Source organism: Citrobacter sp. NCU1 (genome assembly GCF_010231475.1).
Taxonomy (GTDB): Bacteria; Pseudomonadota; Gammaproteobacteria; order Enterobacterales; family Enterobacteriaceae; genus Citrobacter_D.
Window position 1 is genome coordinate 1 of sequence record NZ_NRDO01000034.1, and the last position, 57,671, is coordinate 57,671.

42 protein-coding genes and 7 pseudogenes (1 of these 49 running past the window's edge) are annotated in these 57,671 nt (G+C 49.6%); 22 read left to right on the forward strand and 27 right to left on the reverse strand.

Going from position 1 to position 57,671, the window contains the following annotated elements; translation table 11 throughout:
• Positions 1 to 64: 64 nt before the first annotated feature.
• Positions 65 to 958 (reverse strand): annotated as a pseudogene (locus CJP72_RS09980) (integrase); the annotation flags it as partial.
• Positions 959 to 1,343: 385 nt separating this feature from the next.
• Here CJP72_RS09980 and CJP72_RS25490 point away from each other — a divergent pair.
• Together CJP72_RS25490 and CJP72_RS09995 are read left to right on the forward strand one after the other, a co-directional pair.
• Positions 1,344 to 2,585, forward strand: a pseudogene (locus CJP72_RS25490) (tyrosine-type recombinase/integrase); the annotation flags it as partial.
• A gap of 456 nt (positions 2,586 to 3,041) precedes the next feature.
• Positions 3,042 to 3,636: pseudogene (locus CJP72_RS09995) on the forward strand (IS5 family transposase); the annotation flags it as partial.
• 318 nt (positions 3,637 to 3,954) lie between these two features.
• On the opposite strand, the gene CJP72_RS10000 reads toward CJP72_RS09995, so the two are convergent.
• Both CJP72_RS10000 and CJP72_RS10005 read right to left on the reverse strand, forming a co-directional pair.
• On the reverse strand, positions 3,955 to 5,277 hold the full coding sequence (locus CJP72_RS10000) for a hypothetical protein (protein WP_162380714.1): 1,323 nt from the start codon (positions 5,275 to 5,277) through the stop codon (positions 3,955 to 3,957).
• Between the two features lie 192 nt (positions 5,278 to 5,469).
• Positions 5,470 to 5,592: pseudogene (locus CJP72_RS10005) on the reverse strand (integrase core domain-containing protein); the annotation flags it as partial.
• Here CJP72_RS10005 and CJP72_RS25495 point away from each other — a divergent pair.
• From CJP72_RS25495 to CJP72_RS10030, 5 genes and pseudogenes are all read left to right on the forward strand, one after another.
• Positions 5,586 to 5,888 (forward strand): annotated as a pseudogene (locus CJP72_RS25495) (HNH endonuclease); the annotation flags it as partial. The pseudogenes CJP72_RS10005 and CJP72_RS25495 overlap by 7 nt on opposite strands.
• A 204-nt stretch (positions 5,889 to 6,092) precedes the next feature.
• Complete coding sequence (locus tag CJP72_RS10015) at positions 6,093 to 7,208, forward strand: DUF6883 domain-containing protein (RefSeq protein WP_162380715.1); 1,116 nt, start codon at positions 6,093 to 6,095, stop codon at positions 7,206 to 7,208.
• Positions 7,209 to 7,218: 10 nt separating this feature from the next.
• Positions 7,219 to 7,902: a YrhA family protein gene (locus CJP72_RS10020; RefSeq protein WP_162380716.1), complete on the forward strand. Its 684-nt coding sequence runs from the start codon at positions 7,219 to 7,221 to the stop codon at positions 7,900 to 7,902.
• Between the two features lie 363 nt (positions 7,903 to 8,265).
• Positions 8,266 to 11,781: an AAA domain-containing protein gene (locus CJP72_RS10025; RefSeq protein WP_162380717.1), complete on the forward strand. Its 3,516-nt coding sequence runs from the start codon at positions 8,266 to 8,268 to the stop codon at positions 11,779 to 11,781.
• 140 nt (positions 11,782 to 11,921) lie between these two features.
• Complete coding sequence (locus CJP72_RS10030) at positions 11,922 to 12,911, forward strand: restriction endonuclease (protein ID WP_162381195.1); 990 nt, start codon at positions 11,922 to 11,924, stop codon at positions 12,909 to 12,911.
• 200 nt (positions 12,912 to 13,111) lie between these two features.
• On the opposite strand, the gene CJP72_RS10035 is transcribed toward CJP72_RS10030, so the two are convergent.
• The 3 genes and pseudogenes from CJP72_RS10035 to CJP72_RS10045 all read right to left on the reverse strand — a co-directional run bounded on the left by CJP72_RS10035 (position 13,112) and on the right by CJP72_RS10045 (position 20,417).
• Complete coding sequence (locus CJP72_RS10035; RefSeq protein WP_162380718.1) at positions 13,112 to 16,339, reverse strand: type I restriction endonuclease subunit R; 3,228 nt, start codon at positions 16,337 to 16,339, stop codon at positions 13,112 to 13,114.
• A 9-nt stretch (positions 16,340 to 16,348) separates the two neighbouring features.
• Positions 16,349 to 17,596, reverse strand: coding sequence for a restriction endonuclease subunit S (locus tag CJP72_RS10040; protein WP_162380719.1), 1,248 nt, complete (start codon positions 17,594 to 17,596; stop codon positions 16,349 to 16,351).
• Between the two features lies 1 nt (position 17,597).
• Positions 17,598 to 20,417, reverse strand: a pseudogene (locus tag CJP72_RS10045) (type I restriction-modification system subunit M).
• Here CJP72_RS10045 and CJP72_RS10050 point away from each other — a divergent pair.
• Positions 20,319 to 20,639: pseudogene (locus CJP72_RS10050) on the forward strand (FosA family fosfomycin resistance glutathione transferase); the annotation flags it as partial. The pseudogenes CJP72_RS10045 and CJP72_RS10050 sit on opposite strands and share 99 nt — an antisense overlap.
• 129 nt (positions 20,640 to 20,768) lie before the next feature.
• Here the strand turns inward: CJP72_RS10050 and CJP72_RS10055 are convergent.
• The gene (locus tag CJP72_RS10055; protein WP_162380720.1) at positions 20,769 to 21,641 is read right to left on the reverse strand and encodes a phosphorothioated DNA-binding restriction endonuclease; all 873 of its coding nucleotides are present in this window, start codon (positions 21,639 to 21,641) and stop codon (positions 20,769 to 20,771) included.
• Positions 21,642 to 21,795: 154 nt separating this feature from the next.
• On the reverse strand, positions 21,796 to 22,851 hold the full coding sequence (locus CJP72_RS10060) for an alpha/beta hydrolase (RefSeq protein ID WP_162380721.1): 1,056 nt from the start codon (positions 22,849 to 22,851) through the stop codon (positions 21,796 to 21,798).
• 437 nt (positions 22,852 to 23,288) lie between these two features.
• On the opposite strand from CJP72_RS10060, the gene CJP72_RS10065 reads away from it, so the two are divergent.
• The 5 genes from CJP72_RS10065 to CJP72_RS10085 are packed head-to-tail and all read left to right on the forward strand — an operon-like array spanning position 23,289 to position 26,714.
• Positions 23,289 to 24,254 (forward strand): MBL fold metallo-hydrolase, encoded by a 966-nt coding sequence (locus CJP72_RS10065; RefSeq protein ID WP_162380722.1) that lies wholly within the window; start codon positions 23,289 to 23,291, stop codon positions 24,252 to 24,254.
• A gap of 3 nt (positions 24,255 to 24,257) precedes the next feature.
• Positions 24,258 to 24,578 (forward strand): hypothetical protein, encoded by a 321-nt coding sequence (locus CJP72_RS10070; protein WP_162380723.1) that lies wholly within the window; start codon positions 24,258 to 24,260, stop codon positions 24,576 to 24,578.
• Positions 24,566 to 25,381, forward strand: a complete 816-nt coding sequence (locus CJP72_RS10075) for a DUF692 domain-containing protein (RefSeq protein WP_162380724.1) — start codon at positions 24,566 to 24,568, stop codon at positions 25,379 to 25,381. Before CJP72_RS10070 ends, CJP72_RS10075 begins: the two co-directional genes overlap by 13 nt.
• Before the next feature lie 12 nt (positions 25,382 to 25,393).
• On the forward strand, positions 25,394 to 26,113 hold the full coding sequence (locus CJP72_RS10080) for an HvfC/BufC family peptide modification chaperone (RefSeq protein ID WP_162380725.1): 720 nt from the start codon (positions 25,394 to 25,396) through the stop codon (positions 26,111 to 26,113).
• Between the two features lie 4 nt (positions 26,114 to 26,117).
• Positions 26,118 to 26,714 carry an HvfX family Cu-binding RiPP maturation protein gene (locus CJP72_RS10085; protein WP_162380726.1) on the forward strand — a complete coding sequence of 199 codons (597 nt, stop codon included), beginning with the start codon at positions 26,118 to 26,120 and terminating at the stop codon, positions 26,712 to 26,714.
• A gap of 170 nt (positions 26,715 to 26,884) precedes the next feature.
• On the opposite strand, the gene CJP72_RS10090 is transcribed toward CJP72_RS10085, so the two are convergent.
• From CJP72_RS10090 to CJP72_RS10100, 3 genes are all read right to left on the reverse strand, one after another.
• Positions 26,885 to 28,138, reverse strand: coding sequence for an MFS transporter (locus CJP72_RS10090; protein ID WP_193568681.1), 1,254 nt, complete (start codon positions 28,136 to 28,138; stop codon positions 26,885 to 26,887).
• 135 nt (positions 28,139 to 28,273) lie between these two features.
• Positions 28,274 to 29,227, reverse strand: coding sequence for a sugar phosphate isomerase/epimerase family protein (locus tag CJP72_RS10095; protein ID WP_162380728.1), 954 nt, complete (start codon positions 29,225 to 29,227; stop codon positions 28,274 to 28,276).
• A gap of 8 nt (positions 29,228 to 29,235) precedes the next feature.
• Positions 29,236 to 29,940 carry a GntR family transcriptional regulator gene (locus CJP72_RS10100; RefSeq protein ID WP_162380729.1) on the reverse strand — a complete coding sequence of 235 codons (705 nt, stop codon included), beginning with the start codon at positions 29,938 to 29,940 and terminating at the stop codon, positions 29,236 to 29,238.
• A 1,040-nt stretch (positions 29,941 to 30,980) separates the two neighbouring features.
• Between CJP72_RS10100 and CJP72_RS10105 the strand changes: the two genes are divergently transcribed.
• From CJP72_RS10105 to CJP72_RS10115, 4 genes are all read left to right on the forward strand, one after another.
• The gene (locus CJP72_RS10105; RefSeq protein ID WP_162380730.1) at positions 30,981 to 32,351 is read left to right on the forward strand and encodes a tyrosine phenol-lyase; all 1,371 of its coding nucleotides are present in this window, start codon (positions 30,981 to 30,983) and stop codon (positions 32,349 to 32,351) included.
• 180 nt (positions 32,352 to 32,531) lie between these two features.
• Positions 32,532 to 33,794, forward strand: coding sequence for an aromatic amino acid transporter (locus CJP72_RS10110; protein WP_162380731.1), 1,263 nt, complete (start codon positions 32,532 to 32,534; stop codon positions 33,792 to 33,794).
• 25 nt (positions 33,795 to 33,819) lie between these two features.
• The gene (locus tag CJP72_RS25850) at positions 33,820 to 33,954 is read left to right on the forward strand and encodes a hypothetical protein (protein ID WP_255498275.1); all 135 of its coding nucleotides are present in this window, start codon (positions 33,820 to 33,822) and stop codon (positions 33,952 to 33,954) included.
• A gap of 335 nt (positions 33,955 to 34,289) precedes the next feature.
• Complete coding sequence (locus CJP72_RS10115) at positions 34,290 to 35,021, forward strand: aspartate/glutamate racemase family protein (RefSeq protein ID WP_162380732.1); 732 nt, start codon at positions 34,290 to 34,292, stop codon at positions 35,019 to 35,021.
• Positions 35,022 to 35,028: 7 nt separating this feature from the next.
• Here the strand turns inward: CJP72_RS10115 and hypT are convergent, their stop codons facing one another.
• The 5 genes from hypT to CJP72_RS10140 form a co-directional block, all read right to left on the reverse strand.
• The gene (gene hypT, locus CJP72_RS10120; protein WP_162380733.1) at positions 35,029 to 35,937 is read right to left on the reverse strand and encodes a hypochlorite stress DNA-binding transcriptional regulator HypT; all 909 of its coding nucleotides are present in this window, start codon (positions 35,935 to 35,937) and stop codon (positions 35,029 to 35,031) included.
• 69 nt (positions 35,938 to 36,006) lie between these two features.
• Positions 36,007 to 37,173: a beta-aspartyl-peptidase gene (iadA, locus tag CJP72_RS10125; protein ID WP_162380734.1), complete on the reverse strand. Its 1,167-nt coding sequence runs from the start codon at positions 37,171 to 37,173 to the stop codon at positions 36,007 to 36,009.
• A gap of 12 nt (positions 37,174 to 37,185) precedes the next feature.
• Complete coding sequence (locus tag CJP72_RS10130) at positions 37,186 to 37,647, reverse strand: YjiG family protein (protein ID WP_162380735.1); 462 nt, start codon at positions 37,645 to 37,647, stop codon at positions 37,186 to 37,188.
• The gene (locus CJP72_RS10135) at positions 37,644 to 38,330 is read right to left on the reverse strand and encodes a YjiH family protein (RefSeq protein WP_162380736.1); all 687 of its coding nucleotides are present in this window, start codon (positions 38,328 to 38,330) and stop codon (positions 37,644 to 37,646) included. Before CJP72_RS10135 ends, CJP72_RS10130 begins: the two co-directional genes overlap by 4 nt.
• 183 nt (positions 38,331 to 38,513) lie before the next feature.
• Entirely contained in the window at positions 38,514 to 39,677 is a 1,164-nt protein-coding gene (locus tag CJP72_RS10140; RefSeq protein WP_162380737.1) for an MFS transporter, read from the reverse strand.
• 404 nt (positions 39,678 to 40,081) lie between these two features.
• On the opposite strand from CJP72_RS10140, the gene CJP72_RS10145 reads away from it, so the two are divergent.
• The 3 genes from CJP72_RS10145 to bglB all read left to right on the forward strand — a co-directional run bounded on the left by CJP72_RS10145 (position 40,082) and on the right by bglB (position 44,233).
• Positions 40,082 to 41,755, forward strand: a complete 1,674-nt coding sequence (locus CJP72_RS10145; RefSeq protein ID WP_162380738.1) for a hypothetical protein — start codon at positions 40,082 to 40,084, stop codon at positions 41,753 to 41,755.
• A 241-nt stretch (positions 41,756 to 41,996) separates the two neighbouring features.
• Complete coding sequence (locus CJP72_RS10150; protein WP_162380739.1) at positions 41,997 to 43,154, forward strand: hypothetical protein; 1,158 nt, start codon at positions 41,997 to 41,999, stop codon at positions 43,152 to 43,154.
• Positions 43,151 to 44,233, forward strand: coding sequence for a beta-galactosidase BglB (gene bglB / locus CJP72_RS10155; RefSeq protein ID WP_162380740.1), 1,083 nt, complete (start codon positions 43,151 to 43,153; stop codon positions 44,231 to 44,233). Before CJP72_RS10150 ends, bglB begins: the two co-directional genes overlap by 4 nt.
• Before the next feature lie 736 nt (positions 44,234 to 44,969).
• Here bglB and CJP72_RS10160 read toward each other — a convergent pair.
• The 6 genes from CJP72_RS10160 to symE all read right to left on the reverse strand — a co-directional run bounded on the left by CJP72_RS10160 (position 44,970) and on the right by symE (position 51,078).
• Positions 44,970 to 46,250, reverse strand: a complete 1,281-nt coding sequence (locus tag CJP72_RS10160) for a DUF445 domain-containing protein (protein WP_162380741.1) — start codon at positions 46,248 to 46,250, stop codon at positions 44,970 to 44,972.
• Between the two features lie 212 nt (positions 46,251 to 46,462).
• Positions 46,463 to 46,993 carry an NlpC/P60 family protein gene (locus CJP72_RS10165; protein WP_162380742.1) on the reverse strand — a complete coding sequence of 177 codons (531 nt, stop codon included), beginning with the start codon at positions 46,991 to 46,993 and terminating at the stop codon, positions 46,463 to 46,465.
• A gap of 335 nt (positions 46,994 to 47,328) precedes the next feature.
• Positions 47,329 to 48,264 carry a LysR family transcriptional regulator gene (locus CJP72_RS10170; protein WP_238340041.1) on the reverse strand — a complete coding sequence of 312 codons (936 nt, stop codon included), beginning with the start codon at positions 48,262 to 48,264 and terminating at the stop codon, positions 47,329 to 47,331.
• A 20-nt stretch (positions 48,265 to 48,284) separates the two neighbouring features.
• Positions 48,285 to 49,490: an MFS transporter TsgA gene (tsgA, locus tag CJP72_RS10175; protein WP_162380743.1), complete on the reverse strand. Its 1,206-nt coding sequence runs from the start codon at positions 49,488 to 49,490 to the stop codon at positions 48,285 to 48,287.
• Between the two features lie 39 nt (positions 49,491 to 49,529).
• Positions 49,530 to 50,363 carry a xanthosine phosphorylase gene (gene xapA / locus CJP72_RS10180; protein ID WP_162380744.1) on the reverse strand — a complete coding sequence of 278 codons (834 nt, stop codon included), beginning with the start codon at positions 50,361 to 50,363 and terminating at the stop codon, positions 49,530 to 49,532.
• A 370-nt stretch (positions 50,364 to 50,733) separates the two neighbouring features.
• Entirely contained in the window at positions 50,734 to 51,078 is a 345-nt protein-coding gene (symE, locus tag CJP72_RS10185; protein WP_162380745.1) for an endoribonuclease SymE, read from the reverse strand.
• A gap of 557 nt (positions 51,079 to 51,635) precedes the next feature.
• Here symE and CJP72_RS10190 point away from each other — a divergent pair.
• Complete coding sequence (locus CJP72_RS10190; protein ID WP_162380746.1) at positions 51,636 to 52,112, forward strand: hypothetical protein; 477 nt, start codon at positions 51,636 to 51,638, stop codon at positions 52,110 to 52,112.
• A 3-nt stretch (positions 52,113 to 52,115) separates the two neighbouring features.
• A complete protein-coding gene (locus CJP72_RS10195) occupies positions 52,116 to 52,700 on the forward strand; it encodes an OmpA family protein (RefSeq protein ID WP_162380747.1) in 585 nt (194 codons plus the stop codon).
• Positions 52,701 to 52,797: 97 nt separating this feature from the next.
• Here the strand turns inward: CJP72_RS10195 and yjiA are convergent, their stop codons facing one another.
• From yjiA to hpaB, 5 genes are all read right to left on the reverse strand, one after another.
• Complete coding sequence (yjiA, locus tag CJP72_RS10200) at positions 52,798 to 53,754, reverse strand: GTPase (RefSeq protein WP_162380748.1); 957 nt, start codon at positions 53,752 to 53,754, stop codon at positions 52,798 to 52,800.
• A gap of 12 nt (positions 53,755 to 53,766) precedes the next feature.
• Positions 53,767 to 53,961, reverse strand: a complete 195-nt coding sequence (locus CJP72_RS10205; RefSeq protein WP_000460615.1) for a YbdD/YjiX family protein — start codon at positions 53,959 to 53,961, stop codon at positions 53,767 to 53,769.
• 110 nt (positions 53,962 to 54,071) lie between these two features.
• Positions 54,072 to 56,222 carry a pyruvate/proton symporter BtsT gene (btsT, locus tag CJP72_RS10210; protein WP_162380749.1) on the reverse strand — a complete coding sequence of 717 codons (2,151 nt, stop codon included), beginning with the start codon at positions 56,220 to 56,222 and terminating at the stop codon, positions 54,072 to 54,074.
• A gap of 271 nt (positions 56,223 to 56,493) precedes the next feature.
• Positions 56,494 to 57,006: a 4-hydroxyphenylacetate 3-monooxygenase reductase subunit gene (locus tag CJP72_RS10215; RefSeq protein ID WP_162380750.1), complete on the reverse strand. Its 513-nt coding sequence runs from the start codon at positions 57,004 to 57,006 to the stop codon at positions 56,494 to 56,496.
• Positions 57,007 to 57,023: 17 nt separating this feature from the next.
• Positions 57,024 to 57,671: the 3' portion of a 4-hydroxyphenylacetate 3-monooxygenase, oxygenase component gene (hpaB, locus tag CJP72_RS10220; RefSeq protein ID WP_162380751.1), read on the reverse strand. It continues 915 nt past the right edge of the window; 648 of the gene's 1,563 nt are visible here — the last part of the coding sequence; its start codon lies beyond the right edge, outside the window; the stop codon is at positions 57,024 to 57,026.

Sequence of the window (57,671 nt, forward strand, 5' to 3'; positions counted from 1 at the left end):
AGTCACCTCTGGTTGAGAGTTTACTCACTTAATCGCGTGTCCACTATTCGCGGGTAGGATCATCATGCGTGTTCTGTAGCAGGGATTTAACCAAAGGAATCACCTTGCTGTGTACTGGCACAATCCTAGCCGCTGACTTGGTTTTACCTTCAGTTATCTGGAAGCACAGGACACCTTCAATCTCTTTAACGTTACGAGTGGTTAGGGAGCAAATCTCATTAAGACGCATACCGCAATACATGCCGATAGCCGTTACTGCCTGCATTTCCTCGTTCAGTAACGCGTAGACCTTCGCTAGTTCAATGTTGGTGAATACTTCATAGCTGACCTTGCTACTTTTTGCTTCAAGCCCATGACCACGCCACGGGTTATCTTGTGGTGCGTCGTGATACCTGTTCCTCGCTAAGTCCCAGATTTGAGCCAATGCGCTGATGTAATTCTGGATTGTCTGTAATGCACGTTGCCCTTTGAGCTTATCAAGCCAGCCAGTAACAACCGTTCGGTTAACATCCCTGAGCTGAACATCTTTCTTCTTCAGGTGTTCAAGCAGCACCTCAACGGCCTTGTTCGTCTTTGATAGTGTGGTGAGCTTTCGCTTGTCTTTGAACTGTAGCAGGTACAGGTCACGCATTTTGAGTAGGGAGGGGCAAGTCTGTACCGGAGAGAACAAAGTTATAGGGTTATCTTTAGCGGTCGTCCTGATGCCCTTCAGCTCATTGAGAATACGCTCTATTCGTGAACCTGCTGGCTGTGGCTTGAGCTGCTCTCTGACCTTCTCAAACTCTACAGCTATTTCATCCCTGAAGATCTGAGCTTCCCTAATGTCCTTCGTGCCTGTGCTCTTGAGGAAATACTTACGACCTCCGAAGTAGGCTGACATGTAATCAGGTAGAGCTATTCGTACCAAGTACAGTCCACTTGGTTCTGCAATCAGATAACGGTTCCTCTTGTAAATCATGAATCCCCCGGTTATTTTGTCGGGGCAACTTCACGTTATCGTGTTGTGCTGAAGTTTCACGGTGCGCCCTAACTTCTTACAGTATTACAATGAGTTAGTAGACGCAGTTGATTCAAAATCAACCGTAGAAATACGTGCCGGTTCGAGTCCGGCCTTCGCACCAAGTGATGCAATAATTAGCTACCTAAGAGTGGCTTTTTTTGTGTCCATTTCCGTCCGAATTCGTCCATATCCGTCTGTAATTCAAAGATAATTTATTTTTTGATAATAACCATATTTATTATATGGTATTTCCGTGTTGGTCATTTTTCATCCATTGACATCCACGTGATTTGGGGGCCAAATTGGGGGCTTAGACGTAGTTCGATAATCGTGAGGCCCCCAAATGGCACTAACAGATCGCGCTATAGTCCACGCCAGGCCTTGTGGCAAGCCGTATAAGCTCAGTGACTCGCATGGGCTTTACCTGCTGGTTAACCCTAACGGTTCAAAACGCTGGTACATCAAGTACCGCTTTGTAAACAAAGAAAAAAAGCTCGCTTTAGGCCCTTATCCGCTTTTGACGCTTGCACAGGCAAGACGCATGCGTGAAGAGACCCTGTTACAGCTGATCTCCGGCATCGATCCGAGTGCACACCGAAAGCAGAACGCCTTGCGATAACACCGGAACATACGTTTGAGTCTGTGGCACGCGAATGGGTCTCCAGCAACGTGAACTGGTCGGTAGAACATAAGAAGCGGGTACTGCGTTATTTCGAGCTTTATGTGTTCCCTACAAACGGCCTTGCGACATCACCAAACTGAAGGTCAAAGACCTGCTGGTACCCATCAAAGAGGTGGAGAAAACGGGCAAACTGGATGTCGCTTCTCGTCTCCAGCAGCGTACCGCCTGTGTATGCGCTACGCCGTCCAGAACGGCATTATCGATCATAACCCTGCATCGGATTTAACCGGCGCGGTCTCCACGCCCAAAGTGCTTCACCACCCTGCGCTGGATCTTAATCTCATCCCTGATTTCCTGGAAAGGATCGACGATTACAAAGGCCGTCAACTGACTCAACTGGCGGTAAAGCTGGCGTTGTTGCTATTCATCCGCTCCAGCGAACTGCACTTTGCCCGCTGGGATGAAATTGACCTGCGTAACGCCATGTGGACCATTCCCGCTGAGCGCGAACCGATCCCTGGCGTTAAGTACTCTGCGCGAGGCGCGAAGATGCACTCCCCACACCTGGTCCCATTGTCGCATCAGGCCATCGAACTGCTTTACGAGGTGCGGCAGCATTGTCGACCAGGAACAGAACTGGTGTTCCCCGGCGATCATAACTACCGCAAACCGATGAGTGAAAATACCATCAACAAAGCACTGCGTGTGATGGGCTACGACACCCAGGAAGATGTCTGCGACCACGGTTTTCGCACTATGGCCTGTAGCGCGCTGGTGGAGTCGGGCCTGTGGTCAAGCGATGCGGTAGAGCGCCAGATGAGCCATCAGGAGCGCAAACGCGTGCGGGCAGCGTATATCCATAAGGCGCAGCATCTCGAGGAACGTCGGGAGATGATGCAGTGGTGGGCGGATTATCTGGATGCAAACCGATTCAGTCATGTGGTGCCGTATGGCTTCAAAAAGTCGCCGGGAGGCGCACTCGACCATATGAGCTTTCAGGAGCGCAATGACCGGCAACTGGAGGAACTGAAAGCCAGGATACTGGCTGACTCGGAATGGCTGACAGCGTCTGAGTTATCGGCAAAAGCGGGTTTCCGTTCTGTCGATCGTGATGCTGGCCCCAAAGGCTGGAAAGCCCCCGGGAAGATATTCTCGCTGAAGGTGATGGGGAGGATTTGTACCCTGGCTATGTTCTGGATGAGAAAGCGCGCCGACTAAAGGTTGTCAGGCTGATTCTCTCGCTGTTCAAAGAACGTAAGACCCCGTGGGGCTGGCTATTTGGTTCGGTTCGGCTAATCGCAGATTGAGAGGCGGGAGGCCAAAAGATTTGCTGGTAACAAAGTCAGAATTGGTACTGATGGCGGCGCAGGATGAGATGGGGGAGTAGGGGATGAGGCAGATATTGAATTATTTTTTATGCTGGGCTGCCCGAATTACATTAGTATCAGTAAGCGGGCCCGGTTGGATAATGTCAGTTTCAAAACGCCCACCCGGGGTGAGATCGCACACCTGGCGATTGATTCCGCAGGCCTGAAGGTCTTCGGCGAAGGTGGGTGGAAAATTAAAAAGCATGGCAAAGAACGCTGTCGTATCTGGCGGAAGCTGCATTTGGCTGTTGACAGCAAAAGACATGAAATCATTTGTGCGGACCTGTCACTGAACAACGTAACGGACTCAGAGGTCTTTGCCGGACTAATCAGGTAGACCCACTGGAAAATCAGGTCAGCCGCTGCGGACGGCGCTTACGACACCAGGTTATCTCACGATGGACTGCGCCGAAAGAAAATCCGCGCCCTCATCCCGCCCCGAAAGGGCGCAGGTTACTGGCCCAGTGGAAATGGACAACAGATTACAATCGTCACTTGATAGCAGAAGCGGCAATGTACCGGGTAAAACAGTTGGTTCACTGACGCTACGTGACTACGATGGTCAGGTGGCAGGGACCCTGACCATCGTGCGTGTACTGAACAAAATGACGAAATCAGGTATGCCGGAAAGCGTGCATATTGCCTGATAGCAGTAACCTGTTACGGGGATACTTGCCGAAATCTGATTTATTCAACAAAGCCGCTTCGAGTATGAACTCTGGGGAAAATGTGCTTTTAGTCCGACGAGTTTTGATCATGCATCACCTCATGTTCACTGTTTTAACATCAACAGGATTTCGAGATGTCCTGAATGAGTGATCTACTACACCTGTCAGCCCCGGATGAAACGACCTTAATCATCAATACCGATAAGTTACCAGCCCCTGCAACTCAGCCGGAATACTTTGAATACCCGGATTACCCCAGGCGACCATTGTGCCATCCGCTTTCAGCGCCAGGTAGCCCTAAATAGCCTGCACATCCGTTAATAATTCCCTAACTGGCGTTGTGTCACCAGAGATATCCGTCCCCCATGCCACCACCGAACCATCTGATTTCAGGGCTGCAAAACTGTATTCTCTATTTGTGGTAAGCGCGACAACCTCACTTAACCCGGCAGGCACAGGCACATCAACCCCCGGACCATACCAGCTGTATACCTGACCTGTACTGTCAAGGACTGCGCATCCTTCATAGTCATAGGGAAGTGGCTTCTCAGAAAGGCCATAAACAGCCTGGACGATACCCTTCAGTGATTTCATGCTTGCGGGCAATTCAAAATTCTGGCCCCAGCAGACTGCGCTGCCATCCTCCCTCAGTGCGACAAAACTTTGCATACCCGGGATCACCCTTTCCACATCCGTTAAAGCCGCAATATCGTCGGGTAGAACGCCGCCACATTCCGGGATTCCCCAGGTTGCAAGCTGGCCAGTTTTCCGCAATGCTACACCAGCATTATCATTGAGGTAGAAGTCCTGAACATCCGTGAGTGCAGAAATTTCTGCAGGGAGCACAAATGCACCATCACTCCCCCATTCGATGAGTTGTCCGGACTGAGTCAGTGCAACCTGAGCCTGTGAGTTAGCAACTACTTTTCTGATATCGATCCGGCTGGAAATGTCGTCCGGAACCTTATTGGTGCCATCGCTGTCTTTCCCCCATTGTGAAATGGTTGGCACTGTCGCCCCCTGTAATAATCCCATACCGGAAACCATCTGAAGATCCATGACATCCGTTCTGTCTGCGTCCCCTGGTTTGAGCTCGCCTCCATTAGGTGGATATCCCCATGCAAAGACAGAATGATCGTAGCGCAGAGCTGACACCGCTGAATCACCAGGATGGACCATGGCTACATTATGATTTTCCTCTGCGGGAACTGGTATGGAGGGGTACCCTGGCCCCCAGCCATCGATAGTGTGATCATCTTTGACAACGAGTACGGTGGCACCAGTTGTCATACTAAATTGTTGATCAGCAACATTATATGGACGTAATGTCACCGTGGCATATCCCTCTGACTGGATGCTTAAATCTTTGTGGGCAGCGATATCAATAAAGGCTGAACCTGTTACACCGGATGTCTCCCCGGCGTACATCCAGACGGCATCAACTGGCTCCAGTGTCAGGCTATCCAGCACGACCAGTCGACTTAGATTGAATGTGTTGCTCTGAAGTGCCTTTGCCGTCCGGTGCCCCATAACTTTTAACGCAGGAAGTGCGGTCATTTCATCTTTCATTTTGATTCCCTCTTTGTGATGGCGAGTGATCCTCACAAAGGAGTATGTCATCAGCATCCCTGTTGAATGGGGCGTATTCTGCCCGACGAAAAGCAATTTTAGGTCAGTTATGGATATCGAAAATTATTGTTGTTACTAACGGTGCAAAAGCGTAAGCGTCAAGCAACTGCCACCTGCTGCGATGGCTAATGATTGACGATGATAGAGTCCTCTTATAAATGTTCATGGACTCTATCAACTGATCTGCCCCCAGTCATTAATGATTTTCCAGGCGTGAACGATATCGCTGAACCAGTGTTCATTCAGGCATTCATCGCGAAAGCGACCATTAAAGCGCTCAATAAATCCGTTCTGTGTCGGCTTGCCCTGTTACGGGAACGACGTTTGCGCCGTTACTCCGCGCCAGCCATATAAAACCGTGAGCTGCCTGCGAGAATGGGAATGAACGCTTTAATCCTTATAATGTAATTATATTGGCTGCGCATATTGATATTTTATTCGATCAGGGATGGATTTCGTTTGAGAACGATGGGTGTTTATTAATCAGCAATGAGCTGGATAGTAGTGTTAAAGAGCAGTTTTTGTTGCCGGAGAAAATAAAGGCGTTTTCTGTTGAATCGTATTGTTATCTGGAATGGCATCGGGATAATTTATTGAGGTAAGGAGATGACGCTGCCTGCAATAATAGCTAGTGGTTTTTATTCAAAAACATTATTTATATGCCAAATTAAAAGAGTGTCAGAAACAGGGGGGCTGGCAGTATTGGTCGCCGGTAACAAATTGTTGAATTCTCAGCACTTTCGTTGGTTGATTTTTAATCTGCCAGGGCGGAGAATCCTTACAAAATTAAAGGGTAGGGATTTCGCATGTTTCGACTTTATCGGTCACATGATTTAACACGGCAATTAGACCCTAAAGATTTTCAATACATTCTGACGCCTGCTGGCTCGCTGAGAGAGGCGTGTATACATTACGACCTGTCTTATGAAGCGAACGGCCACAGTCTCACCTTTGGTCTTCCCAAAGAAAAATACAGCATATCCCCACATCAACGACCGTATGAGCGAAGGCATCGCAGCTACGCAGATCCCATTTATGATGAGCTAGAGCACGAGCTGCAAATTGGATGGCTTGTTGGTGTCGATACCACAAGACGCTGGAGTAGCAACAGGCACCCGTTTTACATCGACGATAATGGTGATTTGATTTTTACCCCTACAGCCTCATCGTGGCATGTATGGTTTAAGGACGAAATTACGAGCGCCTACCGGCACGCGATTGCCGATCGGCAAGGCAGGAAGCCTGCCCCCACTCAGCGGATGCATTACGATTATTACGCTCCAACAACCGTACCGGCGGGGAAGACGCTGAACAGTAAAGCTGTTGGCCGACTGCTGGCCGCTGGTGGTGTGTATAACGGCAATATTGAAGGGTTCCATGAAACAGCGCAGCAGCTTGGTGGGGATGCTCCAGCGGGCTACGATCAAATCATGAACAACAAAGGATTAATTATTGCGGGTGCCTCTGTTGCGGCAGGATTAACAATCGGCAGGTTGACCCCCCTAAGTGAAATAGATGAAATATCGCGTCTCAGCAAAATACCCACGTTTGAAAGCCCATATGAAAAGGGGTTTATTTCTGAGAGCGGTATGTTAGTGAACGCCGAACATGCCATTATCGAACCGAAAAAACTCGCGGCTTATGCTTTAGATTCGACACATCCTACAGGGGGGCACAAAGCCAGGGTGTTTGAGTCAGCGCTGGGATACAACCCAACTAATGCGGATGTTTTAGCAGCAAGAATTCAGGAAGGCGTATTATCGGCCCCAGCAAAAGTGTTGCAGGCAAATAATTACGGTCAAACAATGGCTGTAGATATGCCCATTTTAGGTGTCAACGGTGAAACAGTGATCGTGCGTACAGGCTGGATGTATGAAACAGATGCACTAATTCCTCGCCTGACAACCATATTCGTTAAATGAGAAAATAAAAATGAAAAGAGCCGAATTAGACGTTGTGGTTTTAGGCGAGGATTTACCGAATGAAGGGCTGGTAAAAGGGACTATTGGTACGATTGTTATGGTTTTTGATACCCCGACACTGGGCTATCTTGTCGAGTTTTGCGACGAGGAAGGAAGAACAATCGCAATGCCTGCTTTGCTACCCACTCAGCTAAAGAGTTATTTCACTCCTGAAATCCTCAAAACACTGATGGTTGACAATAATTACCCGGTAGCTAATTCAGTAGCCCCAGATGTAATGGCGGATCTAATGCGCAAAGCAGCCCCTGCTGAATGGGATGCTCAGAAGAGAAGGGGTTATGAGGACATCCAGCGCCTGATAATTAAACGGCTGGACTATTCTGATATGTTCGAAATCATGGATGGATTTGAGTACAACGGTTTGACGCTGTATAGCCTGGTGCAGGCGGAGAACGGTGAGCCGGTATGGTCGAATATCTACGTTCGCAACTTTGAAACACGCATCAACGAAATCTATGTTGATCCAAACCTTGTGGACAAGGTGTTGATTGGTGAAGATGGCATGTCCGTGTTTGCCTACAGCTGCACAGATGACTGTTTCGAGATCCGCGATAAAGCATCCACGGATTATGTTATTGAGTCACATACCAACTTCAGCGAGTTGTTGTCCGCACTAATTGATACGGTGAGCTGATATCCGCCACATCAACTGCTGGTTGTATTTGCAACCAGTATACCAGCCTATACCAACATATTGGATAACATGGACAAGGGCGAAGGGGGGCATAACGAATACATTCAATGCTCTTACTGCGCCTCGTTTGGTTCGCCCTGAACAATGATAGTTTGGTATATCGGAGGGAGAAAGGCTTAACTGACTATTGATATAACGATGATTCTTCCTTGCCCTTGTTTCTAAAAAAACGCTCATCCTGGTCATTTGTATCGAAGCGTGAACAAAACATTGCAGCAAGCTTTTCAACGTGGACAATAGTTATCCATACGGTGATTTTATATTCGATAAATCAATGGATTTTATTGAGTCATAGGACTGGTAATGGATGAAAATGCTTTAGGGTTTGCTTCATACTGGCGCAACTCCCTTGCAGATGCTGAGTCAGGAAAGGGCAGTTTTGAACGCAAAGAGGCCAAAAATTTCACTCACTGGCATGGGATAGCGGCCGGACGTCTTGACGAAGCGATCGTCAGTAAATTCTTTGAGGGAGAAAAAGACGATGTCGAAACAGTCGATGTCATCTTGCGGCCAAAGGTTTATTTCCGGTTGCTGCAGCATGGAAAGGACCGTTCCGCGGGTGCACCTGATATTGTTACCCCGATAGTGACGCCAGCCCTACTGAGCCGTGAGGGCTTTTTATATCCGACTCCAGCGACCTCCATTCCCAGAGACCTGCTTGAACCTTTGCCAAAAGGAGCATTTTCGATTGGTGAGATTGGGCAGTATGACAAATATAAAACGACCCATACCTCATTTTCTATCAACGTTGATGACAGCGTTGATAAGACTGCTGAAACGGATGAAGAACGAAAAGCACGATATGCAGCCTGGCAGCAGGATTGGCGTCAATATCTGGATGATTCAGAGAGGCTACTGAAGAGCGTTGCCGGCGACTGGATTAAAAATCCTGAGCAATATGAACTTGCTGAGTACGGTTATATTGTTAAAACGACGCAATCCGGTGGTGCCAGTTTCCACATACTATCGCTTTACGACCATCTGCTTGTTTGTAAAAAGGATGTGCCGCTTTTCAATCGTTTCGCCTCGCGGGAGGTTGATGCTGCAGAGTCTTTACTTCCTCCGGAAGCAAAATTCAGTGACAGGCTTGGACATTCCGGAGATAAGTTCCCGCTGGCAAAGGCTCAGCGCGATGCCTTAAGCCATTTTCTTGATGCCAGACATGGCGATATCCTTGCCGTTAATGGTCCCCCGGGAACCGGGAAAACCACGCTGGTGCTTTCTATCATCGCCACGCAGTGGGCCAGAGCGGCTCTCGAAAAAGCGGAGCCTCCGGTTATTATCGCGACTTCAACGAATAACCAGGCGGTAACGAACATTATCGAAGCGTTCGGGAAAGACTTTTCCCAGGGCACTGGTGCAATGGCCGGACGATGGTTGCCAGAGCTGAAAAGCTTCGGCGCTTATTTCCCCTCAAGCACCCGTAAAGCCGAGGCAGCCAAAAAATATCAAACGGAAGATTTCTTCAACCAGGTTGAGTCAAAAGAGTATGTAGAGGATGCACTGCTGTTTTATCTGGAGAAAGCTAAGGCAGCCTTTCCTGAAAAAGAGTGTTCATCCGCTGAAAAGGTCATTGAGCTCCTGCATGGTCGGCTGGCAGCAAAATCCGAACAGTTGGTAAGACTGAACGCAACATGGCAAACGTTAAGTCAGGTTCGGGCTGCGCGCGAGCTTATTGCTAATGACATTGAGCAATATCTCACTAATTTAAATAAATTACTCTCCGGGCAAGAACAAAAAGTCACTCTGCTTAAGAGTGCAAAAATGGAATGGAAAAAATATCGGGCCACTGAATCACTGATCTATTCATTATTTTCCTGGCTCCCTGCGATTCGTAGTAAGCGGCAGTACCAAATACAATTGTTTCTCGAAGATAAATTAGGTGCGCTGTTTGCGGGGAATCAGTGGTCTGATCCTGAAACCATCGAACGCAATATCGATAGGTTGCTCAATTCGGCTGAGCAAGAGCAGAAAATGTATCAGCAGCAGATTCAATCTGCTCATGACATTGTTCTTAAAGAACGGCAGGCGGCTCAGGAGTGGCGGAATCTGACACATGATTTAGGCTATGTGGGCGACGGAGAGACGAGCTTCTCGCTGGCTGATGAGCTGGCTGATACGCAGGTCCGTTTCCCCGCATTTTTACTGACGACTCACTACTGGGAAGGTCGTTGGCTAATGGATATGGCGAAGATCGATGATCTGCAGAAAGAAAAGGGCAAGAAAGGTGCTAAAGGGGTAACAACTCGCTGGCAACGCCGAATGAAACTCACCCCATGTGTAGTTATGACCTGCTATATGTTGCCCGGCAATATGCAGATAAGCGAACACAAAGGGCAGCGTAAATTCGAGAAAAGTTATTTATATGATTTTGCCGATTTACTCATTGTGGATGAAGCCGGACAGGTGCTTCCTGAAGTGGCTGCTGCCTCATTTGCCTTAGCTAAAAAGGCATTAGTGATTGGTGATACGGAACAGATCCCGCCAATATGGAGTATTGCTCCCGCTATTGATATAGGTAACATGCTGGCGGAGAAAATTCTTTCTGGCAGTACGCAAGAAGAGATTACTGAGAAATATACGGCCATCGCAGAGCTTGGTAAAAGCGCTGCATCCGGCAGCGTCATGAAAATAGCGCAGTGTGCTTCGCGCTATCAATATGATCCCGAATTGGCTCGTGGGATGTACTTATATGAACATCGCCGGTGCTTCGATAATATTATTGGATACTGTAATACGCTCTGCTATCACGGTAAGTTGTTACCTAAGAGAGGGAGTGAAGAGCGTAATTTAATGCCCGCAATGGGTTATCTCCATATTGATGGTAAAGGAGAGCAGGCAAGCAGTGGAAGTCGATATAATTTGCTTGAAGCTGAAACGATAGCAGCCTGGTTGACAGATAACCAACAAGATATTGAAGCGCATTACGGTAAATCAATTCATGAGGTTGTCGGTATCGTGACACCTTTTAGTGCTCAGGTATCCACCATCAAACAGGCGCTGGGTAAACAAGGTATTAGTGCTGGTACGAATGAAAAGGCGCTCACGGTAGGCACGGTACATTCTCTTCAGGGCGCTGAAAGAGCGATTGTTATATTCTCACCAGTCTATTCAAAACATGAGGATGGCGGGTTTATTGATAGCGATAACAGCATGTTGAACGTTGCTGTTTCCCGTGCGAAAGACAGTTTCCTGGTCTTCGGCGATATGGACCTGTTTGAGATCCAGCCGCCCTCATCTCCGCGGGGATTGCTGGCAAAATATCTCTTTGAATCTGAGAAGAATGCGCTCTCTTTTGATTATAAAGAGCGTAAGGATTTAAAAACTTCCGAGACCAAAATATACACACTCCATGGTGTGGAGCAGCATGATAACTTCCTGAATCAGGCGTTTGAAAATACCGGTAAACACATCACGATAGTTTCTCCGTGGCTAACCTGGCAAAAGCTGGAGCAAACCGGTTTTCTTGATTCCATGATCGCGGCGTGTTCACGTGGTATTAACGTCACGGTAGTCACTGACAGAAGCTACAACACTGAACATAATGATTTTGAGAAGCGAAAAGAGAAGCAGCAGAGCCTTAAAGCGGCGCTGGAGAAACTGAACGCCCTTGGTATTGCGACAAAACTGGTCAATCGTGTTCATAGCAAAATTGTTATTGGTGATGATGGCTTGCTTTGCGTGGGATCATTCAACTGGTTTAGTGCGACGCGTGAAGCGCGATATGAACGATACGATACATCGATGGTTTATTGCGGTGATAACCTGAAGGGCGAGATTGAGGCAATTTATAACAGCCTTGAGAGGCGTCAGGTTTAGGGTAGGAATTTTGATTAGCCATCTTAGCGGTGAATTTCTAGCCTAAGATGGCTGAATGGAGTGACCATTTCCCGGTGGACCGTTTCTGCCCTTACGGTGAGGCATTTTCAGAAGGAATTATTGTGGTGACTAAAATGTGGATGATCCGCGGTGATGGCGGAAAATTGTACGATGACTTCAGGGACAAACAGATTGTTGCAATCGGCTGGTCGCAGCTCGCTCCTTATGTGAAACCGGGATGCTCAAGAGAGCAGTTGTTTATCCGGTATCAGGAACTTGAGCCACAGACTAAGACAGGCACTGTTCGTTCTGGTGCTTCTCAGGTGTGGCGCTTTGTGAATGAGATGCAGAAAGGCGACTGGGCAATCACTTATTCACCTTCTAATCGGACCTATTTAATAGGGAAAATCGCCTCAGATTTTGAGTTCCATGCCGAGTGGCTTGAAGATGGCATGGGTATCGCCCGTAAGGTGAAGTGGAACGCTGATGAGATCAAGCGTGATAGTCTGAGCGATGCAACCAGAAACACCCTTGGCTCAACGTTGACGGTTTTTCAGGTGCCCGATTTTGCCGTGAATGAATTGGTGCAGGGCAAAAAGCCTGTCTCAGATGTCGTGCCGGAAGTACCTGTTTCAGGTGACGAGGATGAGGTTGTTTCTAATCCTCTGCGCGACATGGAAATGATTGCTTTTGAAGGCATCAAGGATCGTATCAACCGTCTCGACTGGGATGAGATGCAGAATCTGGTCGCTGGCGTATTACGCAGCATGGGATATAAAACTCAGGTATCGCCTGCGGGTGCTGATCGTGGGAAAGATATCATTGCTTCCCCTGACGGTTTTGGGTTTGAAAATCCGCGTATTATTGTTGAAGTGAAGCACCGGCGGGAACAGATGAGCAGCCAGCAAATCCGTAGCTTTATCGGTGGTCGTCATAAAGACGATCGCGGGCTGTATGTTAGTACCGGTGGATTCAGTAAGGATGCACGCTATGAAGCCGATCGTTCTACAATCCCGTTGACGTTATGGACGCTGGACGATTTGGTACGCGCGTTAGTGGAAAACTATGAGCAGGTGGATATTGAGACTAAATTATTGGTTCCGCTAAAGAAAACGTATTTGCCTGCATGAGTTTTCGACGCCTGTTTTTTAAACAGGCGTTACTGTCTCCACCATCAAAGACGTGTTGGGCAAAAAGTAAGTGCAGATCTGAAAGGCAGATTTAACCAGAACGATACCAATAACTTTTATCGAGTTCTTGATGCAGTACCTCTGAAATAAGAACACTCAGCATAAATGTGGTAATTCTTATGCTGAGTGAATAGCATCCATCACATTACATCGCCAACAATATCTGTGTCACTAAAAAAATCATTTTTTTGTGCAAAAATAAACTGTTTTAAAAACTGTTCAATTCGTATATTCAACTTAAATAAAGGTATTCTTACGCCATCTTGTTTTTCAAAATAGATTTTTGCTTTTGCCTTATCTACCGATTCTTTTAATGCGTCGAAGCGACCAAAATCGTTTAGATTTTTCGCATTAACACTATCAACCATTAATGCTATGAGCAGTTCTTTATCTAAACCAAGAGCGTTAACAATGGTGTTTATTTGCGTATTTTCAGCGTTATCTTTATAGATGTTGATGTAGTCTCTGAAAGTATGGCCTTCAACGAGCTGAGCATCGCCGCGCTGCAAGTCGTGCAAGAAGAGTTTGGCGTATTTTTGCTCAATTTGGGTGAGCGTTGCAAACGACTTGTGCAGTTCATTTAATGTGGATTCAATGCTTGCAGGGTCTTGGTGTTTGTTCAGCTCTTTTAAATATTTATCGAATCGGCTATTCATATAGTCGGCATCGATTTTGCCGGTATCTATTTCAGTTAAATAACCACTGATATCAAAAGGCACATCGCCACCATCTGCACCATCGTGCTCACCTTTGGCTGTTAATTCTTTATAGCGCAGGACCAGACTCAGGTAAGTTTGTTCGTCTATAGCCAGCGTTACTTCATGTTCTGCATTATTTTCAGTAAAGGAATAGACCGACTGTTCCCAATAGAAGCCTTGTACTTTAGCCGCTTCCAGGTGCTGGCTAAAGGTATTAAACAACTTGGCAAATTGGGCACAGGCTTCTATATCGTCTGGCAGTTTTTCAAAATTCTCCACGCCAGCGGTAACAAACAGCTCGGTAATGTCAGATACTAATTCATTTATGGCTTTAAGATTGCTTTCTAACTTGTCAACAAACAAGCCGATAGGTTTATCGCCGGAGTAGAGTTTTACCGCAGCATTAATGTGCTGCTCCATTGTATGTGGGTAGCGGTAATAACGGATGATGCCGTGGGGTTTGTCGGGACCAAACAAGCGATTGGTGCGTGAGAACGCTTGAATTATATTTTGGTATTTTATTACCTTGTCTAAATACAAAGTATTAAGCCATTTAGAATCAAAACCAGTGAGCATTTGATCCACTACAATCAATAAATCTAATTGCTTTGAAGGCTCGGTATGAATGCGTTCGTAAGGTTTTTTATGAGCAAGGCGTGCCGCTAAATCTTTTTTAAAAGCGGCGTGGCGGGCAAAATCAAAATCGTGGCCATAACGCTTATTGTAGTCACTCATAATTTCATCCAGCCCATCGCCTTTAAAGGCTGGGCCACGGTCACCACTGCCGTCGTTATCAATATTAGGATCAAATAAAGCTGATATTTTAAGTTCGGGTTTAGCCGCCTTTAAACGACGGTAATAGTCAATCGCTTCAGCGATACTATTCGTGGCTAAAATCGCATGGAATTTATTATTTTGGCTGAGTACATCCCATTTATCTAAGATATCACTGACCACCTTCTCCTGGTGGGCATTAGTTAAATATTGGCTTTTAGGTATATAGTCTTCAATGCCTTTGTGATATTTGCCAGTGCCATCTTTGTAGCCTGTCATAGGCACATCTTTCATAAAGTGATTAAACTTTTTCTTTTTGGCTGGATCCGCCATCGCATCAGCAACTGATTCAGCCCTGGCTTGTTCTAATGCAACTTCTTTCCTTAGATCACTATCTCTAAAAGTAGGTACTTTGTAAGGATCAAAGCCCAAAACGTTACCATCACGTATACCATCAGCTATGCTATAGCGATGTAACTCGTTACCAAATACATCAGCGGTAGTATTGCTATTGATTTTATTTTCATCATGAATTGGCGTGCCGGTAAAACCAAAAAAGAGTGCCTTAGGGAAGGTTTTTTTAATGCTTACCAGCATGCCTAGTTTATTTTCTTTGCCTCCACTCATCGTTGAGCGATGTGCTTCATCAATAATAAATACCATGCGCTTAGCACGGATTTTTTCTATATCAGCTGAATTTGTTGCTGTTCCCTCATCATCAGCTTCTTCAAAAATATTACTCATTTTTTGAATGGAGCTAACAATTAACGTATCGGAAGTTGCACTGCTTTTTAATTTGGTAATGAGTACATGAGTATTCTCTGTCGCTTGAACGGTTTCACCATCGCTAGCAAAATTGCGATATTCCGTCAGAGATTGGGTACCCAGCTCAATCCTGTCCATTAAAAAAATCACTTTATCGGCATCTTTCGATTGGGCTATTAACTGCGCCGATTTAAAACTGGTCATGGTTTTTCCCGAACCGGTAGTATGCCACACATAACCCCCGAGACGATCAGGGTTATTAGCGCTACCCAGCTGTTGCCAGTTGGTTTTGGCTACTTTGTCTGATATCGCATTGGCGGCATAATACTGATAACTGCGCATTACCTTAAGCACGCCGTCGGTATCGTCGGCGACGGTATAAAAGCCAATTAACTGGTGTGCCATAGGGATAGAAAGCAAGGTAGAGGCGATGTCTTTCCAGTAGTTCATGGGTTCGTTATTAAAATCGGCCCAGTTGAATTGATAGTCGGGGTTAAACTTGCCATCTAGTCCGGGGTTGGCAAAGTATTTGGTCTCGTTTGGCTCCATAGCTACAAATACCTGGATGAGCGAAAACAGGCCGTTAAATAAGCCTTCTGTACTGTACTTTTCAATTTGGTTTACGGCCTGGCTAACCGGGATACCGCTGCGCTTTAACTCTACATGGATCACCGGCATACCGTTAATCAGTAGCAACACGTCACCTCGTCTGTCGTTACGCAAAGGGCTGCCGCGTTCAAATTTAGGCTGCTGTACAATTTGGTAACGGCTTTGACCTGCGGCGATTTCCTGGCGATCGTATATTTTTAAGCTGACTTCTTTACCCATATGCAAAGTATCGGCTGGGTTATCGCGCTTAATAGCCACGGTTTTACCATTAATTAAACCGTTCAGCTTGAGCGGGGTTTTAAGCTCTTTGATTTGCTCAATAATTTGCTGCATTTCAGTTGCAGTAAGCGGGACATCGTTTAAGCGATCTCGCTGGCAATTGTTTTCAAACAAAATGTCTGCCCAGTTTTGCAGTAAATCGGCCTCGGTTTTGTTTTTGAGTATCTCCGACTCCCAACCTTTGTTGGTAAGTACCTCAATAAAGGCTTGCTCAAATTGTGCTTCGTTTTTGAAGGTGATCATGTGCACTCCTTATACAAACATTTTGCTCAAGCAAGCCTGCTTGATGTTATTGAGCTTGGTAATTTGTTGTTGGTGTTGGTTGATCAGTGCGTCGAGTTTCTCGAAGTAGTTACTGATTGCAGTTTGTTCCACATATTCAGTTGGTAAAATTAGCTCTAAATCAGCCAGGTCTGAATTTCTTATATGAACAACAGATTTTCCTTGTGCTTTAGAAGACAGCTCTTTTTTTAAATGACCATTTGATATTACTAAGGCTAAAAATATTGGATGAATTTTTTTGCTAGGCGATACAATATTCAGATCACCACCAATAATTATATCCGGATCACTAATAACCGACGCCCTTGATATATCTTCAGGTGATTCACCTGAAGCAGGAACGATAACTTCCCCTCCAATACTTTTAACGGATTTATTTCTTTCAATTACAAATGTGTCAACGCTATTAATAACTGTTTGATACTTTGTATAAAGTCGGCCATACAAAATGATTGGCGATCCGCTTGTAACTAAATCACCTTTCGAATAGCCTTGCCCTTTAGTGAATTTCGCGTTTTCACCTAAAACCAAGTAATCCCATTCTCCATTAAATCCCTTAAAGCGGATTTCTGGAATGGTTTCACCTTCTTTTGGGAACATTTTTTCTAGCATGGCTTTCTTAATGTTGCTGAGCTTGTCATGCTTTTGTTGGTGTTGATTGATTAGGCCATCGAGCTTTTGGAAATAGTTGCCGATTTGAGTTTGCTCTTCGTCGTTGCATGTATTTATCGGCGTTGCTTTGGCTTGTTCAATTGTATAGTGCGCAATAGTTCCTGTATGAGAAATACTTTTAATATGTTTTTTGAAGCATTCGCTAAAGAAAAATGTATATAGAAAGTATCCATTAAACTTTTTATTGTTCTTTAACCAAAGTAAATCAGCATCCTTGAAATATAAAGGATTATCATTCGGGACCAGGTAGGGAATACCAATCGAGCCGCCGCCAGTTATAAGAAGATCATCTTTTGCTACCTTGCCAATCTTCTCAGAGAGGCCATTGTAAACTTCATGAGAAATATAGGCTTTAGTGTTTTTCTGTCCTTTGTAAATAGATACAACATCGCTTGTTCTAAAAAATGGCACGCCTGTTTCAGTCCATTGCTCTTTATGAACTCGCGCGGCTGATTTAATATCTATTAGTTCACCTAGATTATTTTCAACCCACTCCCCACTAAACCCTTCAAAGCGAATTTCTGGTGCTTTGTTATCCACACTCATCTTATTCACCTTTCAATAAGTTGGTGAGTTCTGTCAAGCCCTGCATATCAAACTCATTACCTGTGAGCTTGCCCATCATCTCTGCCAGCTCTTGCTCGGTGGTTTTTATCGCATGGGAGACTTGCGAATAGGTGACGGCATATTTATCAGCAAGAGCTTGCACTTCGCTGGTAAGTTGGCTAATCACGGCGTTTGGCATGGCGGCGAGTTCTGTGCTCAATGGCGCAATCCATTTAAGGTGTAGCAGGTTGTTCACCTGTTCCTCAGTCAATGCTTCGATGGTTATTTTGGTTTTTAGGTGCAGGGCAGTGGCGGCATCTTTGACCGTTTTCTTCAGGGCTTTTTCTTCATCGATTAATTTGTTCGCCCGGATGATTTTGGCTTCATAGCTTTCATCTTCGAATTTAACTTTGCTGTCTTTTTGTTCTTTCAAGAAGGCTTTGGCGGCTTTGCTTAATTCGGCATTGGCAAAACCGTCTTTGCTTTCTTTGACCGTATCTTGTTCTTTATCTTCTTCGGTGAGAGATTCTAAAATATCTTCCAGCGCGCTAGCGATTTCTGCCAGGCGGGTTTCTTTATCTGCCAAAGCTTTTAAGTCATTACTCAAATAAGTTTGTTGCACTAAATCAAAGGGCAGTATGTGGCCTTTCCAGCCGTCTTGTACTTCGGTGTCTTTGCCATCTTTTTTCTTGATGACAATATTTGGGTCAACTTGTTTGGTGGCGGCAAAACCTTCGGTTTGCATCATCTCTAAATCGGCGCTAATGACTTGCCATTGGTTATTTAGAAATTGGTAAGCCTGGTATTTATCGATCAAGTTAATCGGGGCTAAGCGAGTAAAGAGCTCGGCGCTTAATACCGCCTCTTGTTGGTTACGCTTTACGCTTTGCCAGTTTTGTATTAATTGGGCGTTTAGCTGGTCATCAAAGCCATTAAAAGCTTGGTTGTAGGCGCTGATAAACTCTAGCACTTGCGGGTGCCCGCTAACGCTGGCGTTGACGTCTTGCTTGTCGATGGCCAGTTCACTGTAAGCGGCAGATTTTAGCGTAAATAAAGTACTGCGCAATTGTGGGAAGGCTTGCCAAAAGTTGTCTAGCTCGGCAATTTCACTATTGGGAATACCGCCGAGCATGGTGGCGTGTAAATCCCAGCTTTCTGCCGCCGCAGAGGAATCCACGTAGCGCGGTATGTTGAGGTTGTAACCGTTGTCGCGCAGGATTTGTTTGCTCACTAGTTGTGAGAACTTGTCGATACTTTCGCGGTTAATCACCGCATCAGTAATGCGCTTGATATCACTGGCTTGTAGTTTGTTGTTTTTGCCTTCTTTCATAAAGTGTTTGGAGGCATCGACCACCAATACATCAGTGTTTTGGCGTTTTTGCTTGAGTATCAAAATCACCGTGGGAATGCCGGTACCAAAAAATATATTGGCCGGTAGTCCGATAACAGTATCAATATGATTCTGTTAAATTAGTTGCTTGCGAATTTCACCTTCTTCACCGCCACGGAACAAGACACCATGAGGGAGTACGATGGCCATAATACCATCGGGTTTTAGGTGATAGAGATCGTGCAGTAAAAAAGCAAAATCGGCTTTGGTTTTAGGTGCCAGACCAAAGCGTGAATAGCGTGGATCGCTGTCTTTAAAGCTGGGGTCCCAGTTTTGTGAGTAAGGAGGGTTGGACACCACGGCATCGACATGTAAGGCGTGATATGAGCCTTGAGGATCACTGTCATCAAAATACGGCCAATCCTCTTCCAGAGTGTCGCCATTACGAGTTTTAATGTTGCTGGCTTTAATACCGCGCATGATGAGGTTCATACGGGTTAGGTTGTAGGTATTGGCTTTTAACTCTTGGGCGTAATAAGTGATGCAGTCTTTATTTTTCGCGTATTTTTCGAACGCCTCACCGATATTGATCAGCAACGAGCCAGAGCCGGAAGTAGGGTCGTAAATTTTGATGGTATCTTTGTGTTTTAACTCATGGGCGATGATGTTCGATATCAATACAGAAACTTCATGAGGCGTATAAAATTCACCCGCTTTTTTACCCGCATTGGCGGCAAATTTTTCAATCAGGTATTCGTAAATATAGCCCAGTACGTCATACCCTAGATTGCCATTCATGGGGATGCTTTTGATCAGGTGTAGTAAGTCGCTGATGGCTTTGGTACGTTTGCCTGCACTTTCACCCAGTTTGCTTAAGCCTGTTTCTAAGGTGGTAAAGATACCGTCAAACAGTTTTTTGTAAGTTGGCGAAATCAAACGGCTAAAGGCCGAAAGCGCATCACGTACGTTAGATTCGTTAAATTCGGATGTTGGATCAACCCATGTAGAAAACAGATTATCGTAGGCAATAAAGTAGCCCAAGTTGCTTTGCACGTATTCAACGGTGTCGGCGTCTTCCTCATTCAGGGCTCTGATGTCTTCGGGTGTCATCCCTTGTCTGGTGACAAACTGCACCAACTGGTCGCTTAGGTACTTGTAGAAGATAAAGCCGAGTATGTAGTCTTTGTATTCGTTGGCTTCAATTTTAGACCGCATCTGGTTGGCAGATTCCCAGATTTTTGCAGCAAGCTGTTGTTTATTCACTATAAATCCTGTTAAAAGCAATTCTAATTCGAAAAGGGCTGTTTTAGGGTTTTGATTGTACTTTTGATAAGAGCTTCTTGCTAGCGGCAGGGCTTTACGAGCCTGCGTCAGTGAGCAGTCCGAAGTCTCGATATCGGTGCTTACCTTACCTGTGGTGACCTTTGGGGCCGCCTTTCTTACGACGTATCCCGTAACTACGTAGCCCCGCAGGAAAGCGACTACACCCACTATGCATTCAGCATCGCGCCAGAATATTTTGAACCGTTCTCGTATAAGCTGAAACAGGCAGGAGTGACGGTCTGGAAAGACAATAAAAGCGAAGGGCAATCTTTCTATTTTCTTGACCCGGATGGTCACAAGCTGGAGCTGCATGTGGGAGATTTAGCATCTCGGCTGGCGCAATGCCGGGAGACGCCTTATTCTGGAATGCGTTTTGGTCCTGGAAAATAATCACGCAACTTTGTGATCTTCCACTCAGTATTCAATTTTATGTCCCATTCTGGGGGCAAACCCCCAAATTAAATTCTCACAAACCATTAATTATCAACAAATTAAAAGACAAGGCGAATCCGGCCTTCCCTATCCCCTAAACACCTCTCTTCTATGCCACTCCACAAATTCTTCCTGCGGGTAATTCTCTCGTAGCTGAGGTAATGCAATTGGCTTCTGGTCGAAATCCCAGAACAACCTGCCGACAATCCCGCTTCCATTCACTGCAGCAGAAATCTGCACACGCATATTTTCATCCAGTCCGACCGAACCCTTATCAAAGGCTTTGTGATAGATCGCACACAGCGCCAGACCATTTGGGATCTCGCACGGACCGCCGTGTTGTTTCCATTTGATGTGCGCAGCCTCCAATGCAACGGAGGTGTTATCGTGTCGCATATTGAAGCCACAAATTGCGCATTGATAGTTGTAGGCGCGTAAGACCTGCTGGCGAAACAAAGGATCGCGCTGTCTGCGAATTTGCTGGATATTGAATCCCAGTTCGTCGGCGAGCTCTTCCTGAATACTTTCCGGAAAATGCGCTTCGAGAATGTGTTGCGCCAGAGAATTGATGAGGGCCTTGTTCTTCAATAGCAGGACGTAATGCTTCTCATCAAAACCGCCAGCAACGCCGTGCTTTAGCAGTTCTCCGGCGGGTGGCTGCCTGCTGCTTCCGAATGTTGAACAATGCTCAGCATTTTGCAGTTCCCAGAATCCATCACCTTGCAATCGCCAGAAGGGCATATCCGGGCGATACTGCGCGCGTTGTGGTCCAAATCTTGCCAGTAAACTCTGTAATTGATCGCGGACTTCCGAACCGTAATCAAACAGGCGGCAGTGACCGCGCTGATATTCTGCCAGCACATAGAGCAGTAACAGCGGCTTGTGGGGTGCGCGTTGTTCTCCCTTACGCCAGATGGTGATATCGGCAATTGCCTGTTGCAGTGTTTTACTGGAACTCATTGATTTCATTATCAGGTAAATAATTGCGATGATGCTCGCAAAGTAACACCTGATCAAGCGTGATGGAGCCGATATGTGTCGGGTGAATGGCACCAGCCGCGCCGTGCCATAGCGCCCAACGTCTGCCAGGCGCTATCTACTCCAGCCCACGGGTTCAACCCGAATGACGTACGAACTCCCCGATAGCCTGATAGGTTGTCCTGGCCTCTTCCGATATTTTGTCTTCGAGCATGAGATAAGCGTGGACCATACCCGGGAAATGGCGGTGCGTTACCGGTACTCCTGCGGCTTGCAGGCGGGCGACATAAGCAAAACCTTCATCACGCAGTGGGTCAAGGCCCGCGCTAACGACCAGGGTTTCCGGGAAATCTTTACTCACAGGCAGGTAGAGCGGCGATGCCGATTGACGATCTTCGTCATGCTGGAAGTACTGGTGAAAATACCAGCGGATCTTACTTTCATCTAACAGTTTTCCGGTGCCATTTTCTTTTACAGACGGCCAGTTCAGGGTGTAATCCAGGCTGGGATAGATAAGTACCAGTCGATTAATCAGTCCTGGATGAGTGCGTGAGAATGCTTGTGCGAGCGTGGCGCTGAAGGCGCCTCCACCGCTGTCTCCGGCTAACGTTAACTGACGCTGATACGGAATACGCAGACGATCTAATAGCGTGTAGATCTGTTCTGTTACTGCCCGCGCATCAGAAAGTCCCTGCGGATAGGGACTTTCCGGAGCCCGGCGATAGTCAACAGAGATGACGGTATTTCCGGTTGCTTTCGCCAGATGGCGGGCCACAGGATCGTACACTTCCACCGAGCCACTCAGATGTCCACCACCATGAATAAAGAGCAAAACAGCCTGTTTTCCCTGCAGAGTCGGGCGATAAATACGAACAGGGATGTGCCGTTCGCCGGTCTCCACTTCATCATTAAGCACGGCTGCCATCGGGTCTGAAGTGGTAACGTTCGCTTTGGTTAGCGCCGCCAACCCCTCTCTTGCGCTTAACGTATCGTAAACCGCCGCAGGATTGCTGACCTGTTTTTCCAGAAATGCGGCAAGCGGGGCGGGTGGTGCTTGTACCAGCGGACCGTTAGCATGCTGCCACGCCTGCTGGTAACGTCGCTGCTGTTCTTGTACTGACTCCGCCATCACTGGGGAGCAGAACATGCTGGCCGTGGTGATTGCGGCGAAGGGGAATAGTAATTTCGTCATGGATAATCCTAATTGAGATATGAAGTTCATTTTCTCTTCGGGAGTACAATAATGTTTCTTCGTTAAGCATATAGCCCAGCGTAAAAATGTGTTTTTCTCGGTGAGAATATTATTGCTTATCGGGTAGCCAGGTTAAGCAAAACACTTTTATCGTTAAATTGTTTTTTAGCTATTCTTGCTTATTTTCCCTGTTATCTGACTGAGATTTTACGAAATTAACCCTTACTTATATCAATGTTATTTGGGATAACAACGTGAGTTAACACAGATTGTTTTCGGTGTTTTTGCCTGTGGCATTGCTTATCAAGAAAACTGATATCGATAAGTTAAATTATGGGTTTTATTATATTTAAAATTTGAATTACATTTTCTTTACATTTTTTAAGTGTCTGGCAGGGAAAAAAACTTCAGTACCTAATATACAGGAACAATGCTATATGGAAGAAAATAAAAAATCATTGTATTTACGAAAAGCGTCATTGCTGACTCTTTCGCTTTTTTTTTCTGCTAATGTGCTGGCGGGAGGGTTGCAGTGCGAAAATAAGGATTTCACGTTGCAAACGCTGGGCACGGGTGGGCCAATTACAGACGATCAGCGAGCGTCATCGGGAGAAGTTATTTGGTTAAATGGGAAGTCAGCCATTCTTATTGATGCTGGCGGCGGTATTTTTTTACGTTTTGGCCAATCGGGCGCCCGTCTGGAAGATTTAAAACTCATTGCCATCAGCCATTTTCACACAGACCATGTCTCGGATTTAGCGCCGATTTTAAAAGGCGGCTATTTCCTGAAGGAGAAGGAGACCATAAACCTTGCGGGGCCGGAAAGCGGCGGCGTATTCCCGTCCATGATGCAATATTTTAATGCACTCTTTAAAAAAGAAAATGGTGCTTATTCTTATCTGAATGGACTGTATAACGCGACAGATGGATTACAACTTGCAAGTCACGTTAAGGATATTAATTACACCGCCACTGACCCGCAATTGGTGTATCAGGACGATGAAATGAAAGTGACGGCCCTGGGTATTCCTCACGGAGATGTTCCTTGCCTGGCGTTTCGTATTGAAACGGCGAAAGGCACGATTGTTGTTTCAGCCGATCAGAATGGCAGTAATAACGCATTTGCCCGCTTTGCCAAAGGCGCGGACATGCTGGTGATGCCGTTAGCCATTGATGAAGATACTGACGAAACCTCGAAATTTATTCATGCTGCCCCGGATGTGGTGGGTAAGGTGGCGGCTGAAATCAATCCTAAAATACTGGTGCTGAATCACTTTATGGGTAAGGGGTTGCGTCTCAAAGATCAATCCATCGACATTGTGAAACAGTATTACCACGGCCCCGTCTATAGCAGTCGTGATCTCTCCTGTTTCCCGATTTCATTAGCCAATGCAAAGGAATAACCGATGAAAAAAGATATCGTACTTTCAATCGTCGTGGGTTCCATGATGGCCGCCGGAATGGTTGCTCCTGCAAGCGCGACAGAGGCGAGCGGAAACGCCAGTCAGGTGCAGAATAAAGCGCCAACCAGCAGCGGTAAATGTGCCAGTGGTAAATGCGGTACTGAGAAAATCTATAGTCAGGCCGCACTTAAGCATGATCCTCAGGATCAACTGGTACGTGCCAGAGACGGTAAATGTGGGCTAACAGGTGAAGGTATAAATAAACCAGAATCTTCCCAACTGGCGAACGCTGAAAAATGTGTCAGTGGCGTATGCGGAAAATAACCTCAAAGGGGGCCGGAATTGGGCTGCGGAGCGAACATGTCACGGCTCTACAACAACAACCCCGCCGTCATGATATCGACTTTCTCGAACTGGCCCCTGATAACTGGATGAATATCGGCGGTGCCAAAAAAGAACATTTAGCAGACATCAGCAAAAAATACCCGTTCATTGCGCACGGGCTGAGTTTATCTATTGGTGATAGTTGCCCTTTAAATGAAGAATATATTAATGATGTTCGCCGTTTTCTCGACGAATACCATATCGATATTTACAGCGATCATTTATGTTTTTCCCGCGATCGCCAGGGGTATCTGTACGATTTGTTGCCCGTACCTTGTTTTACCGATGTCTTACCTTATTTAGTCGCGCGCATTGAGCAGGTACAAAATATCATGGGGCGGCAGCTGGTTCTTGAAAATATCTCCACCTATCACCGCTACGCGGGCGAAATGCCGGAGGCGGAATTTTGGGGGGAACTCCTCAACCTTAGCGGTTGTGGAATGCTGCTGGATATTAATAACGTCTATGTGAATGCCTGCAATCATGGGTTTGATGCTTTTGAGTATATTCGCAGCATTCCGTCGTCGTCGATTGTCTATTACCACATTGCAGGTCATCTGGAGTATGAGGAGTTCCGGCTCGACACCCATGGGATGCCCGTACTGGAAGAAGTATTAACATTGGCAAAACAGACCGTCCAGTTTCATGGCGCGAGACCTTTGCTGCTGGAGCGAGATAACAACGTTCCGCCACTGGCGGCGTTATGTGCGGAATTAACGCAAATCAGGGAATATCTTTTATAAAAGCGAGTGCCTGTGACAACACATTATTTAGCACCTGCATTATTGGTCGAGATGGAGACAACGTTTTCTGCCCAACTTCGGGCCAGAGTAACAACGGGTGAAACCTGTTCTCGTGGTATGTCGCTGTACCGGAAAATCGTCAGAGAAAATATTGGTAGCGTGTTGCAACATGTTTTTCCCTTATTTTGTCGACGTGTCAATAATGCCGATATTTGCGATCTGGCGGATGCTTTTCTTCATCAGCATCAGGCCAGTCAACCGGAATTTCATCAGGTGGCGACGGAGTTGCTGCTTTTCATCCGTCAGCAACGTCAGTTATCGCCTCACGATCTGGCGCTGATCGAATATGAATGGCTGATGTACGCAGTGGAAATCGATGACAGTCACGTTCCACGTCCTTTGAAAATGCCTTTGTCTGGCGATGTGGAAGTGGCGCGAAATCCCACGCTGAAGATTGTGGCCTTACCGTTTCGGATACACGAGGGAGAACCTTGTTATGAGGATGAAGAACGCCTGAATTATTATGCACTCTATCGGAAACATAATAATGCGCTGTATCAGAAGATGCTCAGTCAGGTTGATGTGCGACTATTATCAGTGATTAACCACCAGATAATTTCAGCAGAACGATTGCTAAATATGGCTTCACCTTTTTTAGCTGATTTTTCTTTGCGCTCGTGGCTGGAAACCAACAATAACGACGAACTTTTGTCTTTAAAATACAAAGGGTGATGCTATGTTGATAAACGTAATTTCGTGGTACAAGCTCGTTATATCAAAAATAAAGAAAGCAGACTTTATCCCGCTGCTGCTTATCCGCCTTTTTTTAATTCCGGTGATTTTTGCCGGCGCACACTCAAAGGTCATGGGGTTTAGCGGAACGGTGGCCTGGTTTTCGCAGCCGGCGGCAGAGGGGGGACTGGGGCTACCGTTTCCCTGGCTGCTGGCGTTTCTGGCAACGTCGACTGAAGTGCTGGGGTTGATTTGCATTACGCTGGGGCTTTTTACCCGAATCATCGCCATTCCAATGATTGTCGTGATGTGCGTAGCCAGTCTGATGGTTCACTGGTCACACGGTTGGCTGGCTATCGCCAGTAACAGCATGGAATCCAGTCAGCGAATGACAGCGTTTCTCCAGTGGTTGATGGAAAACTTTCCCGGCCGTTACAACTATATTACGCAACTGGGCGATCCGATTATCCTGAACAACGGTATTGAGTTCTCTGCCACGTATTTCATCATGCTGTTAGTGCTGTTGATCTACGGTGGCGGGAAATATGTCAGTGTGGATTATTGGCTGAAAAAGGTGACGCCTGTCTGGCGTAATCAGTAGCGTGATATTGCTCTGACATCTTAAAACGAAGCCGTATTATTGCGAAGAGAAGTGGCAGCCGACAGGATTATTCGGTTGCCACTTTTGCGTATAAAACTGACGATCCTTACTTTCTTTTCTTTACCGTCGGTGTGTTCACTTTCAGGGCAGAAAAGTCATCGATAATTCAATTATGCTGACGTTGCTTCTAACGCCATTTTTTGTTTCTTGATCCTTCTGGTGAGAAGGGTTGAACAGACGAAGCCCAGCAGACTGAAGGTCACCATCACGCTGAAGACATAGTTATAGCCGGTAATGCCTTTATAGTTATCCAGAAGCGAGCCGTACAGGGTATAAGCAAACATGGCTGGCATATAACCGATGATGCAACCAAATGCCATCGCGGAACCACTGTACTGACGTGAGATGCCGATCTCATCCATTGGCGCAAAGAAAATCGCGCGCTGGGAGAAAATAATGGCGCCAAATCCTAATGTCACCGCCATTCCGACGTAAACATTCATGGACTCGTGAGGCAACTGAATAAAGAGGATCATGGCAATCGCGGCGATCAGGAACGTCCATTTCAGATAGACCGTCGGAGATTTCGTCACTTTATCGGCAAGGAATCCGCCAATCGGGCCGCCGACCATTTTTAACGCATACTGGTTGATGATACCGTACGCCCCCACAAGGGCCACCGGTAACATATAGATATCCTTTAAGAAAGGGATGAAGTAGGTTAATCCACAGTACGCGGCGTACACAAAGAAAATACCAAATGCAGCCAGCCATACGTTAGCGCAGGTCAGAACATGTTTGATGCCCTTGAGTACTTCCAGATTGGCACTGCTGTTATCGCGAGCGGTAACTTTGTCATCATCGCCCACAATGAAATAGGTGATAACACCGACGGCGAGCGTAATTATCGTGTAGTAAAGCAAACCCGCCTGCATGCCTGCTTTACCTTCGCCGAACTGCACAAAAACAAACAAGGCACCGGAGGCGACAATCACATCCACAACACCACGGCCAGCTTCAAGGAAACCAAACATGCGTCCCTGTTCTTCCTGTTTTCCCAGCAGGCGTACAGCTTTTAACAATACGGGCCAGAATATGACATCGCCAAAGAAGGCCATTGCCGCAAAACAGAAGAGATAACCGGTGAATGAAGGCAGTGTGGATAAATATAACCCACAGAGTCCAACACCAATCAACCCAAAGGGTAACAGTATTTTCTTGGAATAGCGGTCAGCAATATAAAGGGAAAGAAACAGCCCTGTCGTCTGAACAATGGTATATACCGTGAAACCGAGGCCAATTTGGGTATTGGTTAAACCCCAGTCATTTTGCATCGGAACGTAAAATACATCCTTCATGCTGGAAAGTTTAAATATCGTTCCTCCGCCGAGGACTAAAAAGCACAGCCGTGCCCACTTGTTCATGAACATAATTATACCTTCACGTATATAAGTGAATTGAGATAATAACTTTCAGCATTCGCACCTGAATAATATCGGGTGCGTAAGAAAGTCGATGTTAATGTTTTGTGTAAGATTACTTTATAATATTTAAAATGATTATTGGTTAATAAATTTATTACAGATATTTCTAACGTAGTGAATTTGTTCTATCGCATGTTCTGCTTCCAGCGCCAGACGCTCATCAACTTTATCGGCATCAGGTAACGGTGTATAACTTGCGGTTCTCCAGGGGATCCACGGGTTATCTCCTTCATCGTCGAAGCGGAAAGCAGGAGCAAAGTAATCGACTTCTTCTTCAAGACCGAAGGATATTACCTGTGGTTTGTCCTCTCCCAGCAGTAATAACTCTTTGAGCATCTCTTCCATGGGTAAATCGCCATGCCCGGAGCGGCACGCTTCATGCGCCCAGCCGGAACCGTCCTGAATTATTTTGGCATCTTTTACATGCACTTGCGTTATATACGGTGCCATGGTTCTCAGGGCGTCTAGCGGTTTTTCATTGGCATTAATCATATTGCCGAAGTCAAAAAGTATGGAAAGGTTCTTCATTCCACTCTGTTTTACTAAATGGACCAGTTCCTCTCCTTTCAAATCTTCATGCTGCTCTATCGTGAATGTTAAGCCGCAATCATCAAACTGAGATAAATAGTGTATATCTGAAGCAATCTTTTCCATGACATCTTGCAGGTGCCCCTCATAGCGAGGGTAAAAACGAACGGATGAAGCGCCTGTCGCATGGGCAATCCTGATAGCATCGTCCAGCGTTTTTTTATCTGATGCGCTGGTTTCAATGTTAACATCCAGGCCGTAGTCTGCTGCTTTTTTCCTGAAATCCAATAACTGATGGTCACTCAACATTTGTAAGGCCTGAGTTTCACCATCCTCAACATGAATCTTCACGCCCTGTAATTGATGCTGGTGTGCAATATCCAGTAGATCGCCCGGCAGAATCCGTTCGTACCGCATATTTAAATGAAATGCATAGGCATGCAAATATAGAGGAATATTGCTGGCTCGCTCAGCGAGGCATACCCTTTCTGTTGTTTTCATTTTCACCCTCATTCATCTTTGATATAGAGTTCAACGGACTCCAGTCTCCAGTACTCAAAGTCAATCTGAACCACTCTTTTCTCTCGTGTTGCCCGGTGTTTTTCGACCAGAATGACGAAGGAATTTGGTGCAACGCCCAACTCTTTACATGCCTGATCAGGTATTTTTACGGGTTTAAATACCATGCTTTTTATGCTCAGGAACTGACTGAATTCTCTTTCCCAGACTTCTGCAAATGACTGGTTGTTGATTTTATTAATAAAACCAGGGGCGAAGTCGGCATCAATGTAGGACTCATGATAAAAAACCTTATGTCCGTCAAGACCACACCAGCCTGTGATGAGATAGCTACTGGTATTTTCAGAGAACGCCTTCGTGACACTGGTGGGAGGCACTTCGCACACTTCCTCTTCCAGGTACCCCCAAAACGGCAGTCGACCCTGGGCGCGGGCTTCTGCATTAAAGCTGGACTGCGCTTTTGGGTTATAGATGAAACGCTTAGGTGCAATAAACCAGCCGCTACGATTTTTCCTGAAGATGAGAGAGGCGACTTCCAGCTCCAGTAACACTTGTCTCAACGTCATCCTGCGGGTATCCAGCAGTTCGCATAGCTCCCGCTCTGAAGGAAGTCGTGAACCCGCTGCCAGATTTGTCTCAGATAACCACCTTTCCAGGCGCTCCCGGATGATATCTACATAGCTTTTGTCTTTCATTCTCACCAATCTGGTATAAACCAATTTTTCGCTAATTTAAGGTATTTAAGTTAAACAGCAAGTTTTTTCGCCAATGACGGTTAAATTTTGTGTCCTTTATCGCAAATGATCTATTGTGCATTCATTTGAAATACGTTTTATTGGTGATTTCGCCAGCATTTAAAATAAAACATGATCTTTGGCGTCACCCTCGCTGATGTATCTGTTGCTATTTTGATAATTGTTTTGTTTTTCTAAATCCAGGTGGTTGGATGAAAGAAGGATTGTTATGAAATAGTAAATTGTTTCGAAGGTAGGGGGGATTCAGAGGACAAAGATTTGTGGAATGGAAGAGTAACAACACCCTTGTATAATGATAAATAACTGTATGCATAATCAGGAAGACGCAATGCGCTCAAGAAATATATAAAATATAACCGACGCCTTTAAATATATTTCAAGAAAATAAGTTTGTCGGAAAATAGCTATTTCACGCCATTAAAAATCATTCCCGCTAATGGTCTCACGTGTCAGATTTTGCATTGCAAAGTCATTGCATAAAAACGTGATTTTCATCTCTGAAGTAAATCATAATTTCTGAAAGTACGTCGTTTTGTACAAATTACTTTACACTTTTAGTGATGTTAATCACAAAGTTAACCGTAGAGAGTGATCGTGATCTCACTATGCCCGTCTGTAAAAATAGCGAATGTGAGTTGAATAGGGGCTGGAAAGTTATGTTTTCAGTTCATTCTTGCTTTTACAGCGTCTGGAGGGAAGTCGCATTTCACTACGTGGAAAATAACTTGTTGAATATGAAAAGCTAAGAAAATAATGTGTGATTTATATCACGCGTATTTACACTTTTCTTTATCATTTGGAATAATTAATGCTGTAGGCGCTATTTTCTTCATTAATTAAATCTTGCATAGTGCCAACACATTATTTCCACCCCTGCTTTAGGCGGTGAATAGTTATATCTCCTCGGCGCTTGTTGATGAGATAAAGGTGCTTTACTTCACATTAATACGAACATGAACACTGTTTACTGGAGAAACAAAATGAATTATCCGGCAGAACCCTTCCGTATTAAAAGCGTTGAAACTGTATCTATGATCTCGCGTGATGAGCGCATTCAGAAAATGCAGGAAGCAGGTTACAATACTTTCCTGTTAAACTCGAAAGATATCTATATTGACCTGCTGACAGACAGTGGCACCAACGCGATGAGCGATAAGCAGTGGGCCGGTATGATGATTGGTGATGAAGCATATGCGGGGAGCGAAAACTTCTATCATCTGGAAAGAACGGTCCAGGAACTGTTTGGTTTTAAACATATTGTTCCTACTCACCAGGGGCGCGGCGCAGAAAACCTGCTGTCACAACTGGCGATTAAACCAGGGCAATATGTTGCCGGGAACATGTATTTCACCACCACGCGTTATCACCAGGAAAAAAATGGTGCGATCTTTATCGATATCGTACGCGATGAGGCACACGATGCCGCTCTGAATATTGCATTTAAAGGTGATATTGATCTTAATAAACTGCAAAAACTGATTGATGAAAAAGGCGCAGAAAATATTGCCTATATTTGCCTGGCAGTCACGGTTAACCTTGCGGGGGGTCAACCTGTTTCTATGGCGAATATGCGCGCCGTCAGAGAATTAACTCAGGCTCACGGTATTAAAGTGTTCTACGATGCGACCCGTTGCGTGGAAAACGCCTATTTCATTAAAGAGCAGGAGCAAGGGTTCGAGAATACGAGCATCAAAGATATCGTGCATGAAATGTTCAGTTATGCCGATGGTTGCACCATGAGCGGCAAAAAAGACTGTCTGGTGAATATCGGCGGTTTCCTGTGCATGAATGACGATGAAATGTTCTCTGAAGCCAAAGAACTGGTGGTGGTTTACGAAGGGATGCCATCTTATGGCGGCCTTGCGGGTCGTGATATGGAAGCCATGGCCATTGGTCTGCGTGAATCCATGCAGTACGAATACATTGAGCACCGTGTTAAACAGGTTCGCTACCTGGGCGATAAGTTGAAGGCTGCGGGCGTGCCAATTGTTGAGCCGATCGGCGGCCATGCGGTGTTCCTGGACGCGCGTCGTTTCTGTGAGCATCTGACGCAAGATGAGTTCCCGGCGCAAAGTCTGGCAGCCAGTATTTTCGTGGAAACGGGCGTTCGCAGTATGGAGCGCGGTATTATCTCTGCCGGTCGCAGCAAAGAGACCGGTGAGAACCACCGTCCAAAACTGGAAACAGTGCGTCTGACGATTCCACGCCGCGTTTACACCTATGCACATATGGATGTGGTGGCCGACGGTATTATTAAACTGTACCAGCATAAAGAAGATATTCGTGGGCTTAAGTTCATTTATGAGCCTAAGCAGTTACGCTTCTTTACTGCGCGATTTGACTATATTTAATTTTTTTCGTGGCCCCAGGTAACTGGGGCCTTTTTGTTTTCACAGAACAGGAAACCTTTACCGTTTCGGCGATACCTTGCTGACTAATAAAAATGCAAATCTGACTTCAACACGTTCATTATCCGAAGATGCACAAATGACAGCTGTAATTATAAATAATAGTCAACAGGAACATTTATTATGGATATTAATGCCATTGAAAGACAGAGTACCCCCGGATTAATTAGCGGGACAATGCTTGTCATTGCAACCGTGGTGGGAGGGGGGATGTTTTCTCTTCCTATTGCGATGGCTGGCGTATGGTTTCCCGGTGCTTCTGTCATTTTGATTGTTATTGCCATCATGATGTTGTTAACCGGCCTGATGTTAGTAGAAGTTAACCTTCACTATGGTGCTGGAGCCAGTTTTAATACGTTTACTCAGGATTTGCTGGGGCAAAAGTGGAATGTTGTCGTTGGGATTGCTTTTGGTTTTGTGTTGTACATTTTAACCTACGCTTATATCTCCGGGTCTTCGGCGGTGATGGCGCAGACTGTGTTCAAATATAGTGGTGTTCGTTTTCCTGCAAATATTTCAGTGGTCCTTGTCAGCATGCTGGTCGGCGTGATCGCGTGGTACAGTTCATTGCTGGTCGGGAGAATTACGACCGTTCTTATCATTGGTAAATTTGTGGCGTTTTTTGCCACCTTCTCCGGACTGGTCGGTCATATTGACGCGGCAAAACTGGTCGATAGCGTCGGTATCGCGCTACCGAATGCGCAATACCTTCCGTACATTCTGATGACGCTGCCGTTTTGTATTATCTCTTTTGGTTTTCATGGCAACGTGCCGAGTCTGGTTAAACTTTACGGAACCGAGGGCGTACCTCACATTACGCGCTCCATCATTATCGGTACGCTCTTTGCCGTGCTGCTGTATATCTTTTGGCTGGCGGTCACGATGGGGAATATCAGCCGTGCGGACTTTCCTCCCATCATTGCCAAAGGGGGGAATATCGATGTGTTTGTGGAAGCCATTAGCGGGCTATTTACCAGTCGGTATATGGACGTGATCCTGACGTTTTTCGGTAATTTCGCAGTTGCCAGTTCACTGTTGGCGGCCACATTGGGTCTGTTTGATTATATTGCCGATCTCTTTCACTTCCCGGATGACAATATAGGACGTTTGAAAACCGCGCTGGTGACCTATTTCCCACCCGCCGCCGTGTGCTTCTTCTTCCCGAATGGTTTCGTGCATGCGATTGGTTACGCGGGTCTGGCGTTTACCATCTGGAGCGTGATCTTGCCTCCTATTTTGGTCAAAGCCGCACGTAAGCGTTTTGCGACGTCGCATTACACCTCTCCTTGTAACAACACGGTGCTGAATCTGGTGATTGTGGGAGGCGGGATTGTCTACCTGACCGTTGTTCTGGATGTCTTTGGCTTGTTGCCGACATTCCGCTAGGTCTTCAGGCAAGAAAGGAGTCGCCATGTTTCTGACATTACTCAGGTGGCAGCATCCGCTGGTGTACCGTTATACCTGGCTACGGATGTGGGTGGGTGTGTTAAGAACATCCGGATTGCGTAAACGTAAAGAAGGGAAAGGGAATCAGGCCTGTCGGTGACAGGCCTGCCTGGTTTTACACCCGGAAGTAGGCTGGTGGGAGCAACGTTGCAAACGCGTCGATTCTTCTCACCATCTTTTTCCAGAACAACATAACAACAATCCTCTATTTGAAACATCGACGCTATTTTATGCTGCTCTGAAAGCGCTTAAAAGATAGCCTCAACGTTCTCTTTTTGGCGAAGGTGTAAAGCTTTTTGTTCACAGTGGCAACAGGCTGTCGCGGGGAAGAGGGGGCTATGATTTTTACGCATAGCCGCTAATAAAACGGCATTTTTTAGCTCAACATCATGCTGATAGTGTGTTTCTGAACTCAAGCTGAGCAGTGGGAAAGCGATGAAACATACGATTGGGATCTTAGGTGGAATGGGGCCAGCCGCGACGGCAGATATGCTGGATAAGTTTGTTTACTTACGCGGTGCCAACTGCGATCAGCAGCATATTCCGCTGATTGTGAGCTCGATCCCGGATATTCCCGATCGCACGGCCTGCTTATTATCCGGCGGTCCTTCACCCTATCACTACCTTGAACGTTATCTGCACATGCTGGAAGAGGCGGGGGCGGAATGTATTGTGATCCCCTGCAATACCGCACATTACTGGTTTGAGGATCTGCGGGCGGTGGCTAAGGTGGAGATGATCAGCATTTTGGATGCGACTCTGGGCGAAATCCCGCCATCGGTCAAACGCGTGGGTCTGTTGGCGACGAATGCCACGCTGGCGACAGGGTTGTATCAGAACAAAGCGATGGCGCAGGGACTCACCCTGATCTCACCGGAAGACGCGGAGCAGGAACAGGTGATGCAGGCCATTTATGCCCTGAAAAGCGGCAATAAACCGGTGGCGGAAAAGCTGCTGTTTCCGCAAATCGAACGGCTGATTTCCCGTGGTGCGCAGATGATCATAATGGGGTGCACCGAAATTCCCCTTATCGTCTCCGGGCATGAGGAGGACTCTGGTTGCCGCTTTATCGACTCGACTGCGTCACTGGTACGTGCCGCTATTCGTTGGTATGAGTCCTGGCCGGATACGCAGACTGCGGCACCGGAACAGTTTGCTCATGCCTGATTGACGTTCAGGGGACGGTGTGAAGGCTGTGCAGTTCGCTCCAGAAACGTTCCGCTAAAGGGTTCATGCGCGTGTCCATGCGGTACGCGTAAGCCTGGATAGGAATCACCAGCGCGTCATTGTCCAGCACGATCAGCTGTCCGCTGCGGAGCTCCTGACGAATGGCATACTCCGGCAACCAGGCAATCCCGCAGCCGTCCAGCGCCACTTGCTTTAACAATTCACTCATTGAAGAGACAAAAAATGTGCTGAAACTGAGCTCGGCGTGGCGGGTCAGCGTGCGGTTGATCAACCTGCCCATATAAGAGTTTCGGCTGTAGTTCAGCAAAGGAAAGTGAGGCTGCTCAAGGGAATAGCGCGGCTGCCCTTGTTCGTTGCAGGCGCAGACGGGGAAGAGTTGCGACTCGAACAAACGAATGTTGGCAAACGGCGCCTGTAGCAGATTTTCGTCGTGATAAGAGAAGATAAAATCGCTTTGCCCTTCCCGCAGCATATCGACAGCCTGATCGACATCGATGGCCTCAACGGACCAGGTAAACTGCGTTGGCATCGCTCTGACAACGCCCGGCAACAGGCCGAGGGAAAGCGAATGCGCTGCGGCAACTTTGATTTTATGCAGTGTAAAATCGCTGCCGCCCCGCAGTTCCGTCAGGTTACTTTCCAGTTGTTGCAACAGATGACGAATCTGAGAGTGAAAGATTTTTCCCTGCTCAGAGAGTTGCAGCGGGGAGATCTGGCGATTAAACAGTTCGACGCCCACAGCGCTTTCCAGCGCGCGGATCCGGCGGCTAAACGCAGGCTGTGAGACATTACGGATGATCGCGGCCTGCGAGAAGTTCCGGCACTTTTCCAGGGTCAGAAAATCGTAAAGCCATTTCGTTTCAATGTTATGCAAACCTGCACCACTCTCGTCCATTCCTGTTTACCTGTCAGCCGCTCGTTTGCGCATTCTACGTTCATTCGAACGGCTGACAACCGTTTCAACCTACTCAAACGTCCCTTTTACACAGGCTTTACCGTCCACGACCATCCGTTTTCCGTGCGCGTAAACCTGCTCAATACGCAGTTCCGGCGTCATGACAAGCAGGTCGGCATCGTGACCGGGCAGGATTTCACCTTTACCGGAAAGACTCAGAAATGTTGCCACGCTGGTGGTGAGTGGACGTAGCGCATCCGTCAGCGTAAAACCATAATCGTTGACCAGCGCTTGCAGTGTTTGCAGCAAACTGTCGAAACCGGCAACGCCAATGCCCGTCAGATTGCCCGCCGCGTCAAACAACGGTTGGCTGCCGTTACCATCAGAGCTGAGCGTGACCTGTGCTAGTGGCACACCCGCTTTCACTGCGCGTGCGATCCCCTCTGGTGGCGTCACCGGGCCGGGAATGCCGCTGGTGATATCGATGGTGCCGCCTTTGCGCGCGAAGGCCAGCGCCTGATCGAACAGATCTTCACTGCGGTTCACGTGGGTGGGAAGCAGTTTTCCCATCGGCACATCGCTGTTTTCCAGAATGTCATACAGCGGTTGCAGACCTTTTTTACTGCTGCCCATATGGAACACGCTGACGCCGGGTTTCCCGCCGAGCAGCCCGCCCACGCGTGATTGCGCCGCCATACTGGCCAGTTGATACTCGCCTGGCGCGGCGGAGCGGTGATCGGATACCGCGCATTTCACACCGATAACACGATCGATTAGCGCCACATCTTTTTCCACGGAACCGGTGATGGTCGGCGAAGGCACATGATACGCGCCGGTCAGCATCCAGGCGGTGATCCCTTCTTCATTCAGCGCCCGGGTTTTCGCCAGTAAGGATTCCGGATGGCGGGTGACGGAGTCGGTGCCCAGCAAACCGACAACCGTGGTGATCCCCGCTTCAGTGAGACGGCTCAGCGTCACTTCCGGCGTCCGTGTGGTGGGGCCGGCTTCACCGCCGCCGCCAATCAAATGAACGTGCTGATCGATAAAACCCGGGCACAAAATGCGCCCGTGTAAATCAATGACGGTACAGTCCGGTACTATGTCTGCCGGGATAGCAGTATCAACGGCAATAATCTTGCCGTTGGCCAGCAACACGTCGCAAATCCCCCGGTCTTCTGGCGCAAACAGATGCGCCCCCTGCAACAGAATAAACTCTGCAGCGGATAAATCAGACATGATGGCTCCTTACTAAACAATAAGCTGCATAACCCAGATCGACAGTAATGCGTTGATCGCGCACACCGCGATGATATGGGGATAGTATTTGGCATTCACTTCGGCAGTACCGAGGCAGCGACCGACGTTCTGTACCGGGTTACCCATCAGATAGATGGCCGGGAGCAGAACAGTGACGTCGTGACCGGTTAAGGCTCCGGCCGTGAGCAGGCTTGCAGAGACGCCGACAGCGCCGCCCATGCTCATCAGCGAGGCTAACAGAACCGTTGCCGCTTCGCCGGGAAGTCCCCACAGCGCCATGATCGGCTGGCAGATGTGTCCCACCCAGTCGAGTAAACCCGTAATTTTTAAGGCCTGAATGATCACGAACGCCATGACGACGTTGGGCAACAGGTTGGTGGTAGCAATGGTAAAACCGCGACGGGCGCCGTCGATAAACATGTCCATGACGTTTTTGCGAACTTGAGTGGTCATGATTGTGCTCCTTGCAGAGGGTGACGACGTTCTTCGATGTTAATCCACAGGCGCAGCAGATTCGCGCCGATAAATTTAAAGACCAGGATCACTGCCAGCGGGACGATTACGGAGGTGCCAAGAAACGCGAACACGGCAACGCCGGAGGAAAAATAGTTGGTGATAATGGCGCTGCCGCTGGTCTGGTACGCCGCAAAAATGACTTTATCCCGCTCGGTAATTTCGCCTTCTTGTGCCAGTTCTTTGGTCATACCGGCTGCCGCATCGGTGTTTTGCAGGTTCGCGATCAACGCCAGCGAGCAAATACCGGGAATACCCAGCAACGGTTTGAGGACGGGGGTCATCAATTGTTGAGCTGCCCGCAGACCGCCCAGACCGTCGGTGACGGCGATGATGCCCAGAGAGAGAATCACCGACGGGGCGAGTTCCAGCGCGAACAGAAAGCCATCTTTTGCCCCTGTTCCACCCGCACCGCGAAATGATGTGGTGGCGTGTCCTGTACTGCCGGGAAGTTGACCAAACCCGCCATTCAGCACGGTAAAGTCAAACACGCGCCACCATCCCTCACTTCCTGAAAAAACACCCGAAAAGAAAATGATGGTCAGAAAAAATGCCAGATACCCTTTAATTCCAACCTTTTCCGTTGCAAGCGGTATGGCCGCTTGTTCCCCTTGTTGCGCCATAGTGAACCCCGTTATTTTTTTGATGATGTGTGTTTGCAGCGACAGGCCACGTCGGGCCTGAAACTGAATGACCTTATCAGTCATGGGGATAAGGGGAAAATGCAAGTATGTTTCGAGCTATGCGTTTCTTGCATAGCTCAGGGAAAGGGGGAGAGTATTGATCCGTTTACGTCGCGGCTGGCGCTAACGTTTAGACAGGTGCATGGCGCTGATGGCTGCGGCGAAGAACAGCGCTGCGGCACCCCACAGGGTGGCATGAGTCAGCGCCTCTGAACCGTTGCCCAGCATACTGGTTAACATCGGGCCGACGATCTGACCGATACCGTAGGTCAGCGTCACGACACCCAATAGATTGATGTTGCCCGGAACGCTCAACTGGCGTGCCAGAGGCATCACCAGCGAGGTCGTGCCCATAAAGGTTGCGCCAAAACCGATGCTGCTCATGATAAGCAGTAGCGGCGCGTCGCTGGCGAGGGTCAGCATAACGCAGACGCCCTGGATAATCAGATTCGCCGTCAGGCATTGCAACACCCCCCAGCGTTTTGCCGCCCATAACCACCCGAAGCAGCCCGGAATAATCGCCAGTCCCACCAGTGACCAGAGATGCAAGGCGATTTGCGGTGAGCCTGCGTTACGCGCCATCAGCGGTAAATAGGTGGCGACGATGATATAGCCGAATCCGGCAAGGCCGTACAGGAGCGCCAGTTGCCACCAACGCATGACGGGATTACGCGCAGTCGCCAGTGGTGCAGGGGGCAGCGCGTGAGCGCGATGGGGCATCAGTCCGACCAGCAACAGCAGTAACAGACCGGAGAGCGCGCCTGCGCCAAGCCAGAGTACGTGAGAGTCCAACGACATCTGGATACCCGCGATGACATATTCATTACCCAGAATAATGCCTGCGCCAACGCCGGAAAAAAGCGAGGCAATCACAAACGGATGACGCGTATGGTGCAGCACGGTCATGGTGCCGAAAATCATCATTCCGGCGCTGGCGACCCCTGCCAGAAAACGTATCAGCATCACCAGGGCGGGTTGCGTGAACACCGACAAGGCGACGATCAGCGCTCCGGTCGCAATAGCCGAAGACAGCAGCATGGGGCGTAAACGTGAGGGAAGATGGAACAGGCCGAAGGAGAACAACAGGCTTCCCGCCAGATAGCCAGCATAGTTAGCGCTGGCTATCCAGGAGAGCTGGCTGAAAGAGAAATGGCCTTCCGTCAGAAGCAACGCCAACATCGGGGTATACAGAAAACGGCCAATCCCCATGCCCAGCGCCAGTACCAGCATGCCAAAAAGCGATGTCCTGATGGAATAGCGATCTGAATCCGTCTCCCCCTGAATCATGCCCTGTTCTCTTTCTCTCTCTTAGGATTGTTTTGTTATCATACATAGGTAAATGATAATAAAAAGTAAAATAATCAGTGGCGGCTTTATGGGGTGGGGCGACCATGCCCGGACAGTCGTTTCTGAGGAATTCTGATGTTTTATCCTTGTGTGAAAATGTTAAAAATAACGAGAGCAGGAGACGTCAATAACGGAAAACCACTGATGGAGTGGGAATATTTTTTATTACGATGGCGTTAAATAAAATCAAGAAAATATTGCGCCAGTAAATATAAAAAATTTAAGAAATTCTGAATGATAAATAAAGACGATTAAATAAGGGGGATATCGTGCGACACCAGCGCACAAACGCCTTGTTCTATGCTATCTATACGGGCGAAAACGTGCGGTAGAGGTAAATGAAGATGTGGCAAACACGAGCGCTGGAACTTAACAATCAGGCGTACTGGAACTGGGAAAAAGCCTGCGAACTGGTCGAATGGGCCGTAGCGCATGATTTTAATACCCTTATTGTTGGGCAGGTGGATCTGTTCGACAAACTGGTTTCCCCCAAAGGCTATACGCCACATCAGTATAACGACCGCCTTTCCAGCCAGCAGCGTGCCCGCTGCGTCTACCTCAACCGGCTGGGAAAACTCTGTGAGCAAAAAGGGCTGCGTTTTTACCTGCAAGCCAAAGAGTTTAACTTTCCGACCGATCTGCTGCTCGCGCATCCGCAACTGTTTGAACCTGGCCGCGGCGTCCGCTTTGACGTCGATTTCTGGTGCGGTTATCTCGCCGACAAAGTCTCACTGATTTGCCAGCGTATTCCGGCGCTTACCGGTTTACTGGTGGCGATTTCCAACACCGACGGCCTGCTGCCGGTGTCGCGTCCTAACTGGGAATTACCGTCGGAAGACGACACGACGCAGCCGCAACGTGACGAGCGCAGTTTTTCCATTTACAGCCGCTGTTTCAATACGTTATCCCGCGTAATGCAGACTGAAAACAAACATCTGGTACTGCGCGTATTCCCTGCCGGGAATCACGATCTCGGCAATGTGCTGGCGGCGATCCGCCCGTTGCCGGAGAGCGTCAGCGTCTCCATCAAACTGACGCCTGAGCGGTTCTGGCCCTCCTTTCCCAACAACCCGGCGCTGTTGCAGGTCCGTGAACGTGAAGTGTGGGCCGACATCGATCTGGTCGGCGAAGAAGTCTGTTGGGGCGTTTTCCCGTTCCCGCGTATCAATGAGTTACAAGGGCGATTATTGTGGTGTCGCAGCAACCCGGCGATTCGTGGCGCGGTATGTAAAGCCAGCTGGGAAGGCGTCGATAACCACTGGGTCATGGGCACCCTGAGCGCCTGTAATCTGGTGGCGTGTAGCCGGATGCTTGCCAGTAACGGGACGCACTATACCGAAGCGCAACTGATGACCTGGTGGCTGGATGAAACCTACGGCTGGCGTCCCGACGAGAAAACGTTTGAGACGTTCTGTTCGCTGATGGAGCAGGCGGGGCAAGTGCTGTACAAAGCCATCTACGTGCGTGACCATGTTTTTCACCGTCACAGTCAGGTACCGGAAAGCTACGGTCAGGCGGTCTGGAGTTTGTACGGACAGCTTAACCGTAACCACTGGCTGCCCGGTTCGGAGCGGGATATCACCTTCGATCGTAGCGATGTCGAAACCTCTGCCGCCTGCCTTTCGCGTATTGCCAGTGAAAAAGACGAAGCCCGGGAGGCCTCGGCAGCACTGCGTGAACAGGCGCTGAATTTTGCGCAAACGGCGGCGTTTCCCTGGGCGCTAAAACGCCGCTGGCTGGAGGAATGGCAAGGTTTTGCGCTCTACTGCCATCTGTTTTTACATGCTCAGAAAGCCTTTTTCACCCTGCGTTTTGCTCACGAAGCGGAAAACAGCTGGAGCATGCGCGAGATCTGCCAGATCAACATTCAGGAGCTGTACCGTAGCGCAGCTGAGCTGGAAGATTACTGTACAAAACACGCGGATGCGTCGCCCGGAATGCACGTTCTGTTTGACGCCTCGCGGGTGCGGGAGCTGGCTGACAGCCTGAGCGATGAACTTAAAATCCTGAAAGGGTGATTTTTATGTGATTTGGATCACTTAAATGAGCGGCGACTCAAATTTTGCGTGATATGCATCACATCACATTGCCATTATCCATAATAAAGCGTGATCTTTGTCACGCTGCATCCCCTGCTATTCTCCAGATTGTGAGTTGTCAGGCATAACCCGATATTCCCCAAAAATGGTTGCTCGCCTCAAAAATCAAACCCGCTGATCATATCGCCCATCGCATGAATTCTGCTGGAGATGAGGAAATATGTCACAAGGTGACTGGAAAGTGGTACAGGGAGACGCACTGACGCGTTTCCTGTTTTCAGCGGCAAAAACAGAACGCTTTGCCGAATTTTACACGGGCGAAGGGGCGGACCCGGCGACCAGTGAAACATTTTGTCGCGACGTGTTTCGTCAAAACCTGGCGCAGCGCGCGGTCAATCCCGCGGTGTCTATGTCCTGCAATGAAGCCGTTATCGCCGATGAAAATGGCGTGGTCTCTTTCTCCGGCTTCAGTCCGCTGCCGTTTCACGTTCAGCGCTGGCTGGCGATTGATCTTTACGCACCGTCGACCGGGACATTTGCCTTTCGTCTGGGAACCTGCGGCGGGGTACGAGTCTGGTGTCGTGGCGCTCAGGTCGCCTGCTTCACGCCGTTTACGCGCAACCTCATGCAGCATATCGACGTCGAAATCCCGTTACGCGCAGGGAAAAACAGTCTGCTCATCCATCTGGATGAACTGGCGGAGCGCGAGATGACCTGCGCTCTGAACATGGTCTACCTGGGCGCGCAAGCGCTGAGCGCGGCGTTTCCCCACAGCCAGGTACAGGCTGAGCATCAATGCACGTCGCAGCATCCGGTGGTTTCCCCTACGAACACCTGCGCCAGTCGCCTGTTGACGATGATGCAACAGCGAGAATATGGACCACAGGCGGAGGCACTGCTGTACAGCGTCCTCAAGCACATCAGCGCGCGCGAAGAAGGCTCGGTGTTCTCCGTGTTGCCACTACTGCAAATCTGGCGTTGTCACCAGGGCGAGTATTTTTCCGATGTCCTGTTCCGCCGCATAAAATCCACGCTGATGGGTTACCGCTACTGGCGGGATGAACGCGGATGCGACGCCATGCGCTTTGACACCGAGAATCACGCGCTGGCTTTCCATGCCGCGCAGTATCTGGCGGGGCTGAGCTTCCCGGACGGGTTGTTTATCGCGTCGTGTCGCAAAGGGCGCGATCAACAGGCAATCGCCAAAGCACGGCTGGAAAACTGGCTCAGCGTGGTTGAAGCGCAGGGGCTGGCTGAATTGAATGCAGTAGTCAGTTATCCCGTTGATTATCGAGGGCTGTCTGCTCTCGCTCTCATGGCAGACGATGCGAGTCTGCGCGATCGTGCGACCAGGTTAATTAAAGGAGTTCAGGCATGAATCGTGATGCACTGATGGGAACGTTGGATCAGGTAGTTCGCGGATTTTGCCGTCTGAAAAACCTTGATGAAGTGGGCACCAGCGACGGATTCTCGATCCACTTTGAAGAGTGGGAGTGGGAGATCGGCGTGGGGTTGTACGGTTTCTGGCGTTTTGCAGACTTCCAGCAGGACACGGCGCTGCAACAGTCGATCCTCACCTGGTACGAAACGCAGATCGCTAAAGGTTTGCCGGAGATGCAGATCAACACCACGGCGCCGATGATCGCGCTGGCGCTGGTGGCGAAACATCATCAGCGCCAGGATCTGCTGACCGTCGTCAACGACTGGGCGGATGCGCTACTGCGTGATTTACCGAAAACGGAAGAGGGCGGTTTCCAGCATGTGGTGAAAGAGCAGGCCAATACCGGCCAGCTGTGGGATGACACGCTGTTTATGACCTGTCTGTTCCTGGGCGTGGCGGGCATTGCGCTGAAACGTCAGGATCTGATTGATGAAGCCGGATACCAGTTCCTGCTGCATACGCGCTATCTCAGCGATCCGGCGAGCGGGCTGTGGTATCACGGCTGGACGTTTGTCGATAAACACCATTACGCCGGGGCATTTTGGGCGCGGGGCAATGCGTGGATCACCGTGGCGATCCCGGAGTTTATCGAACTGATGGGCGAACATCTCGACACCAGCGTACGGCGTTTTCTGTCGCAGGTGGTGGCGCGCCAGGTTCGCACGCTCTGCGAGCTACAGGCCGACAACGGCATGTGGCATACGGTGCTTGACGATCCGCTTTCACCGCAGGAATCGTCAGCAACGGCAGGCATCGCCTACGGTATGCTGCGCGGCGTGCGGATGGGGATTCTGGATGCGGCGGTCGGCGCCAATGCGCTGCGCGCGTTCGACGCCGTGATGGCGCGAGTCGACGACAGCGGTCTGGTGCTGGAAGCCTCTCGTGGGACGATGCTCGGCTGGGATATTCAGTATTACTGTGACATCGCGATGGCACCAGTGCCTTATGCGCAGGCGCTCACCATGTTGCTGTTGCTGGAAATGGACCAGGGTAACTGGCTTGAGGCAACGCGATAGCGTTTTGCCGGATGGCGGCATAAATGCCTTATCCGGCCTACAAACCTGCGCCGTTTGACCGAATTAGGTGCAGTCTGTAGGCCGGATAAGGCGAAGCCGCCATCCGGCGCGCCCGGTCTTCACATCCGCATTAAATGTTCGGCAGTCGGTAGGCCGGATAAGGCGAAGCCGCCATCCGGCGTGCCCGGTCTTCACGTCCGCATTAAATGTTCGGCAGTCTGTAGGCCGGATAAGGCGAAGCCGCCATCCGGCAATCCCGGCCTTCAATCCGCATTAAATGTTCGGCAGTCTGTAGGCCGGATAAGGCGAAGCCGCCATCCGGCGCGCCCGGTCTTCACGTCCGCATTAAATGTTCGGCAGTCTGTAGGCCGGATAAGGCGAAGCCGCCATCCGGCGTGCCCGGCCTTTACATCCGCGTTAAATGTTCGCCATCCGGCGCGCCCGGTCTTCACGTCCGCGTTAAAGGTTCGGCAGTCTGTAGGCCGGATAAGGCGAAGCCGCCATCCGGCGTGCCCGGCCTTCACGTCCGCATTAAATGTTCGGCAGTCTGTAGGCCGGATAAGGCGAAGCCGCCATCCGGCGTGCCCGGTCTTCACGTCCGCGTTAAAGGTTCGGCAGTCTGTAGGCCGGATAAGGCGAAGCCGCCATCCGGCAATCCCGGCCTTCAATCCGCATTAAATGTTCGGCAGTTGGTAGGCCGGATAAGGCGAAGCCGCCATCCGGCAAGTCGTCTGCATTAAATGTTCGACAGCGTCAGCAGAGACGGAATTTGCGAGAGCAGATACAATACCAGTCCGATAGAGCCGCCGACCAGCGTGCCGTTGACGCGGATAAACTGCAAATCCTTGCCGATATTCAGCTCAATTTGCCGCGACATATCCCGCGCATCCCAGCTTTTAACGGTATCGCTGATGTGGCGCGTCAGGAACGCGGCGAACTCTGGCGCAACCTTACGCGCGGCCTGCTCCAGATGACCATTCAGCGATGCGCGCAGCGCGTCGTCAGCAACCAGTGTTTCACCAAACCATTGTCCGGCGTGGGCGATCCGCTGCTTCACCCGGGAATCCGCAGCATTAATATCCGCTTTCAGCCACTGGCGTACGTCCGACCACAGCTCGCCAAGATAACGGTTAAATGCCTCATCTTCTTTCAGATACGCTTTGATATTTTCCGCCCGTAAGGCCATTTCAGGATCGTGTTTGAGCTTGTCGATCAAGGTAAACGTGGCGCGATCGAACGCATGACGAATCTGATGGGCGCGATCGTGACTAATGTCATCGAGCAGCGAGTTGACGGCGTCCGAAACCAGTTCGGCGCTGTGTTCTCCCAGCCATTCGGTCGGCAAAATCTTCGCTTTCAGCGGATGTTCGGTCTCCAGCCAGCGCACGATCTGGTGGGCGATAAACGCCCGCGAACTGTCGCGCTGGAGCAGGGCGATGAGCTGAGCAATCAGCGTATCAAGCAACTCCTGATGGCGATCGTTTTTGGTCATACTCTCCAGCATTACTGCGCTGGTGCCGGAAAGATCCACCTTATCAATGGCTTTATGCACCGCACGTTTGATCAGCCGCTGAATACGGGCGTCGTCGGTCAGCTCCAGAAAACCGCTCATGATCTGCAACAGATGCTGACCTATCCGCTGGGCGTTTTCCGGCTGGCTGAACCAGTGGCCAAGAAGGTTGGCCGGTTCGTGGCGGCGAATCAGCGCCACCAGTGATTGGGTATCGAGAAACTTCTCCTGGACGAACAGCCCCAGATTTTCGCCGATCCGGTCTTTATTGCGCGGAATAATCGCCGTATGGCGAGAAATAAACGGAATCGGTACCCGACGAAACAGCGCCACTACCGCAAACCAGTCGGCCAGTGCGCCGACCATTGCAGCTTCGGCAATCGCCTTAATGCCCAGTACCCAAAAGTTGGGCGGCAAAAAGAGCGTAATGACAAACGTTGCCGCAGCCATCAGCAGCAAAGAGAGCGCCAGCAACTTGGCGCGTTTGAGTTCAGCAATTTTATTCATAAGGGTAAGGATAGAGCCAGACGGGACGATCGTGCAAAGCGGGGACTGTGTGGGTCGTGAAACTGACGGTACGGTAAGGCCGTTTTTATATTTGCGACGTTAGCGGGCTGCCATCGTCGAAAGCTGGCGAAAGCCGGTGTCCGGGGGCTTCGCCAGACAGGATTGCCCGTCAGATTGATATGTTCTCAATCTGACGGTGGCAAATCTGAACGTTATGAAAATTCCCGTACAGGCTTCATTCTCCTGGCGGTCAGAAAATGTTCCTGCCAGTAATTCCCTGACAGATGAGAGATCATCACGCCATGAGAACTCGACGCATGGATAAATTGATCATTACCGACAAAGACACCAACATGGCGAACATTGGGTTTTGTCATAAAAAAGACCAGATCTCCAGGTTTCAGCTGTTCCTGTTGAATCAGATAGCCCATGTGACTTTGCTCTGCGGCTGTTCTCGGTAAATTCAGATGAGAAACTGTTTTTATTACTCTTCGGGTGAAAGCCGAACAGTCAATGCCACTATGGCTATCGCCGCCCCAGAGATAACGGGTTCCTTTCCATACTGCAAATTCGTCCATAATACGGTGTTTCATATCCCCCTCTTTTGAGGTGGATATTGGCAGAGACGATGATCTCAACGTATAAAAATTACCGTCTCCCCACTCTCCTGGAATAATGTGCTCGAAAGCAAAGGTGGTTGATGAGGAAAGTACAAATGTAATAAATAAAATAATACGAAGCATAACTCGAAAACTAATTTATATGATCAAATCCTTACGTTTTTGCGCAAAAGAACCCCATCAACCATGAGGGTTTTAATTTGTGTTTTTAACGACGCCAAAAAATAATATCAGTGATGAATGAATATATCGCTCACCAGGCGATCCACAATTGGACTGGTTGATAAACTGATTGTTTATCAAAGTGATGGGGTGGGGTTGTGCCAAAAGGCGGGAGAGTGAATATTAAGTGAGGTTATTATAAAAATTCTGTAATCACCTGTTTTAGATATGCTTTCTGCGATTGTTCTTATTCGTAAAAAATAGACGCGGGAGCAAGGCGGCGAAAAAACGTACCACTAGCCACGCAGTGCTTCCAGGAAACGGGTGAACAGTTCAGGTAAAGGCTCGTCGTACCATAACGCGTACAGGTCGGCTGGGATCGTCTCTTCCAGCGGGAGAAAAGTCACACCAGGCCAGTAGATAAGCCCGCAGGTTTCCGGTAATAACGCCACGCCACTGCCGGTGCTGACCAGCGCCAGCGCGGTTTGCGGCTCGAAAACCTGATGGGTAATCAACGGCGAGACGCCCAGTTCGAGACAGTGCTCATACACCTGATGAGCAAAATCGCTGCGGGTAAAGGAGAGAGAAATAAACGCCCGATCCGCCAGATCGACAAGCGAGACTTTAGTGCGATGACACAGCGGATCGCTTTCATGCACGGCGATCTTCACTGCTTCACGGGCGATCAACTGGCAGCGGATCTTCGCTTCGACGTGAGGAATCACATTACGGTTAATGGCGATGTCGATGGTGCGGGCGCGCAACGCGTCGATCTGCTCGTGCTGCCCCAGTTCATGCAGCGTCCAGTTCACGGCGGGGTTGGCTTCCCGAAACGCTTTCATGCGCTCCAGCAACGGCCCCCACATCGCGCTGCCAATCACCCCAATGTTGATGTGCTGCTTTTCGCTGCGGCCAATCTGGCGCACGTAGTTCAGCGACTGTTCGGTGGCGCTAAGCAGCCTGTCCACTTCGGCTTTCAGCACTTTTCCGGCGTGGGTCAACGCGACTTTGCGGCTGGAGCGTTCGAACAATTCCACACCGAGGATCTCTTCCAGCTCTTTGATTTGTACGCTGAGCGGCGGCTGAGAGATGTTCAGCCGCGTAGCGGCGCGGCCAAAATGCAGCTCGTCGGCAAGGGTCTGAAAATAGCGCAGCATCCGAAAGCGAATGCGGCTGTTGGCCTGAGGATCGAGCATGCCGGGCACCGTGAAGGAGGAGGGAGGCGGTATCATGCAACCCTCCTTGAAGACTGTCAAACCGCGACCGCCTCACCCTGATGTAGGCGTTCGGCTTTGCTACAGGCAACCGCCATGAGCAAGGTGACCATCAGCAGCGCGTAGGAAATGGTCGAGGCGTTGACCGCGCCGTGCAGGCCGAAGTGGCTGTTGACCAGCGAAGAGACTGTGGCGAACAGCAGCGTGCCGACTGTACCGCAGGTGAGCAGCGCGGAGATAAGCGTTGGCGAACTGTGGCTGACCTGCAACGAACCGTAACTCATCAACCCGGAGAACAGCCCGGAATTAAAGAAGCCAAACGTGCCGCAGGCAATCAAAATCAACGTGGTATTGGCGCTGTTGGTGATAAGCATAATCGACACCAGCCCCACCGCCGTACAAATCAGCAGGAAGGTGCGCAGCTTCATCCACTTAACGGTGAACTGATTGAGGAACAGGCCGATAGCCTTCGCCACCCAGTACACGGTGGTGTACAGCGCCGCCTGCTCAGGCAACACCTGAAAGCGCCATTGCAGATAGCCCGGCGTCCACATCGTGAAAATCGGCTCCGCCAGCAGGAACAGGAACAACGCGCCACACAGCAGCCACACCGGGCGGCCCCACGGCTCTTTACTGGTGGTTTCCTGATGTGCCGCTTCTGGTGCTTCGGTGCTCGGGTAGCGACTGCGCAGGGTGAGGATCAGCATTATCACGCCCAGCCCGCCCATAATGGCGTACATCGCCATCCAGCTCGCGCCCATTTTAAACATCCAGGCCAGCAGGAAAGAGAGCGTCGCGCCCGCCAGACTGAAGAAAAAGTCGGTAAAAATCAGCGCGGAAGAACGGCGCTTTTCGTCTGGATTGATGCGCACCACCAGATAGCTGCCGATGGTCATGAAGATCCCGCCGCAGGCGCCGATAATCGCGACCGCCACACTGAACATGGTCAGCGTCGGGGTGGCGAACAACAGGGCGCTGATGAGAATGGTCAGCGCGGCGGCGATCACCAGCGGCCTTTGCAGGCCCCATTTCTTCATCAAAATGCCGCCGAGCATGATCGGCACAAACATGCCGATGTTCATCAGTGTGAACACCTGGCCGATAAAACTCGGATCTTTGTTGAACGCCGCGCACAGCGGGCCGAGCACGATGCCGAGCGTGGAAACCAGCGCGCCGACGAAGTAATAGCTCAGATACGAAATAGCATTCAGACTGCCGCGAGAATAATGTTCTGACATCTGCATTTCTCCTGGCGGGCAAGACACCCGCCGCTGGACGGGAACTTAGCGACAGTTCTTCACGAACTGGCCGATCAGGCGGATGAAATCGTCGGTCACCATCGCCGCGCATTTCAGGGTTTGCTCGTGGGAGAGTTCCACGTCGTTTAAGCCCTCTGCCATGTTGGTGATGGCCGACACCGCCAGCACTTTCAGGCCGCAGTGGCGCGCCACGATCACTTCCGGCACCACCGACATGCCCACTACATCACCGCCGATTTTCTGCATCATGCGGATCTCTGCCGCCGTCTCGAAATTCGGCCCAGGATAAGAGACGAACACACCTTCGTGCAGTGTCAGGCCCAGATCGCGGGCGGTGTGATGCAGCTTTTCACGCAGGTCTTTGTCGTACGCGTTAGCGAGGCTAAAGAAGCGCGGGCCAAAGCGGTCATCATTCGGCCCAACCAGCGGCGTGGACGGCATGGTGTTGATGTGATCGTTAAGCGCCACCAGGCTGCCCGCCGGAATGGCCGGGTTCAGCGAGCCCGCAGCGTTGGTGCAGAACATAAATTCGCAGCCGAGCAGCTTAAAGGTGCGCACTGCGTGGGTCATAATGCCCATCCCGACGCCTTCGTAAAAATGGCCGCGCCCCTTCATGCAGATGAGATCCACGCCGTGCAGCGAGCCCATGACCACTTCGCCAGCGTGACCTATCACCGTGCTCACCGGGAATCCCGGCAGCTTTTCATAAGAAATGACGGTTTTGTTATCGAGCTTATCGGCCAGCGCCCCGAGACCGGAACCGAGAATAAAGGCAATGCGCGGCTGAAAGCCGGGTTTCGCCGCCTTAAGGATTTCAACGGCGTCGAACGGGGTATTGTTAATCACGGAATGAGACATAAAAACTCCTGAATGCGTAGGTTTATGCGCATTCTGCGAAGTGGACGATTGCTAATCCAATTGGATAAACGCGCTTATTGATTCTTTTTTATGAATGGATGGCGAGAGAAGAATTTTGGAACGACGGAATTTCAACGGGTTATGCAAAAGGACACGCGGCGCCCGCGGTGGACGAGGGAAAATGAGAGGGTTGAAATGTGATGAAGTTCACTGGCGGTCAGTTCGGGTCGGGTCGGTGGCCTGCTGGCGCATTAGTTTATTCATGAACGTAAGGCGTAGGGCACCGTGTCTCTGCCGGATGGCGGCGCAACGCGCCTTATCCGGCCTACGGCTAGTGTAGGTCGGATAAGCGAAGCGCCATCCGACATGCTTATATTAGTTTCTGCGTTTTACCCGAAATCACGCCGATAAACGCCTGCACCTGCTCTTGCTTACGCGCCGACAGCTTGCTTACCTGGCGCAGCGACTGCATCAGTTCGCTCTCTTCGGCGGCGGGCGGTTGCACGGTCAACACAATACACCCGTCCATCACTTTGACATCAATTTTACTGCCAGTGGTAAAACCGGCCGCCTCCAGCCACTGACCTTTCAGAGTGAGCGCGGGAATACGGGTATAATCAGGGTAACGACTCGCATAACTGACGGTGGCAACACGGTTATTTGCCGGGGACACTTCTGGTTCACACGGATCTGCAATACAATGCGCGGTAGTCATAGTCTCTATTCTCGGTTAATAGGGATTGTGATTAGCGATGCGGGTGTGTTCGAGCACATCCGCACCGCGCTAAAAAACCTGTACATATCATCAGAAAATAAAACAAAACTCCAGCTAAAAATAGACAATAATAAAAACGTTACCGGAAATATTAATATAAAAATTAAATTCTCGGGAAATATAAAAACGCCGGATAACCAAAACGCCATCCGGCAATAATATTAATGCGGCGTATTCATATGATGCTGTTTAACATTCTCCGCCTGCGACAACACGCCCATATACACATTATTACTCGAAGCACCGAATATTAAGCTTTATTCAATCTAAAATTCATAAAATAACGATAAATCCACCTCCCGTCATTCCACTGCATTACTGCTTACCTGTCCGCGTTGCCGGGTCTTAATGTGATCACGCTAACGTTTTTGCACGCTATGGGGGTGATACCGGGGCATTTTACTATACTTCGGGGGCATTACTCTCCCGGCGACTTTCCTATGTTATTGAAAATATTAAATAACAAAGGCAGCGCCCTACAGAATAAGGATCTCAACATGAAGCGAATGAAAAACTTCGTTGCCTCCTGTCTGTTGACCTTGCTGGTTTTCCCGGGCGTTGCGCTGGCAGAGGATGCGCCAGCCGCGCCGCTGGCTACCGGTATGGTGAGCGCGGGGACGGCGGAAGCGCAGGTGGTGGAAGCGGTGCGCCACGGCGACATCCTGACCGTCAAGGTACGCTTTAAAGGCCTCACGGATAATCTGACTGCGCAATCTCTGTATACCGGAATAGATAAAGAGGCTCTCGCTAATTCCTTCTATTTGTTGGTGGGTAACAAGAAATATCTGCTACTGACCGATTCGAACGGTGTACCTCTGGCGCCGAATAGCGTGATGTTTTCCTCGCGCCGCGGTGTACCGTACGTCGGTTCGTGGTACGGCAGCTTTCCGGCACCGCCGAAAGACGTCAAAGAAGTGTATTTGACTATCGAAAACGTTGAGCCGCTCGGGCCCATCGCCATTACGGATCGTTAAGCGATGAGTGGCCTGCATAAACTCCTGTTCGCCAGCAGTCTGGCACTGTGTTCTGCCGCCGAAGCGGAAGATGCGCCAGCACATGCGCCAGCAGTGATCCTCGACCTTAAAGCGACAACGTTGGATCTGGTGGGCTTCCCGTCGGATACCGGCGGCGCAGTGCTGGATTTACAGAGCAAGGCGGCGGACCTGGCGAAGCAGTCGGCGGATATCACTTTTCGCGATGACAAAGACGCGGTGACGTTGTCGATTCGTAGCGACGTGCTGTTTGATTTTGATAGCGATGCGATCGCCAAAAAAGCCGAGCCAACGCTGAAACAGGTGGCGCAGCTCATCGCTGACGATCCTGACGGCGTAGTCACGATTGAAGGGCATACCGATTCGGTGGGTAGCGATAAGTACAATCTCGATCTTTCCCAGCGCCGCGCCCGCTCGGTCGCCAAATGGCTAACGACACACGGCGTGGATTCATCACGTTTAAGCGAGAAGGGCAAAGGCGAAAGCCAGCCGGTGGCGAGTAACGATAACGACGCCGGAAGGGCGAAAAACCGTCGCGTCGATTTCGTATTGCCGAAGAAGAAAGCGTGAGTTCTCGCGTGTAGATGCCGGATGGTGGCTGCGCCTTATCCGGCTTACAAATCGGCGTAGGCCCGATAAGCATAGCGCCATCGGGCATCAGGAGGGTTTACTTCTTCAACCCCGCAAACGCGGCGCGGATCTCATCTTCTGGCAGATTAATGCCGATAAACACAAGCTGGCTGTGCGGCTGCTCGTTGCCCCACGGGCGGTCCCAGTCGGCGCTGTACAGGCGTTGTACGCCCTGAAATAGCAGGCGGTTTGGCTCGCCGTCGATCCACAGCATCCCTTTGTAGCGCAGCAGTTTGTCGGCGGATTCCAGCAGCAGGTTTTCCATCACGCGGGAAACGTCGCTGATGTCGACTGGATAATCCAGCTCCACCACAATCGATGAAATGTCGTTCTGCTTGTCAGCGATAAAGTGGAAACGCGGTGTGGCGCTGACCACGTTCTCTTCCAGCATAAAGCCGTTGGTGTTGAACAGCAGGGAGAGGTCGATATCGCCGTGCGTAACGGTGTAAACCGGGGCGCGGGCGTTGATGCGTGCCAGACGTTCGCGCAGTTTTTCGCTCTCGCCCGCCACATCGGTTTTGGTCAGCAGAATACGGTCGGCGTAGCCAATCTGCGACTGGGCGATGGTGAACTGGTTCATCTGCTCGTCAGCATGAACTGCATCGACCAGCGCAATCACGCCATCCAGCAGGTAGCGTTCGCAAATCACCTCGTGCGAGAAAAAGGTCTGAATAATCGGGCCGGGATCGGCCATGCCGGTACATTCAATCACCAGACGGTCGAAATGGATGTTGCCCTTGTCGAGGTTGTCGAGCAGATCCAACAGCGCGTCTTCCAGCTCGCTGGAGCGGGTGCAGCAGATGCAGCCGTTGGTGAGGGTTTTGATCTGCGTGGCGCGATCGCCAATCAGCTGATCGTCTACGGAAACTTCGCCGAATTCGTTTTCAATAACGGCAATTTTGTAGCCGTGCTGCTCGTTGAGAATATGGCGCAGCAGCGTGGTTTTCCCTGCGCCAAGAAAACCGGTGAGTAGGGTAACTGCAATCGGGGTCATTCATTTCTCCTTCTAACAGCAACTGCTTCCGCCGCTACCGTAGCGGGCTTCCTGGCGCTCGCGGAAGAATTCTTCGTAGGTCATGTACGGTTTATCGGGATGGTTGGTCTTCATGTGCTCGACGTAGTTGTCGTAGTCCGGAATGCCAATCAGCATCTTCGCCGCCTGACCGAGGTATTTTTTGGCCTGACCTAAAGTATCAAACATTATGCCGTCCCGTTAATGAATAAAGCCGGATGGCGGCTTTCGCCTTATCCGGCCTACATTCATTTCTGGTTCTGTAGGCCGGGTAAGCGTAGCGCCACCCGGCACATCGATTAGTGGTGTGAAGAGGTCTTCACGCCGCCTTCCGGCACCGGTACATACGGTGTCTCTTTATCAGAGCGACCGTTGATGGCGCGGGCTTTCTGCCAGGTACGGAACCCGTAGAAAATGATGCTATAGACGACCACCAGGAACAGAATACTCAAACCTGCGTTGGTGTAGTTGTTCACCACGATATGGTTCATGTTGGCAATCTGCTGTGCAGTCAGTTCACCGCCATTCGCAATCTTCTCTTTGTACTGGCTGGCCATGTAGAAGAAGCCTTCCATCTGCGGGTTGGTGCTGAACAGTTTCAGACTCAGCGCCCAGGTGGTGCAGATAAGCAACCATACTGCCGGAACAACGGTAACCCAGATGTACTTGGTGCGCTGCATTTTAATCAGTACCACAGTACACAGGACCAGCGCTACGGCTGCCAGCATCTGGTTAGAGATACCGAACAGCGGCCACAGGCTCTTAACGCCGCCCAGCGGGTCAACCACGCCTTGATACAGCAGGTAGCCCCACAGACCCACGCAGCCCGCAGTACCGATGATGCCCGCAACCAGAGAGTCGGTTTTCTTCAGGAACGGAACGAAGTTACCCAGCAGGTCTTGCAGCATGAAGCGGCCAGAACGGGTACCGGCATCCAGTGCGGTCAGAATGAACAGCGCTTCAAACAGAATACCGAAGTGGTACCAGAAGCCCATATCTGCAATCGGCAGCACTTTGTGGAATACGTGCGCGATACCCACAGCCAGCGTTGGCGCGCCACCAGCACGGTTCAGAACGGACGGTTCACCGATGTCTTTCGCCGTTTGCAGGATCTGCTCAGGTGAAATCACGAAGCCCCAGGAGCTCACGGTCGCAGCGGCGTGTGCCGTCACGTCTTTCAGTTGCGCCATAATTAACGGCGCGTTCTCGCCACCCATCTCATGCAGGTTCGGCATGGTGATGCCAAGGCCCGCCGGCGGGGTGTTCATCGCGAAGTAGAGACCCGGTTCGATGATGGACGCAGCAACCAGCGCCATAATCGCCACGAAAGATTCCATCAGCATCGCGCCGTAACCGATGAAGCGCGCGTCAGTTTCACACGCCAGCAGTTTCGGAGTGGTACCGGAAGAGATCAGCGCGTGGAAGCCAGAGACCGCACCACAAGCGATGGTGATGAACAGGAACGGGAACAATGCACCTTTCCACAGCGGACCTGTACCGTCGATGTACTGAGTCATCGCTGGCATTTTCAGCTCTGGGTTGAGGAACACAATACCCAGCGCCAGACCGACGATAACGCCGATTTTCAGGAAGGTCGCCAGATAGTCACGCGGTGCCAGAATCAGCCATACCGGCAGCAGCGCAGAAACAAACGCGTAGCCGATCAGGGCGAAGGTGATGGTGGTGTCTTTAAAGGTCAGCGCCGGGCCCCAGTACGGGTCGTGGGCAATCACGCCGCCGAAGTAAATAGAAGAGACCAGCAATACGATACCAATCACCGACACTTCACCCACACGTCCTGGACGCAGGAATCGCATGTAGATCCCCATGAACAGCGCGATAGGGACTGTTGAGCAAACGGTGAACACACCCCACGGGCTTTCGGCCAGTGCTTTTACCACGATCAACGCCAGTACCGCGAGGATGATGATCATGATTAAGAAGCAGCCGAACAGCGCGATGGTTCCCGGTACTGAACCCATCTCTTCTTTGATCATCTCACCGAGAGACGCGCCGTTACGGCGAGAAGAGATAAACAGCACCATGAAGTCCTGTACCGCGCCTGCCAGCACAACACCGGCCAGCAGCCACAGGGTACCCGGCAGGTAGCCCATCTGTGCGGCCAGAACCGGGCCGACCAGCGGACCCGCACCCGCGATAGCGGCGAAGTGGTGACCGAACAGTACGTTGCGGTTGGTCGGCACGTAGTTCAGGCCGTCGTTATTGATGACCGCCGGCGTAGAACGCGTCGGGTCGAGTTTCATCACCTTTTGAGCGATGTACAGACTGTAGTAGCGATAAGCCACCAGATATACCGAGACGGAAGCGACGATGATCCACAGGGCGCTGATGTGCTCACCCCGACGTAATGCCACTACCGAGAGGCAAAATGCCCCGATGATTCCGAGAATCACCCAGGGTATGTGCTTGAATATCTTTTTGGTATCCATAGTAAAACCTGGTTTCTTTAGATTAATAATTGGCCGAAGCCGTTTGGGTTAATGCGTGTGTTTGAGGAGGTAAATGACTGTTATGCTGGAGACGATCTTGCCAGAGAAACGCGCGCGTAAAGTAAGGTAAATAAGCGAGTGGTTATATGTCAGCTTAAGCGGTCAGGAGTGTCAGCGAGCGGTAAAGAGAGGGCGTTAACGGTGGAAATAGTGTGATTGAGGTCACAATAGAAGCGGGCGGCAGGGCTGCCGCCCGTGGGGTTTTGTATTGTTAGACGGTGGTTTCCATTTCCGTCATCACCGGATGGAAACGACGCTTGAAGTAGATCAGACCGTGACCGTCCTGGCCCAGGATAATGTTTTTGATCTCAACCAGATAAACAAGGTGCGTGCCGATCGCCTGCACATCGCGGATCTCGCCTTCAAGGCTGGCCAGCGCGCCTTTTAGCACCGGTTGCGCCAGCGGCCCTTTATGCCAACAGGAGAGGTTGAAACGTTCTTCCATCGCCATTCCGGTCATACCGGCAAAGTGGCGCGCCATCAGTTCCTGCTCGTGGTTCAGCACATTGACGCACAGTTTGCCGTTGTCCTGAAACACCGGATTCATGGCGCTGTTGGCGTTAATACAAACCATCACCGAAGGGGGCGTATCGGTCACCGAGCAAACGGCGGTTGCGGTGATCCCGCAACGTCCGCCGTCACCTTCGGTGGTCACAATATTGACCGCCGCCGACAGGCTAGCCATCGCATCACGAAAACGCAGACGTTGTTCATCTAATTGCATTTTGACCTCCGACTGCGTTATTTCAGCAGCTTATCCAGCAGGTTGATATCGTTGTTGTTGTGCAGGTGTGGCACCGTCCAGCCGTTCTGATCGTATTCAGACAGGCAGCGGTCAACCATCGCCATCATTTTGTCCATGTTGCCGGAGGTCTGCGCCTGACGCAGACACTGCAGGCGGATCTCGTCCTGACTACCGGAGTAGTTGATTTCATATAACTCGTGGCGTCCACCAAATTCGCTGCCGATGGCGTCCCACATCAGTTTTAAAATCTTAATGCGTTCAACGTGATCCATCCCGTTGGAGCCGCGCACGTATTTTGCCAGATACTTGTCGATCTGTGGATTATTCAGATCGCGAGCGCTGGAAGGCAGATAAATCAAACCGCTGGTGACGTTACGCTCAATAATGTTTTTGATCTTCGCATAGGCCATCGGCGCCATCACGCGGTAGGTTTGCAGCGCCGCGTGATCCGGCAGCCAGGCGCCGTTCACCCACGGTGTTGCTTCAGAACACATGGAATCGCTCAGCGCCCAGAACATATTACGCCAGGCCACCACTTCGCCGAGATCGGCCTGCACACCACGGAACTCCGCAGTACCGGTACATTCGAGCGATTTTTTCAGCAGCGCGGTGATGAAGTCGAGTTTGACCGCCAGGCGCACGCA

What these genes read in the sequence shown, in the direction of transcription:
- CJP72_RS10000 (WP_162380714.1), bottom strand. Translation starts at nt 5,277, where the DNA reads ATGACATACTCCTTTGTGAGGATCACTCGCCATCACAAAGAGGGAATC.
- CJP72_RS10015 (WP_162380715.1), top strand. Translation starts at nt 6,093, where the DNA reads ATGTTTCGACTTTATCGGTCACATGATTTAACACGGCAATTAGACCCT.
- CJP72_RS10020 (WP_162380716.1), top strand. Translation starts at nt 7,219, where the DNA reads ATGAAAAGAGCCGAATTAGACGTTGTGGTTTTAGGCGAGGATTTACCG.
- CJP72_RS10025 (WP_162380717.1), top strand. Translation starts at nt 8,266, where the DNA reads ATGGATGAAAATGCTTTAGGGTTTGCTTCATACTGGCGCAACTCCCTT.
- CJP72_RS10030 (WP_162381195.1), top strand. Translation starts at nt 11,922, where the DNA reads ATGATCCGCGGTGATGGCGGAAAATTGTACGATGACTTCAGGGACAAA.
- CJP72_RS10035 (WP_162380718.1), bottom strand. Translation starts at nt 16,339, where the DNA reads ATGATCACCTTCAAAAACGAAGCACAATTTGAGCAAGCCTTTATTGAG.
- CJP72_RS10040 (WP_162380719.1), bottom strand. Translation starts at nt 17,596, where the DNA reads ATGAGTGTGGATAACAAAGCACCAGAAATTCGCTTTGAAGGGTTTAGT.
- CJP72_RS10055 (WP_162380720.1), bottom strand. Translation starts at nt 21,641, where the DNA reads ATGAGTTCCAGTAAAACACTGCAACAGGCAATTGCCGATATCACCATC.
- CJP72_RS10060 (WP_162380721.1), bottom strand. Translation starts at nt 22,851, where the DNA reads ATGACGAAATTACTATTCCCCTTCGCCGCAATCACCACGGCCAGCATG.
- CJP72_RS10065 (WP_162380722.1), top strand. Translation starts at nt 23,289, where the DNA reads ATGGAAGAAAATAAAAAATCATTGTATTTACGAAAAGCGTCATTGCTG.
- CJP72_RS10070 (WP_162380723.1), top strand. Translation starts at nt 24,258, where the DNA reads ATGAAAAAAGATATCGTACTTTCAATCGTCGTGGGTTCCATGATGGCC.
- CJP72_RS10075 (WP_162380724.1), top strand. Translation starts at nt 24,566, where the DNA reads ATGCGGAAAATAACCTCAAAGGGGGCCGGAATTGGGCTGCGGAGCGAA.
- CJP72_RS10085 (WP_162380726.1), top strand. Translation starts at nt 26,118, where the DNA reads ATGTTGATAAACGTAATTTCGTGGTACAAGCTCGTTATATCAAAAATA.
- CJP72_RS10090 (WP_193568681.1), bottom strand. Translation starts at nt 28,138, where the DNA reads ATGAACAAGTGGGCACGGCTGTGCTTTTTAGTCCTCGGCGGAGGAACG.
- CJP72_RS10095 (WP_162380728.1), bottom strand. Translation starts at nt 29,227, where the DNA reads ATGAAAACAACAGAAAGGGTATGCCTCGCTGAGCGAGCCAGCAATATT.
- CJP72_RS10100 (WP_162380729.1), bottom strand. Translation starts at nt 29,940, where the DNA reads ATGAAAGACAAAAGCTATGTAGATATCATCCGGGAGCGCCTGGAAAGG.
- CJP72_RS10105 (WP_162380730.1), top strand. Translation starts at nt 30,981, where the DNA reads ATGAATTATCCGGCAGAACCCTTCCGTATTAAAAGCGTTGAAACTGTA.
- CJP72_RS10110 (WP_162380731.1), top strand. Translation starts at nt 32,532, where the DNA reads ATGGATATTAATGCCATTGAAAGACAGAGTACCCCCGGATTAATTAGC.
- CJP72_RS25850 (WP_255498275.1), top strand. Translation starts at nt 33,820, where the DNA reads ATGTTTCTGACATTACTCAGGTGGCAGCATCCGCTGGTGTACCGTTAT.
- CJP72_RS10115 (WP_162380732.1), top strand. Translation starts at nt 34,290, where the DNA reads ATGAAACATACGATTGGGATCTTAGGTGGAATGGGGCCAGCCGCGACG.
- hypT (WP_162380733.1), bottom strand. Translation starts at nt 35,937, where the DNA reads ATGGACGAGAGTGGTGCAGGTTTGCATAACATTGAAACGAAATGGCTT.
- iadA (WP_162380734.1), bottom strand. Translation starts at nt 37,173, where the DNA reads ATGTCTGATTTATCCGCTGCAGAGTTTATTCTGTTGCAGGGGGCGCAT.
- CJP72_RS10130 (WP_162380735.1), bottom strand. Translation starts at nt 37,647, where the DNA reads ATGACCACTCAAGTTCGCAAAAACGTCATGGACATGTTTATCGACGGC.
- CJP72_RS10135 (WP_162380736.1), bottom strand. Translation starts at nt 38,330, where the DNA reads ATGGCGCAACAAGGGGAACAAGCGGCCATACCGCTTGCAACGGAAAAG.
- CJP72_RS10140 (WP_162380737.1), bottom strand. Translation starts at nt 39,677, where the DNA reads ATGATTCAGGGGGAGACGGATTCAGATCGCTATTCCATCAGGACATCG.
- CJP72_RS10145 (WP_162380738.1), top strand. Translation starts at nt 40,082, where the DNA reads ATGTGGCAAACACGAGCGCTGGAACTTAACAATCAGGCGTACTGGAAC.
- CJP72_RS10150 (WP_162380739.1), top strand. Translation starts at nt 41,997, where the DNA reads ATGTCACAAGGTGACTGGAAAGTGGTACAGGGAGACGCACTGACGCGT.
- bglB (WP_162380740.1), top strand. Translation starts at nt 43,151, where the DNA reads ATGAATCGTGATGCACTGATGGGAACGTTGGATCAGGTAGTTCGCGGA.
- CJP72_RS10160 (WP_162380741.1), bottom strand. Translation starts at nt 46,250, where the DNA reads ATGAATAAAATTGCTGAACTCAAACGCGCCAAGTTGCTGGCGCTCTCT.
- CJP72_RS10165 (WP_162380742.1), bottom strand. Translation starts at nt 46,993, where the DNA reads ATGCTTCGTATTATTTTATTTATTACATTTGTACTTTCCTCATCAACC.
- CJP72_RS10170 (WP_238340041.1), bottom strand. Translation starts at nt 48,264, where the DNA reads ATGATACCGCCTCCCTCCTCCTTCACGGTGCCCGGCATGCTCGATCCT.
- tsgA (WP_162380743.1), bottom strand. Translation starts at nt 49,490, where the DNA reads ATGCAGATGTCAGAACATTATTCTCGCGGCAGTCTGAATGCTATTTCG.
- xapA (WP_162380744.1), bottom strand. Translation starts at nt 50,363, where the DNA reads ATGTCTCATTCCGTGATTAACAATACCCCGTTCGACGCCGTTGAAATC.
- symE (WP_162380745.1), bottom strand. Translation starts at nt 51,078, where the DNA reads ATGACTACCGCGCATTGTATTGCAGATCCGTGTGAACCAGAAGTGTCC.
- CJP72_RS10190 (WP_162380746.1), top strand. Translation starts at nt 51,636, where the DNA reads ATGAAGCGAATGAAAAACTTCGTTGCCTCCTGTCTGTTGACCTTGCTG.
- CJP72_RS10195 (WP_162380747.1), top strand. Translation starts at nt 52,116, where the DNA reads ATGAGTGGCCTGCATAAACTCCTGTTCGCCAGCAGTCTGGCACTGTGT.
- yjiA (WP_162380748.1), bottom strand. Translation starts at nt 53,754, where the DNA reads ATGACCCCGATTGCAGTTACCCTACTCACCGGTTTTCTTGGCGCAGGG.
- CJP72_RS10205 (WP_000460615.1), bottom strand. Translation starts at nt 53,961, where the DNA reads ATGTTTGATACTTTAGGTCAGGCCAAAAAATACCTCGGTCAGGCGGCG.
- btsT (WP_162380749.1), bottom strand. Translation starts at nt 56,222, where the DNA reads ATGGATACCAAAAAGATATTCAAGCACATACCCTGGGTGATTCTCGGA.
- CJP72_RS10215 (WP_162380750.1), bottom strand. Translation starts at nt 57,006, where the DNA reads ATGCAATTAGATGAACAACGTCTGCGTTTTCGTGATGCGATGGCTAGC.